General features: G+C 65.8%; 54 protein-coding genes (2 of these 54 cut by a window edge). 31 read left to right on the top strand and 23 right to left on the bottom strand.

The genetic code is table 11. The annotated features are described in order from the left end of the window. The 5 genes from HD842_RS10125 to HD842_RS10105 form a co-directional block, all read left to right on the top strand. Window positions 1-916, top strand: partial view of a cytochrome ubiquinol oxidase subunit I gene (locus tag HD842_RS10125; RefSeq protein ID WP_183554022.1) — the 3' portion only. Its footprint begins 695 nt before the window's first position; 916 of the gene's 1,611 nt are visible here — the last part of the coding sequence; its start codon lies off the left edge, out of view; it ends in the stop codon at window positions 914-916. Between the two features lie 6 nt (window positions 917-922). Next, window positions 923-2,080 (top strand): cytochrome d ubiquinol oxidase subunit II, encoded by a 1,158-nt coding sequence (gene cydB / locus HD842_RS10120; protein ID WP_183554020.1) that lies wholly within the window; start codon window positions 923-925, stop codon window positions 2,078-2,080. Between the two features lie 34 nt (window positions 2,081-2,114). After that, window positions 2,115-2,222, top strand: a complete 108-nt coding sequence (gene cydX, locus HD842_RS10115; RefSeq protein WP_183554018.1) for a cytochrome bd-I oxidase subunit CydX — start codon at window positions 2,115-2,117, stop codon at window positions 2,220-2,222. Window positions 2,223-2,360: 138 nt separating this feature from the next. Further along, entirely contained in the window at window positions 2,361-2,681 is a 321-nt protein-coding gene (locus HD842_RS10110; protein ID WP_183554016.1) for an ArsR/SmtB family transcription factor, read from the top strand. Window positions 2,682-2,726: 45 nt separating this feature from the next. Beyond that, the gene (locus HD842_RS10105) at window positions 2,727-3,065 is read left to right on the top strand and encodes a DUF4326 domain-containing protein (protein WP_183554014.1); all 339 of its coding nucleotides are present in this window, start codon (window positions 2,727-2,729) and stop codon (window positions 3,063-3,065) included. Between the two features lie 3 nt (window positions 3,066-3,068). Here HD842_RS10105 and HD842_RS10100 read toward each other — a convergent pair whose 3' ends face one another. Then, the gene (locus HD842_RS10100; protein WP_183554012.1) at window positions 3,069-3,698 is read right to left on the bottom strand and encodes a head GIN domain-containing protein; all 630 of its coding nucleotides are present in this window, start codon (window positions 3,696-3,698) and stop codon (window positions 3,069-3,071) included. A gap of 110 nt (window positions 3,699-3,808) precedes the next feature. Continuing rightward, entirely contained in the window at window positions 3,809-4,393 is a 585-nt protein-coding gene (locus HD842_RS10095; RefSeq protein ID WP_221290441.1) for an O-methyltransferase, read from the bottom strand. Between the two features lie 106 nt (window positions 4,394-4,499). Here HD842_RS10095 and HD842_RS10090 point away from each other — a divergent pair, with 106 nt between their 5' ends. From HD842_RS10090 to HD842_RS10080, 3 genes are all read left to right on the top strand, one after another. After that, window positions 4,500-4,970, top strand: a complete 471-nt coding sequence (locus HD842_RS10090; protein WP_183554010.1) for a GyrI-like domain-containing protein — start codon at window positions 4,500-4,502, stop codon at window positions 4,968-4,970. Between the two features lie 281 nt (window positions 4,971-5,251). Next, window positions 5,252-6,922, top strand: coding sequence for an acid phosphatase (locus HD842_RS10085; RefSeq protein ID WP_183554008.1), 1,671 nt, complete (start codon window positions 5,252-5,254; stop codon window positions 6,920-6,922). A gap of 193 nt (window positions 6,923-7,115) precedes the next feature. Then, complete coding sequence (locus tag HD842_RS10080) at window positions 7,116-7,745, top strand: DUF4142 domain-containing protein (RefSeq protein ID WP_183554006.1); 630 nt, start codon at window positions 7,116-7,118, stop codon at window positions 7,743-7,745. On the opposite strand, the gene HD842_RS10075 is transcribed toward HD842_RS10080, so the two are convergent. After that, a complete protein-coding gene (locus tag HD842_RS10075) occupies window positions 7,742-8,311 on the bottom strand; it encodes an FMN-binding negative transcriptional regulator (protein ID WP_183554004.1) in 570 nt (189 codons plus the stop codon). The genes HD842_RS10080 and HD842_RS10075 overlap by 4 nt on opposite strands. 87 nt (window positions 8,312-8,398) lie before the next feature. Here HD842_RS10075 and pdxR point away from each other — a divergent pair, with 87 nt between their 5' ends. The 6 genes from pdxR (at window position 8,399) to HD842_RS10045 (ending at window position 15,075) form a co-directional block, all read left to right on the top strand. Next, window positions 8,399-9,937 carry a MocR-like pyridoxine biosynthesis transcription factor PdxR gene (gene pdxR / locus HD842_RS10070; RefSeq protein WP_229424707.1) on the top strand — a complete coding sequence of 513 codons (1,539 nt, stop codon included), beginning with the start codon at window positions 8,399-8,401 and terminating at the stop codon, window positions 9,935-9,937. A 28-nt stretch (window positions 9,938-9,965) separates the two neighbouring features. Continuing rightward, complete coding sequence (locus HD842_RS10065) at window positions 9,966-10,232, top strand: antitoxin Xre/MbcA/ParS toxin-binding domain-containing protein (protein WP_183554002.1); 267 nt, start codon at window positions 9,966-9,968, stop codon at window positions 10,230-10,232. After that, the gene (locus HD842_RS10060; RefSeq protein WP_183554000.1) at window positions 10,229-10,792 is read left to right on the top strand and encodes a DNA-3-methyladenine glycosylase I; all 564 of its coding nucleotides are present in this window, start codon (window positions 10,229-10,231) and stop codon (window positions 10,790-10,792) included. The genes HD842_RS10065 and HD842_RS10060 overlap by 4 nt, the downstream gene beginning before the upstream one ends. Continuing rightward, window positions 10,758-12,452, top strand: a complete 1,695-nt coding sequence (gene mnmC / locus HD842_RS10055; protein ID WP_229424706.1) for an FAD-dependent 5-carboxymethylaminomethyl-2-thiouridine(34) oxidoreductase MnmC — start codon at window positions 10,758-10,760, stop codon at window positions 12,450-12,452. The genes HD842_RS10060 and mnmC overlap by 35 nt, the downstream gene beginning before the upstream one ends. 116 nt (window positions 12,453-12,568) lie before the next feature. Then, window positions 12,569-13,270: a sensor histidine kinase gene (locus HD842_RS10050; RefSeq protein ID WP_183553998.1), complete on the top strand. Its 702-nt coding sequence runs from the start codon at window positions 12,569-12,571 to the stop codon at window positions 13,268-13,270. Further along, entirely contained in the window at window positions 13,267-15,075 is a 1,809-nt protein-coding gene (locus HD842_RS10045; protein ID WP_183553996.1) for a response regulator, read from the top strand. Before HD842_RS10050 ends, HD842_RS10045 begins: the two co-directional genes overlap by 4 nt. On the opposite strand, the gene HD842_RS10040 is transcribed toward HD842_RS10045, so the two are convergent. From HD842_RS10040 to HD842_RS10015, 6 genes are all read right to left on the bottom strand, one after another. Further along, window positions 15,072-18,218, bottom strand: a complete 3,147-nt coding sequence (locus HD842_RS10040) for a patatin-like phospholipase family protein (protein WP_183553994.1) — start codon at window positions 18,216-18,218, stop codon at window positions 15,072-15,074. The two genes, HD842_RS10045 and HD842_RS10040, sit on opposite strands and share 4 nt — an antisense overlap. 134 nt (window positions 18,219-18,352) lie before the next feature. Next, window positions 18,353-19,012: a PhaM family polyhydroxyalkanoate granule multifunctional regulatory protein gene (locus HD842_RS10035; RefSeq protein WP_183553992.1), complete on the bottom strand. Its 660-nt coding sequence runs from the start codon at window positions 19,010-19,012 to the stop codon at window positions 18,353-18,355. 76 nt (window positions 19,013-19,088) lie between these two features. After that, window positions 19,089-20,087, bottom strand: coding sequence for a Bug family tripartite tricarboxylate transporter substrate binding protein (locus HD842_RS10030; RefSeq protein WP_183553990.1), 999 nt, complete (start codon window positions 20,085-20,087; stop codon window positions 19,089-19,091). A gap of 85 nt (window positions 20,088-20,172) precedes the next feature. Then, on the bottom strand, window positions 20,173-20,901 hold the full coding sequence (locus tag HD842_RS10025; RefSeq protein ID WP_183553988.1) for an SDR family NAD(P)-dependent oxidoreductase: 729 nt from the start codon (window positions 20,899-20,901) through the stop codon (window positions 20,173-20,175). An 88-nt stretch (window positions 20,902-20,989) separates the two neighbouring features. Continuing rightward, on the bottom strand, window positions 20,990-21,673 hold the full coding sequence (locus HD842_RS10020; protein ID WP_183553986.1) for a 3-oxoacid CoA-transferase subunit B: 684 nt from the start codon (window positions 21,671-21,673) through the stop codon (window positions 20,990-20,992). Continuing rightward, entirely contained in the window at window positions 21,661-22,338 is a 678-nt protein-coding gene (locus tag HD842_RS10015) for a 3-oxoacid CoA-transferase subunit A (RefSeq protein ID WP_183553984.1), read from the bottom strand. The genes HD842_RS10020 and HD842_RS10015 overlap by 13 nt, the downstream gene beginning before the upstream one ends. A 173-nt stretch (window positions 22,339-22,511) precedes the next feature. Between HD842_RS10015 and HD842_RS10010 the strand changes: the two genes are divergently transcribed. From HD842_RS10010 to HD842_RS09985, 6 genes are all read left to right on the top strand, one after another. Further along, window positions 22,512-23,321, top strand: coding sequence for an IclR family transcriptional regulator domain-containing protein (locus tag HD842_RS10010; RefSeq protein WP_183553982.1), 810 nt, complete (start codon window positions 22,512-22,514; stop codon window positions 23,319-23,321). A 45-nt stretch (window positions 23,322-23,366) separates the two neighbouring features. Further along, window positions 23,367-24,500, top strand: coding sequence for a DUF3108 domain-containing protein (locus HD842_RS10005; protein ID WP_183553980.1), 1,134 nt, complete (start codon window positions 23,367-23,369; stop codon window positions 24,498-24,500). A gap of 7 nt (window positions 24,501-24,507) precedes the next feature. Further along, on the top strand, window positions 24,508-25,254 hold the full coding sequence (locus tag HD842_RS10000; RefSeq protein ID WP_229424705.1) for a DUF3108 domain-containing protein: 747 nt from the start codon (window positions 24,508-24,510) through the stop codon (window positions 25,252-25,254). Window positions 25,255-25,423: 169 nt separating this feature from the next. Next, entirely contained in the window at window positions 25,424-26,803 is a 1,380-nt protein-coding gene (locus HD842_RS09995; RefSeq protein ID WP_183553976.1) for a hypothetical protein, read from the top strand. Beyond that, window positions 26,800-27,525 (top strand): hypothetical protein, encoded by a 726-nt coding sequence (locus HD842_RS09990; RefSeq protein ID WP_183553974.1) that lies wholly within the window; start codon window positions 26,800-26,802, stop codon window positions 27,523-27,525. The genes HD842_RS09995 and HD842_RS09990 overlap by 4 nt, the downstream gene beginning before the upstream one ends. A gap of 8 nt (window positions 27,526-27,533) precedes the next feature. Next, a complete protein-coding gene (locus tag HD842_RS09985) occupies window positions 27,534-30,347 on the top strand; it encodes an ATP-binding protein (protein ID WP_183553972.1) in 2,814 nt (937 codons plus the stop codon). Between the two features lie 149 nt (window positions 30,348-30,496). On the opposite strand, the gene HD842_RS09980 is transcribed toward HD842_RS09985, so the two are convergent. Then, window positions 30,497-31,009, bottom strand: a complete 513-nt coding sequence (locus HD842_RS09980) for a hypothetical protein (RefSeq protein WP_183553970.1) — start codon at window positions 31,007-31,009, stop codon at window positions 30,497-30,499. Window positions 31,010-31,127: 118 nt separating this feature from the next. On the opposite strand from HD842_RS09980, the gene HD842_RS09975 reads away from it, so the two are divergent. Both HD842_RS09975 and HD842_RS09970 read left to right on the top strand, forming a co-directional pair. Then, window positions 31,128-31,313 (top strand): hypothetical protein, encoded by a 186-nt coding sequence (locus HD842_RS09975; RefSeq protein ID WP_183553968.1) that lies wholly within the window; start codon window positions 31,128-31,130, stop codon window positions 31,311-31,313. Window positions 31,314-31,368: 55 nt separating this feature from the next. After that, a complete protein-coding gene (locus HD842_RS09970) occupies window positions 31,369-32,070 on the top strand; it encodes a YjjG family noncanonical pyrimidine nucleotidase (RefSeq protein ID WP_183553966.1) in 702 nt (233 codons plus the stop codon). On the opposite strand, the gene HD842_RS09965 is transcribed toward HD842_RS09970, so the two are convergent. Next, a complete protein-coding gene (locus HD842_RS09965; protein ID WP_229424704.1) occupies window positions 32,044-33,651 on the bottom strand; it encodes a GGDEF domain-containing protein in 1,608 nt (535 codons plus the stop codon). The two genes, HD842_RS09970 and HD842_RS09965, sit on opposite strands and share 27 nt — an antisense overlap. 298 nt (window positions 33,652-33,949) lie before the next feature. Here HD842_RS09965 and HD842_RS09960 point away from each other — a divergent pair, with 298 nt between their 5' ends. Further along, a complete protein-coding gene (locus HD842_RS09960) occupies window positions 33,950-34,999 on the top strand; it encodes an NAD(P)-dependent alcohol dehydrogenase (protein ID WP_183553964.1) in 1,050 nt (349 codons plus the stop codon). Between the two features lie 161 nt (window positions 35,000-35,160). Continuing rightward, the gene (locus tag HD842_RS09955; protein ID WP_183553962.1) at window positions 35,161-36,363 is read left to right on the top strand and encodes an MFS transporter; all 1,203 of its coding nucleotides are present in this window, start codon (window positions 35,161-35,163) and stop codon (window positions 36,361-36,363) included. On the opposite strand, the gene HD842_RS09950 is transcribed toward HD842_RS09955, so the two are convergent. Beyond that, window positions 36,351-37,244 carry a LysR family transcriptional regulator gene (locus HD842_RS09950; protein WP_183553960.1) on the bottom strand — a complete coding sequence of 298 codons (894 nt, stop codon included), beginning with the start codon at window positions 37,242-37,244 and terminating at the stop codon, window positions 36,351-36,353. The two genes, HD842_RS09955 and HD842_RS09950, sit on opposite strands and share 13 nt — an antisense overlap. Before the next feature lie 6 nt (window positions 37,245-37,250). After that, the gene (locus HD842_RS09945; protein ID WP_183553958.1) at window positions 37,251-37,571 is read right to left on the bottom strand and encodes a hypothetical protein; all 321 of its coding nucleotides are present in this window, start codon (window positions 37,569-37,571) and stop codon (window positions 37,251-37,253) included. Between the two features lie 145 nt (window positions 37,572-37,716). Here HD842_RS09945 and HD842_RS09940 point away from each other — a divergent pair, with 145 nt between their 5' ends. Next, window positions 37,717-38,229 (top strand): DUF6622 family protein, encoded by a 513-nt coding sequence (locus HD842_RS09940; protein WP_183553956.1) that lies wholly within the window; start codon window positions 37,717-37,719, stop codon window positions 38,227-38,229. A gap of 6 nt (window positions 38,230-38,235) precedes the next feature. Here HD842_RS09940 and HD842_RS09935 read toward each other — a convergent pair whose 3' ends face one another. Together HD842_RS09935 and HD842_RS09930 are read right to left on the bottom strand one after the other, a co-directional pair. After that, a complete protein-coding gene (locus HD842_RS09935; RefSeq protein ID WP_183553954.1) occupies window positions 38,236-42,687 on the bottom strand; it encodes a translocation/assembly module TamB domain-containing protein in 4,452 nt (1,483 codons plus the stop codon). Next, the gene (locus HD842_RS09930) at window positions 42,687-44,504 is read right to left on the bottom strand and encodes an autotransporter assembly complex protein TamA (RefSeq protein WP_308638327.1); all 1,818 of its coding nucleotides are present in this window, start codon (window positions 44,502-44,504) and stop codon (window positions 42,687-42,689) included. The genes HD842_RS09935 and HD842_RS09930 overlap by 1 nt, the downstream gene beginning before the upstream one ends. Before the next feature lie 232 nt (window positions 44,505-44,736). Between HD842_RS09930 and queC the strand changes: the two genes are divergently transcribed. After that, complete coding sequence (queC, locus tag HD842_RS09925) at window positions 44,737-45,444, top strand: 7-cyano-7-deazaguanine synthase QueC (protein WP_183553952.1); 708 nt, start codon at window positions 44,737-44,739, stop codon at window positions 45,442-45,444. A 4-nt stretch (window positions 45,445-45,448) separates the two neighbouring features. On the opposite strand, the gene HD842_RS09920 is transcribed toward queC, so the two are convergent. Further along, window positions 45,449-45,826 (bottom strand): hypothetical protein, encoded by a 378-nt coding sequence (locus HD842_RS09920; RefSeq protein ID WP_183553950.1) that lies wholly within the window; start codon window positions 45,824-45,826, stop codon window positions 45,449-45,451. 216 nt (window positions 45,827-46,042) lie between these two features. On the opposite strand from HD842_RS09920, the gene HD842_RS09915 reads away from it, so the two are divergent. From HD842_RS09915 to HD842_RS09900, 4 genes are all read left to right on the top strand, one after another. Continuing rightward, window positions 46,043-46,270 carry a hypothetical protein gene (locus HD842_RS09915; protein ID WP_183553948.1) on the top strand — a complete coding sequence of 76 codons (228 nt, stop codon included), beginning with the start codon at window positions 46,043-46,045 and terminating at the stop codon, window positions 46,268-46,270. 112 nt (window positions 46,271-46,382) lie between these two features. Next, on the top strand, window positions 46,383-46,892 hold the full coding sequence (locus tag HD842_RS09910; protein WP_229424703.1) for a hypothetical protein: 510 nt from the start codon (window positions 46,383-46,385) through the stop codon (window positions 46,890-46,892). Window positions 46,893-46,994: 102 nt separating this feature from the next. After that, on the top strand, window positions 46,995-48,953 hold the full coding sequence (locus HD842_RS09905; RefSeq protein WP_183553946.1) for a GAF domain-containing sensor histidine kinase: 1,959 nt from the start codon (window positions 46,995-46,997) through the stop codon (window positions 48,951-48,953). A gap of 84 nt (window positions 48,954-49,037) precedes the next feature. Next, entirely contained in the window at window positions 49,038-49,982 is a 945-nt protein-coding gene (locus tag HD842_RS09900) for a cation diffusion facilitator family transporter (RefSeq protein WP_183553944.1), read from the top strand. Between the two features lie 24 nt (window positions 49,983-50,006). On the opposite strand, the gene HD842_RS09895 is transcribed toward HD842_RS09900, so the two are convergent. Together HD842_RS09895 and HD842_RS09890 are read right to left on the bottom strand one after the other, a co-directional pair. After that, window positions 50,007-51,512 carry an HD domain-containing phosphohydrolase gene (locus tag HD842_RS09895; RefSeq protein ID WP_183553941.1) on the bottom strand — a complete coding sequence of 502 codons (1,506 nt, stop codon included), beginning with the start codon at window positions 51,510-51,512 and terminating at the stop codon, window positions 50,007-50,009. 197 nt (window positions 51,513-51,709) lie between these two features. Then, window positions 51,710-52,447: a DNA-formamidopyrimidine glycosylase family protein gene (locus HD842_RS09890; RefSeq protein ID WP_183553940.1), complete on the bottom strand. Its 738-nt coding sequence runs from the start codon at window positions 52,445-52,447 to the stop codon at window positions 51,710-51,712. 166 nt (window positions 52,448-52,613) lie between these two features. Here HD842_RS09890 and HD842_RS09885 point away from each other — a divergent pair, with 166 nt between their 5' ends. Next, window positions 52,614-53,108, top strand: coding sequence for a DUF3016 domain-containing protein (locus HD842_RS09885; protein ID WP_183553938.1), 495 nt, complete (start codon window positions 52,614-52,616; stop codon window positions 53,106-53,108). Window positions 53,109-53,288: 180 nt separating this feature from the next. Here the strand turns inward: HD842_RS09885 and HD842_RS09880 are convergent, their stop codons facing one another. The 5 genes from HD842_RS09880 to HD842_RS09860 all read right to left on the bottom strand — a co-directional run. Continuing rightward, entirely contained in the window at window positions 53,289-53,732 is a 444-nt protein-coding gene (locus HD842_RS09880) for a thioesterase family protein (RefSeq protein WP_183553936.1), read from the bottom strand. An 89-nt stretch (window positions 53,733-53,821) separates the two neighbouring features. Further along, complete coding sequence (locus HD842_RS09875) at window positions 53,822-54,334, bottom strand: ferritin-like domain-containing protein (protein WP_183553934.1); 513 nt, start codon at window positions 54,332-54,334, stop codon at window positions 53,822-53,824. A gap of 102 nt (window positions 54,335-54,436) precedes the next feature. Beyond that, on the bottom strand, window positions 54,437-54,742 hold the full coding sequence (locus HD842_RS09870; RefSeq protein WP_183553932.1) for a hypothetical protein: 306 nt from the start codon (window positions 54,740-54,742) through the stop codon (window positions 54,437-54,439). Beyond that, window positions 54,739-55,515, bottom strand: coding sequence for a hypothetical protein (locus HD842_RS09865; protein WP_183553930.1), 777 nt, complete (start codon window positions 55,513-55,515; stop codon window positions 54,739-54,741). The genes HD842_RS09870 and HD842_RS09865 overlap by 4 nt, the downstream gene beginning before the upstream one ends. 46 nt (window positions 55,516-55,561) lie before the next feature. Next, window positions 55,562-55,594, bottom strand: partial view of a DUF882 domain-containing protein gene (locus tag HD842_RS09860; protein WP_183553928.1) — the 3' portion only. 510 nt of this gene lie beyond the right edge of the window; only the last 33 of its 543 coding nucleotides appear in the window; its start codon lies off the right edge, out of view; the stop codon is at window positions 55,562-55,564.

Genomic DNA, 55,594 nt, shown 5'->3' with positions numbered 1-55,594 from the left:
GCTGTCGGTGGTGGTGCTGGGTGACGAAAGCGGCTACCTGGCAACCGAGCACCAGCACATGAAGCTCGCTGCCATCGAAGGCATGTGGGAGACGCAGCCTGCGCCGGCCGCCTTTACCGCCTTCGGCTTTCCCGACCAGAACGCGCGCGAGACGCACTATGCGATCCACATCCCGTGGGCAATGGGCCTGATCGGCACGCGTTCGCTGTCGAGCCAGATTCCGGGCATTAATGACCTGGTCAAACTGGCCGAGGTGCGCGTGCGCCAGGGCATCGTGGCCTATGGCGCGCTCGAGGAGATTCGTGCGCTCGGCGGCCGCGCACCGGTGCCACCGGCACTGCAGGCGCGCTTTGAAGAGCACAGCGCGGTGCTGGGTTACGCGCTGCTGCTCAAACGCTACGTGGACGATCCGCGCCAGGCCAGTGAAGCGCAGATCCATCAGGCGGCCCTGGATACCGTGCCGCAGGTCGCGCCGCTGTTCTGGTCGTTCCGCATCATGGTGGGCCTGGGCATCTTCTTCATCGTGCTCACGGCCGTGTTTTTCTGGCTGTCGGCGCGCCGCCGTCTGGATGCCTATCCGTGGCTGCTGAAGGTGGCCGTGTGGTCGATCCCGCTGCCATGGATCGCCGCCGAAGCCGGCTGGATCGTTGCCGAACTGGGCCGCCAGCCGTGGGCCATCGAGGGCGTGCTGCCGACCGCCGTGGCGGTGTCGAACCTTGGCATCCAGACCGTGCTGACGACCCTGATCGGTTTTGTCGTGCTGTATTCGATCCTGCTCGTCGTGGAAATGAAACTGATGCTCAAGGCCATCCGCAAGGGGCCGGAAGACGAACTTGCCCACGCGCCGGGCACTCACAGCCCACTGGTCGGCACCACGCCGGCAATGCGCACTGCGCCCATGATCACTGCGGAGTAAACCACCATGATTCTTCATACGCTTCTCGATTACGACACGCTGCGCATCATCTGGTGGCTGCTGCTGGGCATCCTGCTGGTGGGCTTTGCCGTCACCGACGGGTTTGACCTGGGCACCGGCACCTTGCTGCCATTTGTCGCCAACACCGACCTGGAACGCCGGGTCGTCATCAATGCCGTCGGCCCCGTGTGGGAGGGCAATCAGGTCTGGCTCGTGCTGGGCGGCGGCGCCATTTTTGCGGCCTGGCCGCAGCTGTATGCGGTCTCGTTCTCGGGCTTTTACCTGGCGATGGCGGCCGTGCTGCTGGCGCTGATCCTGCGGCCGGTCGCCTTTAAATACCGCAGCAAGCGTGACAGCCTCGCCTGGCGCGCGACCTGGGACTGGGCCCTGTTCGTCGGCGGCTTCGTGCCGGCGCTGATCTTCGGCGTCGCGATGGGCAACGTGCTGCAGGGCGTGCCGTTCCGCCTTGCGCCCGACCAGCAGATCTTCTACGAGGGCGGCTTCTTTGCCCTGCTCAATCCGTTTGCCGTGCTGTGCGGCCTGGTGTCGGTGGCCATGCTCATCATGCACGGTGCGGCCTGGCTGGTGCTCAAGACCGATGGCCTGGTGGCCAGCCGTGCGCGTGCCTGGGGCATCCGCGCCGCGGTTGCCACCGTGGTGCTGTACGCCGTGGCCGGCGTGCTGCTGTGGGGTTTTGTCGATGGCTACCGCATCACGAGTGCGGTGGTGACGGCTGGCCCGTCCAATCCGCTGTTCAAGACCGTCGAGGCAGGCGTGGCGGGCAGCTGGTTTGCCAATTACGCCGCGCATCCATGGACCCAGTTCGCGCCGGCGGCCGGCATCGTCGGTGCGCTGCTGACACTGATGGCCCTGGTACGGCGCCGGGAAGGCGTGGCCATGCTCACGTCGAGCCTGTCGATCGCCGGCATCGTGCTCAGCGTGGGCGCATCGATGTTCCCGTTTATTTTGCCATCGTCGATCCAGCCGCAGGCCAGCCTGACGGTGTGGGATGCGTCGTCGAGCCACCTGACGCTGTTCATCATGCTCGTTGCGACCTGCATCTTTTTGCCCCTGATCCTGGCCTACACGAGCTGGGTCTACAAGGTCTTGTGGGGCAAGGTGGTGCCAGACGATATCAGCGGCGGCAAGAGCCACGCGTATTAATTGAACGAATAACGCAACCAGAAAGGACTTCATCATGTGGTATTTCGCCTGGCTACTCGGCCTGCCGCTCGCGGCTGCCTTCGCCGTCCTCAATGCAATGTGGTACGAGCTGATGGACGACGCGCAGCGCCAGCAGGCGTGACAACGGGCGTGCCGGCGTGGCTGATTTGCGCCGGCACGCGCCCATGTCATCACCCTGTCAAAGTCATTCGACAGTATTCGAACCGTGGCCCGGCGGTGTAAGCGTCCGGGACCGTTGAATCGAACCTTGAATGACCGCATGCAAACCAATCTCGCCATCGTTGCACTCTCCGCGCTTGCCCAGGAATCCCGTTTCGCCGCGTTTCGGCTGCTGGTGCAGGCCGGCCCCCAGGGCCAGTCCGCAAGCCATATTGCAGCAACCCTCGATATGCCGGCATCGTCCCTGTCATTCCATTTGAAGGAACTCACGCACGCAGGGCTGGTCGCGCCGCGCCAGCAAGGCCGCTTCATTTTTTATCGCGCGCGCGTGGAGACCTTGCAGGGCCTGATGGAGTTCCTGTCCGCCACCTGCGGCAACGCAGGTGCACAGTCGATGCAGGAGCGCCTGGCGACGGTATGATCGTCGATGCCGGAATTGCCGGTGCTGCCATCGACGAGGATCACCATGACGTCAACCACCACGCCGCAACGGGTGCAACTGAGCCGCAAGAAGGGTTGGCGCATGCCGCCCAACACGATCTCCGTGGCGCGGCCTGGCAAGTGGGGCAATCCATTTTCGGTGCTGCCCGAGCTGGCGCCGGGCACACCGGCAGGGCGCTATATCGCAATGCCGACGGTCGAAGAAGCCGTGGCGGCGTATCGCCTGTGGCTGCAGATCGATCCGGCAGGGCAGCAGGTGGCGCAACAGGCACATGCGTCGCTGCGCGGCCACGACCTGGCATGCTGGTGCCGGCCGGGCACACCGTGTCATGCGCAGGTGCTGATCGATCTGGTGAATGCGTGACGGTTATTTGGCGGCGGTGACGTTGCCAATGCCAGACACCGACTTGCTCACCGATGCCGGCTTGCCGTAATACGTCAGGTTGCCCAGGCCCTGAACGCTGGCATTGAGCTTGTTGGTGGCGTGCACGCTCACGTCGCCGATGCCGCGGAAGGTGACATCGGCATCCTGCGCGATCAGGGCTTTGGCATCGACTTCGCCCACGCCCTCGGCATTCAGGCGCAACTGGCCGACCTTGCCGTTCATTTGCAGGCTGCCGGCGCCCCGGTAATTCACGTCGAAGCGCTCGGTGCGCACATTATTCAGGATCATCAGGCCGGCGCCTTCGCCGCGAAAGCTGGTGAGCTCGGGCAGGGTCACGACCACCCGTTCGCCATCGTCGATATTGACGTTCTTGCTGTTCCTGTCCGCGAACGACAGGCGCAGTTCGCCGTTCACGACCTCGGTCTTCACACGGTCGATGAATTTCTGGTTGCCCTCGACCCGCAGCGAATACGCCTTGCCCACTTCGACCACCAGGCTCACCGGGCCCTGTGAATCGATGGTCTTGAACGGCGTCACGCTGCGCACCTGTTCGGCGGCCTGGATCGAGAGGGATGCGAGCGACAGAAGGGCGACGATGACGGCACGTTTCATGATGTTCTCCAGTGAGTTGATGGAGCCCATTCTAGGCACGGCATCCATCCGCAGCCCCGCCCTTGCGATGGATTGCAAGAAACGGGGGTTGAACTGCACAGGCGCCGGAATCAGTGTTTGGTGGCGAGAAACTGGCCTTTGCCAACCCCGACCAGACTGGTGCTCCAGCCCGGTGCGCAGCGCAGCGCCTGCATGAACGGCGCCAGCTCCTGTGCGTGCGAGGTGGCGTTGTCCACCACGATCAGCCCGCCCGGTCGCAGGACGCGTTCGATCTGCGGCAGCCAGGCCAGGTAAGCAGTGCGCTCCGAATCCAGAAAGACGAGGTCGAACGCCGCATCGGCGCCGCCGGCCAGCACGTCGCCTGCGTCACCTTCGATTTGATGCACCCGGTCCTGCAGCCCGACGCGTGCGAAATTGGCGCCCGCCATCGCCACCTTGGCGGGCGACAGTTCGACCGTCGTGACGAGACCATCGTGCGCCGCGGCCGCATCGGCCAGCCACAGCGTCGAATAACCGTTGGATGTGCCGATCTCGAGAATGCGGCGTGCGCCCATCGTCCGCACGATAACGGCCAGGAACTCGCCGGTATCGTGGGTGATGTTGAGCATGCGGCTGGCACGGTTCTCGTGGGCCGCATCGTGACTGGCGCCGAAGGTTTCCAGCTCTTTCAGCAGGGCTTTAAGTGAGGTAGTCAACGGTTGTCTCCATTTTGTCCGGGAATCGAAGCGCACGATTGCGACGTTGCTAATATTGCCGAAGCGATAAGCCTATAATCTTTTCGTCCCTTTAGAAGTCCACATCATGCACATCTCGACCATCACACTACCTGAAATGAAGCTCGCCGGGCTACCAGCAGTTGTGCCAGCTTCAGCACCGGAAACGGAATTGCCCGAGGTCTGGAAAGCCTTCCTCGCCCGTGAAGCCGAGCTGGGCGAGCACAACGGTGTCCGCTATGGCGTAACGCTGCGGCGGGACGATGGCGAGCAGGTCGAATGCGTGGCCGTCGAGGTCGCTGACCTCGACCAGCTCCCGCCCGGCATGATCGGCATCCGGGTGCCGGCGCGCCGTTACGCGCTGATGACGCACCGTGGCCCGATGGTGCATGCGCAAGCCTCGCGCGTGACCGGCACTGCGGCGATGGAGCAACTGGGCATGGAAGCCGATGAAGAGGGTATCCGTCTGGAGCGATATGATCGCCGCTACACGCCGACCGTCGACGATGGCGCGCGGCCGGATAATGCTTACGACATTTTGGTGCCGCTGTACGGTTGAACTGATACGAAGGACAGATAAAGGACACGGCCCGCGTTGGGCCGTGTCGTGGGGTACATCTCTATAAATTGGTGCCGGTATATTTCCCGACCGCCGGCGCCGGTAGGGCAGCTTGCGCTGCCGTGTTCCCTTCCCAAGGAGCACTTGCATTGTGCTGCTTAAATGTGACAACCGTTTGACGATCCGGACGAATTCGTTTTCTCTTGCTTGTTTCCCTTTGTAAAGCTCACGGATAATGCCTGCTTTGCGGTCGCCTTGACCGCCAGCGACAGGAGCAGCACGTGCACGAGCAAGATTCCGGACCGGACGCGTCCACCCAACCAGGCAACCCCGCGCGCAGGCGCATCTTCCAGGCCGCCGCGGCCGCTGGCGTGGTGGCCGGTGCCGGCACGCTGCCCGGTGTCGCAAGCGCAGCGCCCACCGCGGCGAAGGCGCCAGCCAGGAGTTCGCTCGATGCCAAGCTGCGTGCCCACGTCAAGAACGTGGTCGTGATCTACCTGGAAAACCGCAGCTTCAACAATCTGTTTGCCGATTTCCCCGGCTTGGCCGAGCCGCTGGCGAGTGTGCCTGCGGCGCGCCTGCAGCAGCGCGACCGGGATGGTTCGGTCCTGCCGACGCTGCCCAAAATCTGGGGCGGCATGGTGCCAGGCCGCCAGAATATCGGCGGCAAGGATTACCTGATCGACGAAAAACAATTGACCAGACTGCCGAACGCGCCGTTCAAGCTGACCGACGGCGACGGCAAGCCGCTGCCGGAGGCCATCGTTACGCGCGACCTGGTGCACCAGTTCTATCACAACCAGATGCAGATCAATGGCGGGCGCAACGACGGCTTTGCCGCGTGGTCCGATGCGGGTGGCATGGTGATGGGCTATTACGGTGAAACATCAAAGAACCTCGGCCTGTGGCAGATCGCACGCGAATTCACGCTGTGCGACAACTTCTTCATGGCCGCGTTTGGCGGCTCGTATCTGAACCACCAGTTCCTGATCAGCGGCCGGGTGCCGGAATACTTTCATGCCGCGCAGACCGTAGCCAAATCGAAGATTGCAGTGCTGGCCGATGGCCCGCAGGGCGTGCGCCTGGCGCTGGACCCCGATTCGCCGGCCTCGGCGCTGGGTGGCCCGCCCAAGGTCGTGCGCAACGGCGCGATGACGCCGGACGGTTACGCCGTCAACACGATGGCGCCGCCATACCAGCCGAGCTGGGTCCGTCCGGCCGTCGATGGCGACCCGCTGCACGCCGATCCGCAGGACGCCAGCGTGCTGCCGCCGCAAACCTACGACACGATCGGCGACCTGCTGTCCCGGCGCGGCGTGAGCTGGGCCTGGTATGGCGGCGGCCAGCAAGCGGCGCTCGATGGCCGCGGCGCCGGCCAGAAGCCCAACTTCCAGTACCACCACCAGCCATTCAATTACTTCAGGCAGTTCGCCCCGGGAACCAAAGCGCGCGCCGACCACCTGCGCGACGGCGGCCTGGGCGACAGCCCGATCTCGAACCGTTTCATTGCCGACGTGATTGCCGGCAAGCTCCCGGCGGTCGCGTTCTACAAGCCGCAAGGCAACCTGAACCTTCACGCCGGGTACTCGGACATCGAATCGGGCGACGCCCACATCGCCAACGTCATCGAGCACCTGAAAAAATCACCGCAGTGGAAAGACATGGTGGTGGTGATTACGTTCGACGAGAACGGCGGCTGGTGGGACCATGTAGCCCCGCCTAAGGGCGACCGCTGGGGCCCGGGCTCGCGCATCCCGGCGATCGTGGTGTCGCCGCACGCCAAGCGGGGCGCGGTCGACCACAACTTCTATGACACGACCTCGGTGCTGCGCTTCATCACGCGCCTGCATGGGTTGCCGCTGCTGGAAGGCCTAACTGTACGCAATGCCGCGTTCGAAGGGCGCGGCGCCCGTCCGCCGGGCGATCTGACGGCAACATTGCAATTCCGGTGATACAAAGCCAGCCATCAAGGCTGGCTTTTTTGATTGAAAGTTTCCTATTGGCTATCGAGCGCTGGTAACAATGACACAGGTATACAGTTTGCTCACTCGATGTTGTTTCGTTGACAACCGTCAGGACGACGGGTTCGACAAGCAGTGTTGAATCGACCAAACATACACAATGTCAAAAACCAGGAGATACACCATGCAGAAAACCCAATTCATCAAGCGCCTGTTGGCCGTGTCAGTTGCAGCAGCCATGTTCGGTTCGGTCGGCGCGCAGGCGCAAACCGCCTCCACCCAGATGGGTGCCAGCGCAACCGCCGCCACCGCCAGCGGCACGGCCAAGCTGACCGCTGCCGATCGCAAGGCCATCATGGACATGGCGATGTCAAACATGGCCGAAGTCGAGATGGGCAAAATGGCGCAAAGCAAGAGCCAGAATGCCGATGTGAAAGCGTTCGGTCAGAAAATGGTCGACGACCATGGCAAGGCGCTGACCGAAGTGCAGACCCTGGCACAATCGAAGGGTGTGACCCTGCCGACCGAGCTCGACGCCAAGCACAAGGCCCTGGCGGCCAAGCTGGAAAAGGCGAATGGCGACGCGTTCGACAAGGCCTACACGAAGCAGGGCGGCGTGGCTGCGCACAAGGAAACGCTGGCCAAGCTGCAAAAAGCCTCGAAAGCGGCCAAGGATACGGACGTCAAGGGTCAGGTCGACAAGACGATCCCGGTCGTGCAAGAGCACCTGAAGCACGCCGAGCAAGTTGCTAGCGGCAAGATGGGCAGCACCGGCAGCTCGGGCGCCGCAGGTCATACCGGCGCCAGCCACTAAGATCCGGCATTGACCGGGCCGCTGCCAGAGGTGGTTTTCACCCTTGGCGCCGGCTCGGTTTTCCATTTCCCTTCAATCCGTTCGATCACGATTTCGATGCCGACAATGGCGTTCAGCATCCCCTCGATGTAATCGTTCGGTGCGTCGCTCACCGCCCATGGTTCAGCTTGAATGTGTTCCATGCGGTCGGTCAGGCGCGTCACCTGTGCCAGCAGCCAGGCCGGCTCGTCGATCGTGCGCAGCCGTCCGTGCACATGCACCACGTTGTAGGTCCAGGTAGGCACCACGCGGCCACCGGTCTCTTCTTTTTCCACGCGATCCGGCGTGGCATACCCCGATGGTCCGCGAAACACGACCAGTACCTGCTGCCCTTCACGTCGCCAGACGGGATTACGGCGTGCGACATGCGTGCGCAAAATACCCTCGCTCGCGTAGACATCAAATGGCAGATGATCGGCGTCCGGCACGCCGTCGCTGTACGTTACCAGCATGCCCAATGGGTGGGCGGCGATCAGGTCATGCAGGCTGGTACTGTCAGGCTGGGCAAAACGGGCAGGGCAATACATGCAATGTGTCTCCAGAGTAGACCCGTATCCTCGGACACAAATTGGCTTTCCAAAATAGCCAATTACAGTAAAGATGGGCGTACCAATATGATTCTGCCCACCATGCATGCCTACGACCTGATTGCCGCTACGCCGCTTGAACGCAGCGGTGAAACCCCCCTGTTTCGCCAGCTGTACGCACGGCTCAAAGACGCCATCCTGCAGGGCACACTGGCCCCCGGCGCACGCCTGCCGGCCACACGCACGCTGTGCGTCGCGCTGGGGATATCGCGCCAGACCGTGCTGGCTGCCTACGATCAGCTCACTGCCGAGGGTTATCTGCGTGGCGGCGTGGGTCAGGGCACGTTTGTCGACGAAGCCTTGCCGCTGGCGCGCAGGCCGCCCCGGACCGATGGCTTGCTACGGGCATTGCCGGCACGCGGCGTGGCCATGGCCACTGCCATGGGCCGGGCGCCGTTGCGCGATGGTCCGCCGCGCGCTTTCCGCCCCAGCATGCCGGGCCTGGACCTGTTTCCGTTCGACCTGTGGCGCAAGCTCGAAGCGCGCCAGTTACGGCGCGCACATCGTTCCGGTCCCTACCTCGGCTATGGCGCAGCCAACGGCTACGCCCCGCTGCGCGAACTGCTGTGCGCTTACCTGCGCGCCTCGCGCGGCGTCGTGTGCGAACCGGAGCAGATCGTGATCACGTCCGGTTCGCAGCAGGCCTTGTACCTGCTGTCGCAACTGCTGCTCGCGCCCGGCGACGGTGTCTGGCTCGAGTCGCCCGGCTACCAGGGCGCCAGCGCGCCGATGCAGGTGGCCGGGGCGCGCCTGTGCACCGTGCCGGTGACCGACGAAGGGATGGATGTGGCGTACGGCGCGCTGCATTATCCCGACGCGCGCATGGTGTTCGCCACCCCGTCGCACCAGCTGCCGCTGGGCGTGACGATGAGCCTCGCGCGCCGGCTCGAACTGCTGCGCTGGGCGACAGCCAACCGCGCCTGGGTGATCGAGGACGATTACGATAGCGAGTACCGCTACACCGGTCCGCCGCTGGCGTCGCTGCAAAGCCTCGACCGCGCCGGTTGCGTAATCTACGTGGGAACGTTCTCGAAGGTGCTGTTTCCGGCGCTGCGGCTCGGCTATGTGGTCGCGCCGCCGGCGCTGGCCGAACCGCTCGCGCGCGCAAAAGCGCTGATCGACCGCCAGGGTGCGATCCTGCCGCAGGCGGTACTGGCCGACTTCATCGGCGAAGGTCACTTCATGCGCCACATCCGGCGCACGCGCGACGCGTATGCCGAACGACGCGCAGCGCTGATGACGGCGCTGGACGACCGTCTGGGCGAACGCTTGCGCTGTGGCCCGGCCGATGCGGGGCTGGACTTGTGCACGCACTTCCTGCCTGACGAGCGTGGCCGCATTCCGCTGGAAGCCCGCGTGGCGCAGGCAGCGCTTGATGCCGGCATCGAACTGCGCCCGCTCGGGTATTTTGCGAATCCCACGGCCACGCCGGCCTGCGCGGTGGCGCCGGGACTGCTGCTGGGGTTTTCAGCAGTGCCGCCGGCGGATATCCGGCGCGGCGTGGCGGCGCTGGCGAAGGTGATCGAAGCGCAGTGGCCGGCAGGCGCGCGCCGCGGCAAGGTATGATGCCGTCAACGCTACCGAGACCCACATCATGACCGATCCCGAACGTCTTTCTCCCGACAATATCAGCGCTTTGCAGGCCCGCTTCCAGGACCATTCGCGCAAGGCCCAGACCCATTACGCGGTCATGCACGAGGTGCGCCAGGTGCTCGGCAGCATTGACGCCGCCGACGCCTGGATGACCACGCCCCAGCCTGAGCTTGGCGACAGCACGCCAGCGCAGCTGGTCGCCGCCGGCCGCGTTGATGACGTGCTGGCCTGCCTGCGCCAGATGCCCGCGCGCGGCGCGAAACGATGACCATCACCCGCTGCTCCTGGGCCAATATGGCCAACCCGCGCTACATCGCCTATCACGACAACGAGTGGGGCGTGCCGTGCCACGATGAAACCACGCTGTTCGAAATGCTCAATCTCGAAGGCGCGCAGGCCGGCCTGTCGTGGGAAACCATCCTGAACAAGCGCGACACGTACCGCGCTGCCTTCGATGGCTGGGATGCGCACAAGATCGCGGCCTACGACGATGACAAGAAGGCCGAGCTGCTGGCCAATCCCGGCATCGTGCGCAACCGCCTCAAGGTGGCCGCGGCGATCACTAATGCGCGCGCCTACCTGGCCATGCGCGAGCAGGGCCTGACGCTCGACGCCTACCTGTGGGGCTTTGTCGACGGCGCGCCGATCGTCAACGACTGGCCGGACGGCGCCCGCCCGGCACGCACCGACCTGTCCGACCGCCTGTCGAAAGACCTGGGCAAGCGCGGTTTCAAGTTCGTCGGTTCGACCATCGTCTACGCCTACATGCAGGGCATCGGCATGGTGGACGACCATGACCGCGACTGCATCTGTCGCACGCGGCGCTGACATGCCGATGCAGGACCACTGGCGCGGCCGCACCCGCTATACCGTGTTCGACAGCGACCATGGCGATGGCGCACGTGTCGCCGCCCTGATCGCGGCCTGGCGCGCCGACCCGCAGCGTTCGCAGCACCTGCACATCGTGGCACTGGCGTCCGATCTGAAGCCGGGCTTTCACCGCATCCCGCAAGCAGAAGCCGGCATCACGCTGGACCTGCTGGCAGCGCCGCTCGAGAGCGCGCTGGCCGAACTCAATGCGCACCTGGATTGCATCCGGCTGCACGCCCCCGTCGGCAGCGCCTTTGCCCGACCATTGGCGCGCCTGACGACACTCGGCGCGCGCCTGAACGCAACCGGCCTGGATGACGCGCAGAGAACAGCTCTGGCGGCGCAAGGCTTCGTGTTCGAGAACGACGACAACGCAGTCTTCGCCAGCCGCAAACCGCGTCTCCCCGTCACACCACAACCCGTCCGCCACGCGCTGGTGCTGGGGGCGGGTCTGGCCGGCTGCGCGCTGGCGGCGCGCCTGTGCGCGCGCGGCTGGCAAGTCACGCTGATCGAGCGGCATCCCGAGGTGGCGCTGGAAGCGTCGGGCAACCTGGCTGGCATCTTCATGCCGCTGCTCTCGCGCGACGACAACGTCCCGACGCGCCTCACGCGCGCCGCCTACCTGTACGCGCTGCGCCTGTGGGAGCAACTGGGCGGCGTCGGCCAGGCCTTTGACGGCGCCGCCTGCGGCGTGCTGCAACTGGCGCGCGACGCCGATCACGCGGCGGTCTCGCGCGCCATCGCTGTCGACAACACTGTCCCGTCGGACTTCGCGCGCTGGCTCGAATCTCCGGCGGCCGAAGCATTGCTTGGCTTGCCGGCGCCGGACGGCGGCTGGCTGTTCCCGCAAGGTGGTTGGGCGCGTCCGGGCAGTGTCTGCGAGGCATTGCTGGCCTCGTGCGGCGCGCGCCTGACGCGCTGCTTTGGCGCGGGTGACGCGACGCTGGAGCGAGAAGGCGATACCTGGTTGGCGCGCGCGCCCGATGGCGCCGTGCTGGCCACGGCGCCGACGGCGGTACTGGCCAGCGGCGCCGGCGCGCGCCGCATGGCGCTCACCGCCGATCTGCCACTGCAGGCCCTGCGCGGCCAGGTCACGCATCTGCCGCCGGGCGCGGCGCCGCAGTTGCCGCTGGTGCTGTGCCGCGAAGCCTACCTGACGCCATCCGCGCAGGGCGTGCTGTGCGCCGGGGCGACGTACGATCTCGACGCCGATCCCGCGCTGCGCGCCAGCAGCCAGCTGGAAAACGTGACCCGCCTGCGCGCGCTGGTATCCGATCCGCTTGCGGCCGACGATGCGCCACTGGCGGGGCGCGTGGGCTTTCGCTGCGTGTCGCCGGATCGTCTGCCGCTCGTGGGCCGCCTGCCCGACGTCGCCGCCGCCGGCAGCACCGAGCGCCTGCGCGACGTGCCGCGCCATCCGGGGCTGTACGGCCTTCTTGGCTATGCCTCGCGTGGCCTGATCTGGGCGCCGCTGGCAGCCGAGCTGTTGACGGCGCAGCTGGAAGGCGAGCCGCTGCCGCTGGAAATGACGCTGGTCGATGCGCTCGATCCGGCCCGGTTCGTGCTGCGTGCACGGCGCGGCGTCCGGCAACCGGCCAGCAGCACGGGAGACCTCTAGCTGTTGCGTTGTCGCAAATGTGCGCTCATCCGGGGCAATCGCGTCCAGACTGTGCTGGTCGAGCCGGTATAATTTACCGGTAGCAACTATTAACCGCCGAAGGAGGCTGGTCCGCGATGGAAGATGCACCACATTCGCCCGAGCTGTTCCTGTTTCTCGCGGTGACCGCGCACGACATGAAGAACTCGATCAGCGTGCTGTCCGGCACGCTCGAGCGGCTGCTCGACGGCGCCACGCCCGAGACCGAGAAAGCCTATGGCCAGATGGGGCAGATGCTGTACCAGACGCGCCGCCTGAACGACAACCTGATGCAACTCCTCGCGCTCTACAAGCAGGTCGGCAAGCCCGGCTACCCGTTCGATGCGCAGCCGCTCGAAGTCGGGCAGGTCGTCGAGCAGGTCGTGGCGCTCTCGCGCGTGCTGCTCGAGTCACGTGGCATCCGGCTCGAACTCGATGTCGACTCCGACCTGATTGCCCACGTTGACGAAGACCTGATCGTCGGCGTCGTATCGCATGCGGTCAACAACGCGCTGCACTACACGCGCGATCGTATCCTGCTGACGGCGCGCGACGTCGATGGCCAGTTAGAAATCCGGGTCGAAGACAATGGTGCCGGTTTTCCGCCAGGCCTGCTGGCGGCAGGCGCGCCCGCGAGCGGCGACATCGGCGTCAACTTCGCCACCAACAGCGCGGGCCTGGGCCTGTATTTTTCGAGCGAGGTGGCGCGCATGCACCACCATCGCGGGCGCCATGGCGCCGTGCGGCTCGAGAACGGCGGCCAGCTGGGCGGCGGCTGCTTCATCCTGACACTGCCATGAACACGCCTGCTGCGCTGGTGCAGGCAACCGCCACACCGCCGGCCGCCCCCACGCCTGCGCTGCCCAAGGTCCTCGAACAGATCGACTGGGCCGGCAAGCATTACCTGATCGTCGACGACTTTGCCGGGATCCGCCAGCTGCTGCGCGAAAGCCTGCGCAGCCTGGGTGCGCGCAATATCGACCAGGCCTCGAGCGGCGGCGAAGCCATGAGCCTCCTGACCAAGACGCGCTACGACGTCGTGCTGTGCGATTACAACCTGGGCGAGGGCAAGAACGGCCAGCAGGTGCTGGAAGAAGCGCGTATCCGCCAGTTGCTGCTGCCGTCGAGCGTGTTCGTCATGGTCTCGGCCGAAAAGAGCGTCGAATCGGTGATGGGCGCGGCCGAGCACCAGCCCGACGCCTACCTGGTCAAGCCGATCACCGAAGGCGTGCTGCTCTCGCGCCTGAACCGCGTGTGGCGCCGCAAGCAGATCTTCCGCCTGATCGACCAGGCCTTCATGGAAAAGGATTACCTGCGCGCCGCGACGCTGTGCGACGAGCAGATCGCCGCCAACCGCGTGCACGTGATCGAGCTGCTGCGCATGAAGGCGCGCATGCTCGAGCGCAGCGGCCAGCCGGCGCTGGCGCGCGCCGTGTACGAGCAGGTGCTGGCCCAGCGCGAATACCACTGGGCCCGCGCGGGCCTGGGCAAGATCCGCCTGGCCGATGGCGATTTCGAGCAGGCGCGCCAGATGTTCCAGACCGTGATCGCCGAGAACCGCCACTACATCGACGCCTACGACCAGCTGGCCCAGGCCTACCAGGGCCTGGGCCGGCACGACGAAGCCGCCGCGATCCTGGAACGCGCGGCCAAGCTCTCGCCCAACTCGGTGCCGCGCCAGCGCAATCTGGGTCAGGCTGCGCTCAAGCTGGGCAACGTGGCGCTGGCCGAAAAGGCGTTTCGCAAGTGCCTGGTGATCGGTGAATACTCGATCCGCAAGACGCCTGACGCCTATCTTGGCCTGGCGCGCGTGTGCGGCCTGAAAAACAATACCAAGGATGCGCTGCAACTGCTGCAACTGGCCCAGCGCGATTTCGGCGGCGACTACGACGACATGGCGCTGCGCGCCAAGATCACCGAAGGCCTGATCCACCACGAGAGCGGCGACTACCGCAACGCGCGCCGCGCCGGCGACGAGCTCGAAGCGATGCTGGGTGAGGACCCCAAGCGCCCCGGCACGGCGATCTGCATCGAGATGGCGATCCTGCTGTTTGCCGTGGGCGTCAAGGACACGCCGGGCGAGGTGCTGGCCCACGTGGTGCGCAACAACCACGACAACAACCTGCTGCAGGACGAAGTCCAGGCCATCTTCGACAAGGCGCGCCTGAGCGAAGAGGGCGCCGCCATCATCCGCGCCGCGCGCAAGGAAGCGGTGGACCTGATGAACCAGGGCGTCGTGCTGTGGAAGAGCGGGAAGCTGCCCGACGCCGTCAAGTGGATGCGCATGGCGCGCGAGCGGGTGCCGGACAATGTGCGGGTGCTGTTCAACGCGGTGCAGATTTCGATCTCGCACATGCAGCAGGAAGGCTATGACGAAGAACTCGACACCGAAGCGCGCATGGTGCTCGAACATGTCGACAAGCTGCAGCCAGGGCAGCAGCGCTTCGCGCAGCTGATGGAACAGTTGCGTGGTTTGCAGCCAAAGGTCGATCCGGCGGCGCCGCCTGCGCCCGTGGATGCGGCCGACCAGAAAGAAGCCGTGGCCGATGTGTCGCCCGAACCAGCTCCGGTGGCCAAGCCAACGCACAGCAACCGCTTCTCTTAGCGCGCCGGCCCGTGCCTGCGCAGTAATTCCGCGCACAGCTTCCCGATATCACAGCCGCCATCGGCCTGCGCTGCCGCCTGCGCCGCATCAGCCAGCGCCCCCGCCAGCACGTGGTCACCCAGTGCGCGATAGCTCTCGAAACGCGCTTCATCGAACCAGCCGTCGGCCAGGCTCTCGTGCGGATAGTCGGGGTGCAGCTTGCGGTAATTGAGCAGGTCGGCGTTTTCCGTGCCGACGATGGCAGGCTTGACGTACAGGATGACGCCATCGTCGGCAGCGCCGTCGGCCTGGCTGTAGCGGATGCTCCCGGCGGCGCAGCTGGCGCTGCACATGCCGCTGGCCGGCGCGATGGCAAGGCGTGATACATCCAGGTCGATCCGCACATGCAGCTCGGTGGCGCACCGCCGGATCGCGTTGCCCAGGTCTTCGAAGGCGTGTTCGCGGTCGCTGCCGACGTCCACCGCGATCACCAGGCGGCAGCGGCGCCGCACCAGTTCGTAGATGCCCAGATTGTCGAAGTGGCCGCCATCGCTCAGGTGCACGTAGCCGGCGTCGGCATCCAGTTGGCCGAACAGCTCGGCCAACAGGCTGAAGAGGCCAATGGGCGGGGATGAACTGGTCCAGGTCGGGCGCGCCGGGTTCGGGCACCAGCGCCCCAGGCGCACATTGAACATCGTCATCAGGAAATTCAACGGTGCCGACCAGTGTGCGCCCATGTGCGGACTGGCCGCAGCGCCCGACAGCGCCACCGCCATCCCAAGGCGCACGCCGGCATCGTCGTCCAGTCCAACGCCCGCGTGCGCGGCGTAGGCGGCGGTCGGGCGATAGCAACCGGTACTCCCAGGCCCCGCTTGCTCATAGCCGCACCAGCGCGGCGTGAACGCGAACGACGCGGTGCGCCGGGTCTGCCATGCCAGTTCGTCGCCATCCACCAGGTTCAGCGCGGTGTTGATGATCGGGTAGGGGCGCGCGTTTTTGAGCTCGGCGAGCAGCATGTCGTCGCCCGGATCGAAGCCGGTGAACGGGTGCGGCCGGCGCGCGCGGTTGGCGGCGCCAAACCAGGCGCGCACGACCCGGTTCCGGTACAGCATGTAGAGCGAAAACTTGTTGATGTCGACGCGCCAGCCGAGCACCAGCGCGGCCCCGAGAAAGCAGCCGAAAGCCACCACCAGCGTGCTGCCCCGGGTGGCCAGCGTGGCGGCGGCATGCGCCTGGAATACGCAGGCGAGCGTCGCGTGCGGGCAGTCCAGGTTCGGGCGCGCCACCGTCAGCTGCACCAGGCTGCCGAGCAGCGCAAAAATCCCGACCGTGAAGACATACGGCGCGAGGCGCGCCACCAGTTCGAGTTTCGGGTCGCGCGCGGCGCGTGCGCCGGTGGCGCCGCCGCTGCCGGCTTTCAGGCCGAAGGCGGTCATCGCCAGCCAGCCAACCAGCGTGCCCAGGTTGGACCACGGCGCGTAGGTGAGCCAGGCCCAGTGCAGCAGCGGCGCAAAGAAGAAGCACACGCCGTGCACGGCCAGCCAGCCGAGCGCGAAGATCGCAGTCCATGCGCCCTGGCGGCTCCACCATTCACGGCTCGCGTCGCTGTACTGGCGGCCGACCAGGCCAATCATCAGGTTCATCGTGACGGCAAACAGCGCCATCATCGCTGGCATGCCGAAGGTGGCCAGCGCGATCGCGTTGTTGACCAGCGGATGCGCATCCGGCGCCGGCAGCAGCGCCAGCGCGCACAGCAGCAGCACGGTGCCCAGCGTGAGCGCACCCATCGCGCAGGCGAAGTGCGACAGGCCTTCGCCCAGCTCTGCGCGCGTCAGGTCGCGTAGTAGCGGGTCGGCGCGCAGGCGCGTGTACATGACCAGCCAGAGCGCAAGCAGCAGCACCAGCGCGACAAAGCCGCACAGCCACCACGACAGCTGCGCGCCGCCGTCCGGCAGCCACGCCAGCATCGCCGGTGCGAAGGTGCGCGTGGCGTCGAGCACGACCAGCAGCGCCGCCAGGCCACCGGCGCCGCAGACGGTGTAGCCCGCGCCCCGGTACGAACTGGCGCGGTCGTGCGCCAGGTACCAGCCGCAGGCCCAGACAATGAAGTAGACCACGCCCGGCGCCAGCAGCCACTGCGGCCGGTCGGCCAGTTGCGGCGGCAGCAGTGTCGCCGGCGTCGCGCCGCCGTGGCGCCATACGGCGAGACTGCCGAGAAAGCCCGCCAGCAGCAGCGGCAGGTTGATGCACCACAGGACGGCGCCCTGAGACAGCGGAAAGCGGCGCCGGCCACGCGAACTCGCCGGCTTGCTGGAAATCGACAGCGCAATACAGAACACCGCCAACAAGAACAGCAGCACGCCCGCGATCCAGGCGACGTCGCCTATGCGCGCCCATGGTCCGCCAGGTCCCACGACCCGGTGCACGCCCCAGACGGCAAAGCGCGGCAGCAGCAGCAGGGCGCACAACCAGGCCACCAGCATGGTCAGGTTCAGGCCCGTGTTGCGCACATAGATGCCGAGCAGGGTCCAGGTGTCGGCGCTGAACATGCCGCCCTGCGGCGACAGGTAATTGCTGTACTGGCGCAGGAAGCGTAGCTCGGGCGCCTCGCCGCTGCCGGCGGGCGGCGCGAGCAAGGCTTCGAGCTTGTGGATGTCGTTGCCATGCGCGTGCAGGCAGCGCGCCAGCCAGCCGCCGACAAAACCGCCGCCGGACACGGTGGACAGGTAATCGATCCGGCCCAGCAAGCGGCAGCGCGCCAGTGCCTGCAGGGCGCCCAGCCCGAACGTGGCGCTGCGTACGCCGCCGCCGGACAGGGCCAGGCCGGTGAGCATGCCGCCGTGGGCGCGGGCGCGCAGGCGTGCGCGGTCGGGCGGCACGCCAGCGTCGAGTGCCTCGCTGCTGGCAGGCCGCAGCAGATCGAGTTCGTCGCGCAGCACTTCGCCGAACAACAGGCCGGCGTCGAGGTTCAGGCAGCGCAGGGTGTCGGCATCGATGGCATTGGACGGCGCCAGGCCGTGCCGGCGGCGCAGCAGCGCGAATGCGTCGTGCAGTTCGCTGATCGTGCCGGGGTTGGGCGGCGGCTGGCAGCCGGCGGCGGCCAGCTTGCGGCGCAGGTCGTCGACCTGCGATGGTGTCAGGTGGGACAGGTCACTGGGTAGCATGGGGCGCTCCGGCTGAACTGAGCGGCCGGGAAGGGTGGCCGCCCGGTCAGTTCAGCACGGTTCATGCGCGTGCGCTACCAGCACCGTCAATGGGGACGCGTCAAGGCATCCCTGCAGCGCCCCGGCTGCCGGCGTCAGGTCTTGTCGGTCTTGCTGCGGCCGTTGCGCCGGGCACGCGCGGCGGGTTCCTCCGATGGCGCATCAGGCGCAGCAGGGGGCGCGTCAGCGGCATTGGCGTCATCGGCAGCCGTCGCGCCCTCGGCCGGTATGGCACTGGCCACGGCGTGACGGAACTGATCCTGCAACAGGTTCCACCACGCCACGGCGGCCGGCATGGCGGTGCCCGCGGCATCGGGTGCGGCCTGCGCGGCATCGGGCGCTGGTGGCGGAGGAGGCGTTGGGGTTGGGGTTGGGGTTGGCGGCGTCGGGGCCGGCGGCGTGGCCGTCTGCGCCATCTGGGCGAAGAACTGCGCGAATGGCGCAACCGACGACTCGCCAACCTTCGTCTGGCCCATGGCCTGGGCCATGCTGTCGCCCATCGCCTTGAGCGTGGCCAGCGTGCCGCGCTGGATTTCCAGGGCCTGGATCGTACCGTGCAGCATGTTCTGGTTGAGGGTGAGCCAGGCCTCGACTGCCTTCAGGTCGGCGATCTTCTTGTCGAGGTCTTCCACCGACATGCCCGCGCCGGGCAGCGGCGGCATGCCCGGCATGGTGCCGGGGATCTGCATGCCGCCCCACAGGTTCTTGACGAATTCGAGGGTGTCGGTCATTCCTGGCATGGGCGGCTTGAGCATGTGGCGTCTCCTGTGGTGGTGCGGCTAGCGTAGCAGATAACGCCGGGGCAGACCACGCCCCGCGCACCACGGCAGCTTACTGCGCTGTCGCGCCGGATTGCTTGACGATCTTGCCCCACTTGACCGTCTCGCTGGCGATGAAGGCCGCGAACTGCGCCGGTGTTTCGCCGGCTGGTTCGGCGCCTTGCTCCAGCAGCTTTTTCTTGACGTCCGGGTCGGCCAGCGCCTTGAGGATCGACGCGTTCAGTTTTGCCACGACTGGCGCCGGCGTCTTGGCCGGCGCCAGCAGGCCGAACCACGATGTGGCTTCGTAGCCAGGCACGCCGGCTTCGGCGATTGTCGGCACGTCGGGCAGCGCCGGCGAGCGCTGCGCTGTGGTGACGGCCAGGGGGCGCAGCTTGCCGGCTTTGACGTGGCTGATCGCCGACGGCATATTGTCGAACATGATCGCGATGTGGTTGCCCAGCAGGTCATTGACGGCCGGCGCGCTGCCCTTGTAGGCCACGTGCTGGATGTCGACCCCGGCCATCTGCTTGAACAATTCGCCGGACAGGTGGATTGACGTGCCGCTGCCCGACGAGCCGAACGTGACCTTGCCGGGATTGGCCTTGGCATATGCCATCAGCTCCTTGACGGTCTTGAATGGCTGCGCCGGATTGGCCACCAGCAGGTTCGGCACCAGAGCCACGCGCGTGAGCGGTGCGAAGTCCTTGATCGGGTCGAACCCCAGTTTCGGGTACAGGCTCTGGTTGATGGCGTGGGTGCCGACCGTGCCCATGAGGATCGTGTAGCCATCGGGCGCGGCGCGCGCCACGAGCTGGGTGCCGATATTGCCGCCTGCGCCCGCGCGGTTGTCGATGATGACCGGCTGGCCAAGGTCCTTGCTGATGAATTGTCCCAGCACGCGCGCCAGGATGTCGGTCGTGCCGCCGGCCGAGAACGGGACGATGATCGTGATGGTCTTGGTGGGGAAGGCCTGGGCCTGCGCCGCCAGCGGCGTCAGGGCCAGCAGGCCGAGGGCCGACGCAGCGGCGAGGGTGAGGGTACGGCGGGTCGACGAAAAGGTGCGTGACATGATGTGTCTCCAATAAGGACAACGGATGCAGCGAAATGGACCGGGCACGCGCGCGGGTGGCAGCCAGGCCTTGTTGCAGATCGAATCAGACCGGGGCCACGCCCAGCGTGGTGCCGCCACACACATACAGCACCTGGCCGGTGACGAAACCGTTGTCGGGCGACAGGAAAAAGGCGGCGGCGCGCGCGACATCGGCCGGCGTACCGAGGCGGCCCACCACGATGCTGTCGATGATGCGCCGGGTCTGTGGCGCGCCGTCGGGATTGCTGTTGTGGAAGAGTTCGGTCGCGATCGGCCCCGGCGCCACGGCATTGACGGTGATGCCGTCGCCGCCCAGTTCGAGCGCCAGCGTGCGCGTCAGGCCGATCAGGCCGGCCTTGGTGGCGGCGTACACGATGCGCTCGGCCTTGCCCAGCGCTGCGCGCGAGGCGATGTTGACGATGCGGCCCTGTCCCGATGCGCGCAGTGCGGGCAGGAAGGCCTGGACCAGCAGGATGGCTGCTTTCAGATGCAGGTCGACGACATGGTCGAGATCTTCCATCGTGGCCGTGTCGATGGTGCCGGGGCGGGTGGCGCCCGCATTGTTGACCAGCGCCGTCACGTTGTAGGCGGCCGCGATCTGCTGCGCGATCATGCGAGTCTCGTTCTGGCGCGTCAGGTCGGCCTGGAACGACACGAGCTGGTCGTGCCGCCAGTCGGGCTGGCGGTAGTCGAGATTGACGACCGTGCGGCCTTGTTCGATCAGTGTCTCGCAGATGGCCCGGCCAATGCCGGCGCTGCCGCCGGTGACCAGGGTCACGTCTTGTCGATGCATATTGTCTCCTTGTATTCTTATAGGAAAGCGCCTGGCGTCGGGGCCGGCTACTTGACAAACCAGGGTAGGGCGGGCTTCTCCTTCGTGGTCAGACGCGTTGGGTGATGAGAGGGAGGTCGTCGGCGCGCGCCTGCGTCGCATCCGTCAAGGCCAGCCCGGTAATGTGTTCGAGTTCGGCAAACGACAGGCCGTCGACGATGTCACGCACCGCCAGGCCAGCGGGCGTCACATCGAGCACGGCCAGGTCCGTGTAGATGCGACTCACGCACGCCAGGCCCGTGAGCGGATAGGTGCAGCGCTCGACGATCTTGCTGGCGCCGTCACGTGTCTGGTGCTCCATCATGACGAACACGCGCTTGGCGCCGATGGCCAGGTCCATCGCGCCGCCCACGGCGGGAATCGCGTCCGGCGCACCGGTATGCCAGTTGGCCAGATCGCCCTGCACGGACACCTGGAACGCGCCGAGCACGCAGATGTCGAGGTGCCCGCCGCGCATCATCGCGAACGAATCGGCGTGGTGGAAGTAGCTGCCGCCGGCCAGCAGCGTGACCGGCTGCTTGCCGGCGTTGATCAGGTCTTCGTCTTCGTCGCCGGGGGCGGGCGGCGGGCCCATGCCGAGCAGGCCGTTCTCGCTGTGCAGAAAAATCTCGCGGTCTGGCGGCAGGTGCGCGCCGACCAGCGTCGGCAGGCCGATCCCCAGGTTCACGTAAGCGCCTTCGGGAATGTCGCGCGCGACGCGCGCGGCGATCTGGTCGCGGGTCAAGCGTTGCATGCGACGTCTCCCTGTACGACACGCTGGACGAAGATGCCGGGCGTGACGATGGCTTCCGGATCGAGTTCGCCCAGTTCGACCACGCGGCTGACCTGGGCGATCGTGCAGCGGGCCGCCATCGCCATGATCGGGCCGAAGTTGCGCGCGGTCTTGCGGTACACCAGGTTGCCCCAGCGGTCGCCGTGGAAGGCCTTGATCAGTGCGAAGTCGGCGTGGATCGGCGACTCGAGCACATAGTGGCGGCCGTCGATGAGGCGCGTTTCCTTGCCGGCCGCCAGATCGGTGCCGTAGCCGGTGGGCGAAAAAAAGCCGCCGATGCCGGCGCCGGCGGCGCGGATGCGCTCGGCCAGATTGCCCTGGGGCGTGAGTTCGAGCTCGATCTCGCCGGCCCGGTACAGCGCGTCGAACACGTGCGAATCGGCCTGACGCGGGAACGAGCAGATGATCTTGCGCACGCGGCGCGCCTTGAGCAGCGCCGCCAGGCCGGTGTCGCCGTTGCCGGCATTGTTGTTGACGATGACGAGGTCGCGCGCCCCCTGGGCGATCAGTGCGTCGATCAGGGCGGCCGGCATGCCGGCAGTGCCGAAGCCACCGATCAGGACGGTCGCGCCATCGGGGATGTCGGCCACCGCCGCATCCACCGACGGGGAAATCTTGTCGATCATGGTGCAGGTCCTTTCCAGCGCAACGCGCGTTGACACTGTTCGATAATCGCCCTAATGTCTGGTCACTGAACAGATGAATCGAGTGTAGGAGTGTGCCGGCCCGGGGCGCAAGACAGCTCGATGGAATGTGTTCGATTGCCGAACGGTTTATCACGTCATTGCCAAGGAGCACCATGAGCACGCCACACGAGCCTGAACTGCCAGCCGAGCCAGCTGCGGACCCCATCGCCAGCGACCCGAATTTCATGTTGTCGCTGGCGCGCGGGCTGGCGGTGCTGCAGGCGTTCAGCGACCAGCGCCGCAGCCTGACGATTGCCCAGATCAGTCACCGCACGGCGATCCCGCGCGCGTCGGTGCGGCGCTGCCTGCACACGCTGATCGCGCTGGGTTATGCCAGCGCGGACGGCAATCAGTTTTCGCTCAAGCCCAAGGTGCTGTCGCTCGGTTACTCGTACCTGTCGTCGACGCCGCTCACGGTCTCGGCCCACCCCTACCTGAATCAGATCAGCCGCAGCCTGAACGAATCGTGCTCGCTCGGCGTGCTGCAGGACGACGAAGTGCTGTACGTGGGGCGCTCGGCCGCCTCGCGCATCATGTCGGTGTCGCTGACTACCGGCAGCCGCCTGCCGGCGTACTGCACGGCGCTGGGCCGCATGCTGCTGGCGCATCTGCCGGCGCCGGACCTGGACGACTACCTGGCGCGCGTGCCGCTCAAGGCCATGACCGAGCGGACGGTGGTCAATCCCGAGCGGCTCAGGGCCATCCTGGCGGACGTGCGCAGCGCGGGCTACGTGCTGGTCGAAGAAGAGCTGGAGGTCGGCCTGCGCTCGATCTCGGTCCCGGTGCGCGGCGCATCGGGCAATGTGCTGGCGGCGCTGAACATCGGCGCGCACGCGGCGCGGGTGTCGCGGCGCAAGATGGAAGAAGAGTTCCTGCCGGTCCTGCGCGCGAGCGCGCAAGAGCTGTCGATCCTGTTGCCCTGATCCCGCCACGCGTGTCCATTCCGGCACCCGCGCTACACTAGCGTCATGCCATCCGCACCGATTCTTCTTCCCCGTCGCCGCCGGCTGCTGCCCGTGGTGCTGGTCGTGCTGCTGCACTGGATCGTCCTGACCGAGCTGCAGCACGTCAGCCCGGTCCTGCCGCCAGCGGCCACGCCAGGTGGCGCGCCCGTGACGCTGGTGGCCCGACTGCTGCCCGCTGCTGCGCCAGAGCCTGCACCCGAACCGGTGCCGGTGCCCGAGGCCAGTCCGCCGCCACTGCCCCGAGTGCCGCCGGTGCCGGTGGAGATCGCGGTGCCCGACCGGCCAGGGGACATCACGCCGGTGACCGATACGGCGCCTTCCGGGACCGGTGCTGGCGCAGCGCCGGCCGCGCCGGTGCCCGAGCCGATACCGGCGGCGCCGGCGCCACAGGCGCCACCAGCGCCCGCGCCGGCAGCGACGGCGCCACCACCGCCACCACCGGCAGCACCGGAAGCGCGCCGCTACGTCATCGACATGCCGCCGCCGGCGAAGATCACGCTCGACGTCGCGCGCACCGACGCCGATGGCACCGAGTGGTCCGGCGAGGCGCTGCTGGCCTGGCAACTGAACGCGGACAGCTACCGCATCCAGATCGAGGCCGGCATCCGCGTCGTGTTCGCGCGGGTCAATCTGGTGGTGTTGAAAAGCGAGGGGGCGGTGGCCGCAACGGGTTTTGCGCCGATCACGATGACCGAGAAGCGGCGTGGCCGCGCCATGACGGCCACCCATTTCAACTGGGGCAAGGGCGTGATCACGTTTTCGGCATCGGAAGCGACGCACCAATTGCCGGCTGGCGCCCAGGACAAGGCCAGCATCCCGCTGCAACTGGCGGCGATTGCGCGCGGCGATCCGAAGCAGCTCACCGGCGCCATCGACATTTTCGTTGGCGAAGACCGCGACGCGGTCATCTACCGCTTCACGGTGGTGGGGCAGGAAGCAATCGATACCAAACTCGGCACACTGCAAACCTGGCACCTGACGCGCCCGCCGCAACCGGGCTCGTACAAGTCGCGCCTGGACATCTGGCTGGCCCCGGCGCATGGCTGGTATCCGGTGCGGATTCGCAATACCGAGCCCAACGGAGCAGTAACCACGCAAACAGTGAATAATATCGTCTTGGACCATTCAGGATCTTGATATGCCTATGAACAACATTCGACACATCGGTGCAGCCCTGGCGCTGACCTTCGCACTGGGTGGCGCGTCCGCCCAGCCCGCCCATCAGGCCGTCAAGCGCGCGTTCGAATTGCCGCCATCGGCCGATCTGGCCTACGACCTGGCCGCGCGCCAGAAGGGCCTGGCGCTGAAAGGCGACGCCACCGTCAGCTGGCGCGCCGGGGACGGCAAGTACGACGTGCGCTTCGAATCACGCGTGGCAATCCTGGGCACGCTGCTCGACAACCGCAGCCAGGGCGTCATTGATACCTATGGCCTAGCGCCGACCGAGTTTTCCGAAAAGCGCATGCGCAAGGACCCCACCTCGATCACCTTCGACCGCGCCGCCAGGACGATGCGCTTCTCGGAAGGCGAAAAGACCTATCCGCTCAAGGGCGGGGAGCAGGACCGCGTATCGGTCACCTGGCAACTGGCCGCCGTGGCGCGCGCCGCCGGCGACAAGTTCAAGCCTGGCACCGAGTGGCCGTTCTTCGTGGCGGGGCGCAGCAGTGCCGAGACCTGGACTTTCAAGGTCGTGCGTAACGAAAAAGTCAAAACGGGCCTGGGCGAAGTCGACGCGATTCTGGTCACGCGCGCAGCCCTGAAAGGCAGCCGCGACCAGAGCGTGGACGTCTGGCTGGCGCCGGCGCACGAATACTATCCGGTCAAGATCCGCTTCACCGAAGGCGACAAGGAAACCATCGAGCAGACGCTCAAGAGCGTGACCAAGTCGTAAGTCTGACATGCGCGGCAGCGGTGTTGCAGAGGCTGCCCCAGCGGGCAGCCATTCCGGAATTGCCCAGTCTTAACTGTTATACTGACGCCCCCGCGAAGCTGGCCGGGTCTGTGGTAACAAATGCAATGCAGACCCGTCTCGGCCGCGCACGAGACTGGTTATTAACAAAATGATCGACCCCCAAGCCGGCGCGGCGCACGCTGCCGACGCCTCGACGACAGCGCAGGAACTTGATCCGCTGCAGGTACACTTTCAGGATGGCATTGCTCCGGACGAAATCGAGCAAGTCTTCCACCTCAAGCGTGCCCAGCCAATGCTGTCGGCCTTCACGGCCCTGTTCCACGGCACGCAGGACGGTGTGCTGGTGCGTCTGCTCGTCCTGCGCGAACTGGCTGGCGATGCGTCCACATCGGCCTTCTCGCGCGCCGACATCAACCAGAAGCTGGCCTATCTCGTTCCCGAAAGCCTGGAAACGGTGCTCAACCGCCTGCGTGGCCACGGCCTGCTGGCCTGGGACGCCCCGGCGGCCGTCTACCGCATCACGCCACTGGCCCGCAACGTCCTGTCTGCGCTGGAAACCCTGCTGGCGCTGGGCAAGCCCGAAGGCGACGAAGCCGAGATGGGCTTTTTGCTGTCGCAGGTGGCCGGCGCCCAGGCCGTGGGCGGCGTCACGGTCGACCAGCTGAAACACCTGCTGGGCCGCCTGGTCGAACTGACCGAGGAGTTTCGCGATGCGATCGCGTCCGGCTCCGAGTTTCGCCTGCGCACGTCGCAGGCCAAGTGGCACATGGCCTGCGACTGGGTCGAGAAGGGCTCGGTCATCCTGCGCGCGATCACGTCCGACGAACGGGCCGACGCCGCCACGCACCGCGCGGCGCAGGCGATCGGCCGCGCGCAAAGTGCACTGCTGAATATGCAGGGCATGTTCTCGCGCGCGCTGAACCAGATCGAACGCCAGCGCGTGCACCTGGGCCAGTCGGGCCTGTCGACCACGGACGTTAAGCGCTGGCTGCTGGCGCACGACGACCTCGCGAGCCTGGCCGCCGGCGCGATCGACCGCCCGGTCACGCCGCTGTTCGGCACCCCGGCCGAGATGATCGACGTGGCCGAAACCGAGCTGCTAGCCGAGCGCATCATCTCGACCGGCCCGAAAGGCCTGCCGAGTGGCCAGGATGCGCCGCTGACAGTCAATGACAATCCGGCCATGCAGCTCGAGCTGAATGACTGGATCAACAAGCTGGCCGATTTTGCCAACCTGGGCAACTTCCCTGAATTTTCGAGTGTCGGCCCGCGCCGGGTGCAGCTGCACGAATCGCTGCTGCCGGCCACGTTCGCGCTGGCCTCGTACCGCGCGTCGCTGCTGCCGCTCCTGGGTGACGCGTCCGAAGCAAGCCTGCAGGGCGCGACCGCCGAACTGGCGCGCCTGCCGCTGACGTTCGTCTCGCTCGACGAGATGGTCCAGCTGAACGACCCGGAAGTGGCGGCCATGTCGGTCGCGACCCTTTCACTGAATGCCGATCCCACTCCTGATGGACAGCCTGCCCCATGAATGACGATGCACAAATCCTGATCGCGCGCCTGCTGACGCACCAGACCCTGCGCCGCGACGACAAGATGGTCAAGCGCGCGCTGTCGGACGACCAGTTCCGCGCCGAAGTCGACAAGCGCCTGCTCGAATCGGGCCTGAAGCTGCTCGACAACGTGTATGCCGACCACGTCACCGTGGCCCTGCACCGCAACGTCGAGCCGAAGATCTTCGGCGCCAAGGACATCTGGCAGAACAACAACTTCGGCCTGACGCGCGATGGCGTGGCGCTGCTCGTCGTGCTGTGGGCGCAGATCATCCTGCCCAAACGCGAGCGCCAGGAAACCCATACGACGATCGACGACGACCAGAACGACATGTTCGAGAAGGAGTTGTCCATCCCGCGCGCCGAAGACACCTCGATCGGCATTTCGTACACGGCACTGCTGTCGGACTTCGGCGACAAGCTGGGCAAGAAGACGCGCATGGACATGAACCTGGGCGTGCTGTCGAAACTCGGCTTCATCGAACGCCGTGGCGACGTGATCCTGGAAGGCCCGCTGCTTGACCTGATGATGGACACCGACGTGCTCAAGGAGCGCATCATCAACGGCGCGCTGTCCGAAGTGTTCAAGCGCGCACCGCTGGCGGCCGCGCCGCGCCGCGTGGCCCCGGTGGATGCCGACGCCGCCAACGATGCCCTGGCGCCCGACGGCGCCCTTGATGTCCCTGACACCCCGAATTGAGATAGCCGATGTTCCACATTAAATCACTCGAACTGGTCCACTGGGATTACTGGCAGCGGATCAAGAACATCCCGCTCGACGCCAAGATCATCACGATCGCCGGCCAGAACGGCTCGGGCAAGACCACGCTGCTCGATGCGATGCGCACGCTGTTCGGGCTCGATTGCTCGATGGGCCGCACGTATAAACACTATGCGCGCCACTCGGGCCAGCAAAGCGCCTGGCTGCGCGCCGTCGTCGACAACAAGCCGGTAGGCCGCCAGTTGTCGAACCGGCCGTTTCGTCATTCGGGCTTTTTCGCCGACGATGAAGTCACGCTCTTTTGCCAGGTGCAGAAGAACGGCGGCGACTGGAAGCGCCAATACCTGATGCGACCCGGGAACGTCGAGATCGAGGAAGTGACCGAAGCGACCGACTGGCTGGGCGTGGAAAACTACCGCAAGCGCCTGGCGTCGGCCGGCCTGTCGCCGGCGATGTCGAAAGTGCTGGCGCTCGAGCAGGGCGAGACCGACAAGCTGTGCGAATACGCGCCGCGCCAGTTGCTCGACCTGGTGTTCCAGGTGTTTGGCGACAAGGAAGTGCTGGACGCGTACGACGAAGCCAAGCGGCACCAGCGCGATACTGAGACAGAGCTCAAGCGCTTCGAGGCCGAGCTGGAAGCCTCGCGCACCAACCTCGAAGGCTTGCGCCTGCGCGTGGCCAACCACCATCAATGGTCCGATCTGCACAAGGAAAAGCGCGAGCTGCACGAAGAAGTGCTGCCGGCGCTGCAGTACCACGAAGCGCGCGAGAAAGCGCTGCTGGTTTCGCGCACGCTGCGCGAAGCGAAGAAGCCCCTGGTGCAGGCTGACGGTCAACTGGCCGAGAAACGCAGCCAGCTCGCCAGCCAGCAGCGCGCGCTGACCGAAGCGCAAAAGCAGGAAACGCAGCTCGAGCAGGAGGGCGGCGAACTGGCCCGCCGCCTGACCGAAGTGAACACGCGCCTCAAACCGCTGGAAAGCCTGCTGGAACAGCGCGACCGCCTGCAAAAGCTGTCGGCCGATGCCGGCGCCGACATCGCCGAAGTGGGCAAGCAGCTGGGCGAAAAAGAAGCCGAGCTGGCGCGCCAGAAGAGCGCGCGCGAAGCCGTGTCGACCAGGATCGCGGGCGAGCTGGCGACGATCTCCCAGTTGCAGGGCAAGAGCGCGATGCCGGAACCCGAAGCGCAGCGCCTGATGCGCCGCGCACTGCGCGACGAAGGCATTGCGCACGCGATGCTGTCGGACATCGTCGAAGTGACGGATCCGAAATGGCAGGGCGCGGTCGAAGGTGTGCTCGGTGGTTACGCCTCGGTCGTGCTGCTCGAAAAAGCATCGGATGCCGCCAATGCCTACCGCCTGGCCGAGAAGGAACGCTATCGCCACTTCATCGTGCCCGATTGCGTGACGGCGCCAGTGGTCAAGGATGACAGCCTGCTGTCGGTGGTGAGCTTTTCTGGCAAGGCGCCGGGCTGGCTGATCGACCAGCTGGAGCGCATCGTGCGCGTCGATTCGGTCGACGACGGTTTCAAGAGCCGCTCGGACGAATGGATCACGCCGGACGCCTACCACCGCGAACGCCGCGGTGGTCGCTCGCTGTTCGTCGAAGCATCGCGTTATCGCTTCGGTGCGGCCGGCAAGACGCAGCGCCTGGAAGCGATCCAGAAATCGCTGCCGGCGCTGGAACAGAAGGAAGACGCACTGACGCTGGCGATCTCGAAGCTGGCCGCCGAAGTGGGTGGCCTGAAGGCGCGCATCGCCGGCGTGGACGCGGCCAAGGAACTGTCGGCCCGCCAGGAAGAATTCGAGGAAGCCGCGCGCGCACTGGCGCCGCTCAAAGCCGAACGGATGGAAGTGGGCGCACGCCTGGGCGAGCTGCAAACCCTGAGCAAGAACGCGACCGTCGCGCGCACCCGCGCCGACACCGTGTGGCAGAACGCGCGCATGGCGCTGTCGGAAGCCGAGGCAGGCATGCGCCTGAACCATCGCCGCCAGATCGACCAGCGCACCGAGCACGCCAAAGCACTGCTGGAATTGCGCCGCAGCTGGCGCGCCGTGCCGGGCGCCTGGAAGAATCCGAACTGGCGCGGCGACCTGGTGGCCAAGCACCAGAATGCGCACCAGGTCAATCTGCGCCTGGGATCCCTTGAAGGCTCGCTGGCGCGCGACGACTGGGAACTCGACCCGACCGTGGTCGACCAGTACGCGCGTCTGCACGACCAGCTCGAAAGCCGCCAGACGGAAACCGAAGAGCGCCGCTACCAGAACAACCGCGCGATCGAAGCGACCGGCAATGCACGCGGCGCCTACATCGAGCGCCTGCGCTACACGATCAAGACCTATACCAAGAACATCCGCGAACTGGGTGGCCTGGCCGGGATCGATGTACAGGCGGATCCGGTGCGGCTCGAGAACGACGACGTGCAACTGTCGCAGGCCGGCCTGCACGTGCGCTTCAAGTTCGACGGCAAGGACCAGATCGGGATGAACGACGGCGAAGCCTCGGGCGGCCAGCAGGTCATGAAGTCGCTGGTGCTGCTGATTGGCCTGCTCAAGTCCGAAGAAGGCTCGGGCGGCTTCGTGTTCATCGATGAACCGTTTGCCCACCTGGATATCCGCAACATCCAGCTGGTCGGCGAGTTTTTGAAGAACACCGACGCCCAATACCTGATGACGACCCCGCTGACGCACAACACGGACGTCTACGACCCGTCGGAACTGACGCTCATCACGAGCAAGAAGAAGAAGGACCAGCAGTGGGCGCAGCCGATTTTCGTGCTGCAACGGCGCAAGGAAGCGGCGTAGGGTGTGCGGCTACGCCGCGCACGCGGTGATGGTTGGCTCCGCCGTCCACGCGCTAGCTAAACGGAGCCCCTTAAAAGAGGCCCGCTCCGCTTTCGTACCGGATGACCGTACCGCCAACCATCACCGCGTGGACGGCGGAGCCGTCCACCCTACATATTCTCGCGCTTGGCCCGCCGCCGCCAGCGCAGCAGCCCGACCGAATAACAGGCGAAGTAGCCACTGGTGAGACCCACGCACAGCATGGTCAGCGGGCTGTCGCTCAGCTGGGGCGTGGGCAAGCCCTTGCCCTGGTTGGCGTAGATCTCGACCCCGATGTACAGGATGCGCGCCACCAGGATCATCGCCATCACCAGGCCCAGGCGGGCGTTCGGCGTGAAGAAATAACCCTCGGGCGTGGCCTCGAAGCGCGACAGCTTCAGGCCCCACACGCCATAACCGATACCGCCGACGGCGCCCACCAGCAGCGCCGCCAGGTTGTACGGACTGGCGAATAGCTGCGCCGCCGGCACCAGGATCATCGCGCCAAACACCAGGATGCCCGTGTAATGGCGCTGGTAGATCGAGCGCTGGCGCAGCATCTGCTTCTTGATGCGCGCGTAGATGCGCCAGACCAGCAGCGGAGTCAGGACGAGCAGGGCCAGGGTGGTGATCGAAAGTTCCATGGGGACGGTCAGCAGGCGGTGTTCGGAAAGACCGCATTGTAGCCCACTGCCGGCGCGCGCCGCGCCGCAGGAGCGCATGCTAAGGTGGGCCAATCAGCCAATCGAGGAGGACCGCATCATGCAAGCAGGCCATACCGCGCAATCAGCGCCGCCGTTTTCCATCCACGCCCATCGCGCGCCCGATCCGGCGCCCGTCGACGATCCAATGCCCGATCCGTTCGAGGCGCCACATCCGCATCCGCACCACCAGCCGGGCCATCTGCCGCACGATGACGAGCCGGTGCCCGATCCGAACCCCAGCTGACGCAGCTTGGCGGCGGGTGCTACCATGGAGCATTGCCGCTTTACTGTTGGACGCAATGAAACACCGACTTTTCCTGTTTGACCTCGACGACACCCTGCTCGATTTCCGGGCTTCCGAACAAGCTTCCTTCCAGCGCACAATGGCGCACTTCGATCTGCGTGACGGCCTCGACGTCCTGTTCGCGCAGTACCAGATGACCAACGTCGCGCTGTGGCGCCTCTTTGAACAGGGCGCCGTGTCGAAGGACTTCCTGCGCATCGAACGCTTTCGCAAGACCTTCGCCGACAACGGGATCGACCTCGATCCACACGTTGCCAGCGATGTGTACAGCGAATCCCTTGCCGATACCGTCGTGCTGGTCGATGGCGCGGTAGCGCTGTGCGAGACGCTGGCCGGGATCGGCGAAGTGGGCATCATCACCAATGGCGCGCACGCGATCCAGCACCGGCGCATCGCCAGTTCGGGTCTGGCCCCGTCGCTGTCGTTCGTCGCGACGTCCGAAGCCTGCGGCTTTGCCAAACCGGACACCCGCTTCTTCGAATACACCAGCAAGATGGCGCGCACCTTCACCAAGCCCGATACGGTGATCGTGGGCGATCGCCTGGACGCTGACATCCTCGGTGCTAACCGCTTCGGCATCGACAGCGTCTGGTTCAATCCGGGCCGACTGGCCAACGAATCGCTCGCCATTCCCACCTGCGAAGTCGACAGCCTGCACGCCGTCGACGCCTCATTGCGCCGCCTGGCCCTCGCCTGAATTTGCGTCGGCGCCGGTGGCGCTGAAGGCCGCGCCGGACACCTGGTTGCGGCCCGCAGCCTTGGCCTGGTAGAGCTGCATGTCCGCGCGCACGACCAGGTCGGCGGTGCTCAAGGACTCCTTGCCGCCAGGCTCGAAGGAGGCCACGCCGAGACTGGCCGTGATGGTCTCGAAGGGCGATTGGGCGTGCGCGATGGAGAGGTCAAGAATGTCCTGGCGCATGCGTTCGGCAACGGCCAGTGCGCCCTGCAGATCGGTCGCCGGCAGGATGACGGCGAATTCTTCGCCGCCGTAGCGGGCGGGCAGGTCGCCGGTGCGATTCAGGCTGGCGGCCAGCACGGCGCCCACGCCCTGCAGGCAGGCGTCACCGGCCGGATGGCCGTAATGGTCGTTGTACTTCTTGAAGTAGTCGATGTCGAGCAGGATCAGCGCCAGCGGCGCATTGCTGCGCTGCGCGCGGCGCCATTCGTGGTCCAGCATGTCATCGAAGCGGCGCCGGTTGGCCAGTTGCGTGAGCTTGTCGGTGTGCGCCAGTTCGTGCAGCCCCTGGTTGTCGCGCTGCAGGTCTTCGGAATAGGCGCGCAAGGTCTGGTCGAGCCGGTCGCGGATTGCGATCTGCCGCACCAGCTTGCGCCCGAACAGCGTGAACAGGGCCGCGATCAATAGCGTGACGGCGCCAATCAAAAAGCTCGAACGCTTCCAGTCGCCCAGCAGCTCGTCCTTGGTCTGGCCGACGGCGATCACGAATGCAAAGCGGTCGACCCGGCGATAGCTGTACAGGCGCTCGATCTTGTCGATCGAGGCGGTCAGAAACTCGGCGCCGGCCGACTTGTTGCGGATCGCCTGGAATACCGCGCCATGCGACAGATTGGTGCCGATGATCTTCTCGTCGAACGGGCGCCGGTAGACCACGGTGCCGTCGTCCAGCGCCAGCAGCACCGTGCCGGTGCGGCCGACATCGAGGTCGTCGTAGATCTGTTCGAAGAAGTTGACCTTCAATGTCACCAGCACGACGCCGGCAAAGCTGCCGTCGGCACGGTCGATGCGGCGCGAGACCGGCAAGACCCAGATGCCGCTCGAGCGGCTGCGCACCGGATGGGCCACGTGGATGTTGCGGCCCGGATGCTCGCGGTGGTACTGAAAATACGCGCGGTCGGCGTTGTTGGCCATGACCGGCTGGTCCAGCGACGTGGCCAGCCAGGCGCCATCTTCGCCATACACGAAGATGCCGTGCAGCTCGGGTGTCGTGTGGGTGAGCTCGACCAGGTGCGCCTGCAACCGCGCCAGCGCTGCAGGGCTCGTGCCATCGTGTTCGACCCGCTCGGCGACGTTGGCCAGCGCCATGCTCGTGGTCTTCATGGCCGATTCGACCTGGGCCCCGACCATGCGCGCGACATTGCTGGTCGCGACCGTGGTCTGCGCGATCTGCGCCTGGCGCGTCGTCTCGATGAACCACGCGGCAAAGGCCACCAGCAGGATGCAGGCCAGTACCGTCGCGGCGACCACGAAGCGCACCACGGGCCTGCGCTTGCTGGACAAGCGCAGAAAATCGAGGGCCGGATTGTCGTTGGATGGTGTCAATGCGCCTGCGCTCCATGGAATGCAACCGGGGTTACGCATCATCCTTGTGTGATGCGACGTTCGCCTGCGCATATTGTGCCACCGGCGTCGATGGGATGGCGCAAGCCGCCGTGCCTGGCCGGCCGGTGCATTCATGAGGGAGCGTCATATCCCCCATGAGCGAATCGGCCTTACTCTCGCGCGCCAGCAAGGCTATAGTGAGTGCTGGTAGATTCACCCAGTGCCGCCGCGCCTTTGCGTGACCCTGCGGCCATCCCGCTACATCAAGTAAACAAGCAAAACCACCACAAGGATTCCCATGACTGTCAAAGCCTATGGCGCCTACGCGCCCGACCAAGCCCTCGAATCGATGGACATCACGCGCCGCGCACCTGGCGCGCACGACGTGCAGATCGCGATCGACTTCTGCGGCGTCTGCCACTCCGACCTGCACACCGTGCGCGGCGAATGGGCCGGCTCGCAGTTTCCCTGCGTGCCAGGCCACGAAATCGTTGGCCGCGTGTCGGCCATCGGCGCCCACGTCACGCAGCACAAGGTCGGTGACCTGGTCGGTGTCGGCTGCATGGTCGACTCGTGCAAGGCGTGCGCCGATTGCGGCGAAGGCCTGGAAAACTATTGCGACAATATGGTCGGCACCTACAACGGCCCAACCCCGGATGCACCGGGCCATACGCTGGGCGGCTACTCCGAGCAGATCGTCGTGCACGAGCGCTTCGTGCTGCGCGTAACCCATCCGCAAGAGCAGCTGGCCGCCGTGGCGCCGCTGCTGTGCGCCGGCATCACCGTCTGGTCGCCGCTGCGCCACTGGAACGCCGGTCCTGGCAAGAAGGTCGGCATCGTCGGCATCGGTGGCCTGGGCCACATGGGCATCAAGCTGGCCCACGCCATGGGCGCACACGTCGTGGCCTTCACGACGTCGGCCTCCAAGCGCGACGATGCGCTGGCGCTGGGCGCCGATGAAGTCGTGATCTCGAAGGATGCCGACGCCATGGCGGCGCAGGCCAAGACCCTCGACCTGATCATCAACACGGTGGCCGCGCCGCACGACCTGGACGCGTTCCTGCAGATCCTCAAGCGCGACGGCACCATGGTGCTGGTCGGTGCGCCGGATTCGCCGCACCCGTCGCCGCAGGTGTTCAACCTGATCATGAAGCGCCGCGCGATCGCCGGCTCGATGATCGGCGGGATTCCTGAAACCCAGGAAATGCTCGATTTCTGCGCCGAACACGGCATCGTGTCGGACATCGAGATGATCCGCGCCGACGAGATCAACGGCGCCTACGAGCGCATGCTCAAGGGTGACGTCAAGTACCGCTTCGTGATCGACAGCGCCACGCTAGCCGCGTAGGGTGGACGCGGCCGGCGAGGCGGCTCTGCCGTCCACGCGGTGATCGGCGTCGTGTTCGTGCCGGATAATCTTGCGGCCAACCATCGACGCGTGGACGGGGTACCCGTCCACCCTACGCCTGCTGCTTTGTAGCAGGCCGTTTTTCCCCTTCTGCATAACCAATGAATCCAACCATTACAGTCGCTTGCGACAGCAAGCCGGCCGGGCCCGCGGCATGGGGCGCCGTGCTAGCGATGTCGCTTGCCGCCTTTGCCCTCGTTGCATCCGAATTCATGCCGGTCAGCCTGCTCACACCCCTGGCGGCCGACCTGCGCATCACCGAAGGCCAGGCCGGGCAGTCGATTGCCATTTCCGGCGCGTTCGCGCTGCTGACCAGTCTGTGCCTGACGTCGGTCGTGGGGCGGCTCGACCGCAAGACGCTGCTGCTGGCGCTGACCGGCCTGATGATCGCCTCGGGCACCGTGGCCGCGTTTGCGCCGAACTATCCGCTGTTCATGGTCGGCCGCGCGCTGATCGGCGTTGCCATCGGCGGCTTCTGGTCGATGTCGGCGGCCACCGCGATGCGCCTGGTGCCTACAGCCGACGTGCCGCGCGCGCTGGCCATCCTCAATGGCGGCAATGCGCTGGCCACGGTGATTGCCGCGCCGGCGGGCAGTTACCTGGGCGGCGTGATCGGCTGGCGCGGCGCTTTCTTTTGCCTGGTACCGGTGGCGACGGTTGCGCTGGCCTGGCTGTGGTTCAGCCTTCCGGCGCTGCGCCCCGAAAACCGGCAGGCGCCGGCCAGCATGTTCGCGTTGCTCAAGCGCCCCGCGGTCTGCCTGGGCATGGCGGCGGCAAGCCTGTTCTTCATGGGGCAGTTTGCATTGTTCACCTATCTGCGGCCGTTCCTCGAAACCGTCACCCGCGTCGATGTATCGACGCTGTCGCTGATGCTGCTGGTCCTGGGTGTGGCCGGGTTCATCGGCACGACGCTGATCGGGTCCGTGCTCAAGGCGCGCATGTACCCCGTCCTGATCGCGATCCCGCTCATCATGGCGGCGATCGCGGCGGCGCTGCTCGTCGTCGGCCAGTCGGTGGCGGCAACGACGGTGCTGCTGGCCATCTGGGGGCTGGTGGCGACGGCGGCGCCGGTGGGCTGGTGGACCTGGCTGGCGCGCACGCTGCCGCGCGATGCCGAAGCTGGCGGTGGCCTGATGGTGGCGGTGGTGCAGCTGGCGATCATGCTGGGCGCCACCGGCGGCGGCCTGCTGTTCGACGCCAGCGGCCATGGCGCCACGTTCGGGTTCAGTGCCGCCGTGCTGGTCGCGGCCAGCTTGCTGGCGTTGCTGGCGGCGCGCGCCGGCCGCGTCGATCAACCCGTATAGCGTAGCGCGTCGATCACGAGCCCCAGTGCGCGCGATGAATGGCGCCGGCTCGGGTAGTAGGCGTGCAGGCCGGGAAAGCTGGGACACCAGTCTTCCATCACGCTGACCAGGCGCCCGGCCTCTACATGCGGCGCGACCAGGCTCTCGGGCAGGAAGGTCACGCCCACGCCATCGAGCGCCGCAGCGAGCATGTGATGAACGTTGGTAAACACCGCCTGACCGCGCACGCGCGCCTCGATCGGCTGGCCATCATGCAGCAATTCCCACGCATACAGCCCGCCGCTGCTGGCCAGCCGCAGATTGATGCAGTTGTGTGTCATGAGATCCTGCAACGACGCCGGCGCCGGCTGGCGCGCGAAGTAGGCGGGCGCGCCCACGATCCGCATCGGCACGTCGGCCGTCAGGCGCACCGCAATCATGTCCTTTTCTACCTGGTCGCCATGGCGCACGCCGATGTCGAAGCGCTCGGCCGCGATGTCCACCAGGCGGTAGTCCGAGCTGATTTCGATATGCAGCTCGGGATACTGCGGCAGCAGCGGCGCGATGCGCGGCCACAGCACCGTGTCGATCACATGGTCAATGGCCGTGATGCGCACGGTGCCGGCGGGCTTGTCGCCCAGGTCGGTGATGGCCGTGATCTCCGCATCGATTTCTTCCAGCCGCGGCCCCACGTTCTGCAGCAGGCGCTCACCCGCCTCAGTGGGCGAGACGCTGCGCGTCGTGCGCGTGAGCAGGCGCACGCCCAGGCGCTCCTCGAGCCCGCGCACGATGTGGCTGAGCGCCGACTGGCTCATGCCCAGCTTGGCGGCGGCGCGCGTGAAGCTGCGCTCGCGCGCAACGGCGATGAAGACGAGGATATCGTTGATGTTGTCGCGGGCCATGCGGGATCAGGCCTGATCGGCCTCGCCGCCGCTGCGGGTGCTGCGCAGCCAGTCACTGCCCTTGCCAGCCAGCGCCGTATCGATGACACCCTGCGGCAGGCTGTAGACGGTGGCCCAGGTGGCGCGCCCGTCGATATCGTTGGACGGGAAGCTGGTGGTCTCGATCGGCCAGTGGTACTTGCGCTTCAGCGCGCGCACGATCGCGGCCAGCGTCACGCGTCCGCGCAGCGGTTCGCTGCCGGCCTGGTCGGCGTTCGACAACAGGACGGCGAGTACCGCGCCGCGTGCGGTGCGTGGGCCGGGAAAGATGGGATGTTTGCTTGCCATGGCCAGATTCTACCCGGCCAGCGCAAAGTTCGCGCCGCGTGGCAGGCAGTTCGCGCCAGCCCGAAGCCACTTCGTCGCACGGGATGCCGCGACGCCCGGCGTGTCCGCACAATGCATGCACCTTCTACCTGCCACGGAGTTTGCCATGCTGATCCAGATCCTGACCCACACGCCCCTGTATGTCTGGGCCATCCTCGCGTTCCTGCTCTGGCGCGGCGTCGCCGAGATGCGCGATCGCGAACTGACGCTGCGCCGGATGCTGATCCTGCCGCTGGTGATGCTGGGATTGTCGCTGAACGATATGGCGCTGAAATTCGACCTGGGGGCGCCGTTGATCGCCGCCTGGAGTGCCGGCTGCGCAGTGGCGATGCTGCTGGCCTGGCGATTCGGCCGCACGCGTATCGCAGCCGGTACTGCGCCGGCCTCCGTGCTGGTGCGTGGCAGCGTGATGCCATTGATCCTGATGCTGGCCATCTTTCTGACCAAGTACATCACATCGATCGTGCTGGTGATCCAGCCGCAGCTGGCGCACCAGCTGGCGGTGGCTGCGACGATCTGCCTGGTGTTCGGTGTGTTCAACGGCGTGCTGCTGGGCCGCCTGGCGCGCATGGCGGGCGCCGTGGGACAGCAGCGGGCAGGGTTGCCCGCTGCTGTCTAGGCCAGATCAGTCAAACGCCCACGAATAGAGGATATCGAGGGCGCTGTTGGTGCCGGTCTGGAACTGCAGCGAGATGCGCGGCGTGAGCTTGTAGCGCAGGCGCACCAGGCTCGATGCGGTGCTGGTGCCTTGCTCGAAGCTCAGGTAAGCGCGCTGCGAAATGCGCTTGCCGACCGTGACCACGGTGCTTTCCAGTCCCGAACCACTGCCGCCGTTAGCGCCCTGTTTCAGGCCCAGTTCATCCACGCCGAGCGAGTTGGCGATCTTCGACTGAATGCCGCCGGTGCCGCCGCTGCCGCCCAGCAGGGCGCTGGCAGCTGCTGTCAGAACGCCTTTCTGGTCGCCGCTGGCCGCTTCCATACCCTGGCCCAGCACGAGCCACGACAGCTTGTCGCTGTCGGACACGTTCGGCGTCGACACCAGCCGCGCCGTCGGCGATTGCGCGGTGCCACGGACCTGGACGCCGGCTTCGACGTTGGTTTCGGACAGCTGCTCGCCCTCAGGGCGCTTGCGCACCGCGAGGATATCGAGCGACGGGTTGTCGTACGGGCCGCTGAAGGTCATCACGGCGCGTTCGATCGACAGGTTCTGGCCATACGCGGCGTAGGTGCCGTTCAGCGCGCGGATGGTGCCGTTGATGCGCGGCTGGCCACTGCCCGTCATGCGCACGCGGGCGGTGCCGGCCAGGTAGGCGTCGATGCCCATCGCGCGGATGTGGAAGTCGTCGCCCAGGTCGGCCGCGAGGTCCACCGTCAGCGGCACTTCCTTCTCATTGGTCTTCGGCGTCGGCTTGGTGGTGGCGCGGCCCAGCACGATGACGTCGTCCGAGATCGTCGGCGTGCCTTGCGGCGCGAATTCGATCAGAGCGCGGTCGGCGCGGAATTTGCCTTCCAGTGCGAAGCGGCTGGCGTCACGCACGAGCGATGCCTGGCCGCTCAGGATCACGGTGCGATCCGGGCGCGACAGGGCTTCAAGCCTGTCCATGTTCAGGCGAATGTCCATCGTCGGCGCGCCATCGGCAAAGCGCACGTAGCCACTCGCGGCGGCGCCGCCCTGACGGCCCTGGAACGACAGCTTCTCGATGCGCAGCTGGTCGCCGCCAAGCAGCGCGCGCAGTTCGCCGTTGCGCAGGTTCACGCCTTGTTCAGCCCAGCGCACGCCCAGCTTGTCGCCATCGAGATTGCCGTTCAGGCTCGGCTTGCCGATCGTGCCGCCACCCGTCATCGCTACGCGCAGCGCGCCGTCGAGTTCGAGGCCCGGCTGGCCGGCCAGTGCCGCGAGCCAGGCGATCGACGGGATATTGGCATTGGCCGTCATGCGCAGCGGGCTTGCGCTCTCCAGGCGGCCGTTGATCATCTGCGCGTTGGCGTCGATCTTGGCCACGCCGGTGCGGGCGCCGTCCAGGTCCAGGTTCACGCGCAGGCTGCTGCCCACCACTTCGGCGCGCGCTTCCAGCTGGCGCAGGCCAAGCGGCACGGGCGTGTCGCCACCGACGATGGCGTCGCCCTTTTCGCGGAACACGCGCACATTGCCGGCCAGCGAAGGCGCGGCGCCTTGCGCTTGCGGCGCGCGCATGTCGACCGACCAGGCCGCGCCCAGCGTCAGGTCGCCGCGCGCATTGTCGGCCAGTGCTGGCGAGAACTGCGCCAGGTACGTCAGCGGCACATTGTCGGCATGGCCGCGGCTGGCCCAGCGCGGGCCGTCCTTGGTCAGTGCGTCGACCGTGATGCTGCCGTTCGGCAGGGCGATCACGGCGCCATTGAAGGCGATGCGCTCCGGGCTGGCCAGGCCGGCTAGACCGCCGCCGGGTGCGGCGCCGATCGTCAACGGCACCGGCTTTTGCAGGTTCATCGCATAGCGGCCACGGTTTTGCAGCGCGGCCAGCGTGCCGCTCCAGGTGTCCTTCGAGAAGGCGCCACGCAGTTCGGCATTGGCGTCAAACGCATCGCCCAGTGCCGACAGGCGCAGCGTGTGCGCGCCGCGGGTGCCGTCGGTTTTCAGGCGTACGGACGCCACGCGCGTATCGCCGTTGACGTAGTCAAGTACTTCGACATCGGTTACCAGTGGGTCGCTTGCACCGCGACCGGAACCGAGGTTGGCGCTGGCTTTGAGTGAGCGCACCGTGTGCGTGCCCATGGCGCGCAGGTTCTGACCCGCGATGGTTGCCGTGAGCGATGGCGTGTCGGCAGTGCCGGACAGGACGCCCGAGCCGCGCAGCACGCCGCCGTACTCGGGACCGAATGCGGCCAGTTGCGGCGCATCGATGCGCCAGTTAAGCGCATCGCGCGCGGCGCCGAAGCTGCCGGTAGCGGCGATGACGTTCGGCCCCACGTGCAGGTCGACGTTGGCGTCGGACACGTGGCGGCGGTCGGCCGCCAGGCGCGCATGGCCCCAGAACGGCGAATTGGCCAGCGTCGAATCGACCACCTTGAGGTCGAGCGCGCCGCGCCAGTCGGTGCCGGCGCGGCCGCTGCCGGTAAAGGTCGAGTTGATATTGCCGGCGAGCGGCGAACCGAAGGCGGCCGGGTTGAAGCGTTCGGTCGCGCCGGTGGCCTTGACTTCGACCACACGTGCATCCTCGGGGCCGCCCAGCCAGGCTTCACCCTGGGCACGCACGACGCCGCTGTTGTTCTTGCGCTGGGCGTCGACCCAGCCCAGGTTGCGCGCGTTGACATCGAACGTCGTGCGCGGCGCCGCCATGGTGCCAGTGACGACACCGTTGGCCACCACCGCGCCATACAGGTCGGCGCGCACGGCGGCGAGCTGGCGGCCGTCCAGGCGCCATTGCAGGCGGTCGCCCGCGCCGCCAAACGCGCCTTTCAGGTCGACCGTGTTCTGGCCCAGCGCCAGGTTGGCGTCGATGCCGGCAAAGCGCTTGGCGTCGGCCGTGAGTTTGCCCTTGCCGCTGAGCGGCTGGTTCATCAGGCGGCTCTGGCGTACGGCGAAGTCGGCGTCGACCTTCCACGCGGGCGTCAGAACACCGGCAGCATTGACCGTGGCGTTGATGTCGGCCGCCGGCAGGTCGCCGAATTCAGATGGGTCGAAGCGGCTGGCGTTGGCCGTGGCCTTGAACGCCTGGTCGCCTTCGAGGTTCATGGTGCCGCTGGCCGTGATGCTGCCGCGCCCGGCGCGCAGCGTCGCCTCACGCAGCGTGGCCACATTGTTTTCCAGCGTGGCCAGCGCCGTCAGGCGCAGGCCCGCGTCGATCAGGTTCGCCTCGAGCGTCTGGCGCGTCGCTTCGTTGGTGACCGCGATATCGCCCTTGATCGCCGTCGGCTTCATGGCCGAATGCACTTCGCGCAAGTTGAAGCGGTCGGTGTGCAGAGCAAAGCGCGCGGTACCGATGCCTTCTTCGTCCTTGGTGCGCTGCACGCCGCCGGTGCCGGTGAATGTGCCGGCCGCGCCGAAGTCGAGCAGCACGTTCGAGACGTTCAGCGCTGACAGGTTGCCGCCCAGTTGCCCGCGCGCTGCGCGCAGCGGCAGGCGTTGCTGGTCGATCGTGCCTTCCGGCCCCGTGTTGGTGATGTCGACGCTGCCGCTGATATTGCGTTGTTCATCCAGCTTGCCGGCCACCGCGAAGGTGAGGTCCGCGGTCGGCAGGGCAGGGTTGAAGAAGCCCGGATCGACGTTACGGCCATTGATGCGCAGCGCGCGCAGCGGGATCTCGGCGTACGGCGCGAGCGTGAAGTGGGCGTCGCCGATGGCGCGTCCGGCAGTGCCGGTGGCGTCGATCTGCGTCGCGTTCTGGATGTCGCCGCCAACCTTGATCTGCAACTGCGCGGCGCGTGCGCCGGCGCTGGCCTGCGATTGCGTCAGGCTGCCTGCCGCGTCGATCTTGAAGGGCCGGGCCGCGCCGACAGTGGCTTTGGCGGCGACCTGGCCCCATGGCGTGGCCGCCGTCGCGTTCTGCACGACCCAGCTGCGCTTGTCGCCCTTGGCCCGCACGCGGATATTGTCGATGCGCGTTTCGGCGCCGCCGATGTTCACCATCGTCATATTGGCCAGGCGAGCGTCGTCGACCTCGATGCGGAATGGCGGCGCCAGGCTGGTTGGGAGTACGGACGGCTCGTCGGTTTCCTTCAGCGTCTGCATGCGCACGCTGGCGGCCCACAGCTGGTCGATCAGGATGCCGCCCGACAGCACCTGGCCCGGCGACCAGTTGATGTCGATCTTGTTGGCGGTGACGATCTGTTCGTCGGTGCGCCAGATCAGGCGTTCAATGTGCATCTTGCCGTACAAGGTGCCGCTCACGCCCGTGAGGGTGAGCTTGCCGCCTGTGGCGCTGGCAACGCGCTGGGCGATCATCTGCAGCGTGGTTTCGCGGCCCAGGTACCAGAGCGTGCCGCCGACGATGACGCCGGTGGCGACAAGGCCAATCGCGACGCGGCGTGGCCAGCGGCGTTGGTTGGTCTGGGGTTGATCAGGCGTCGGCGCCGGGGTGTTTTCAGGTGTATCCATCAGAACGTGAATCCGAGTGAGAAGTGCAGGCGCGCCTTGCGCACCGCGTGGCCGTAGGCCAGGTCGACATTGATCGGACCGACCGGGCTGCGCCAGCGCGCGCCCACGCCATAGCCCGACTTGGGATTGAGGTCGCCGAACTTGTCGGCGGCATTGCCGACGTCATAGAACACGGCCACGCCCCAGGGCGGCTTGAACCAGTACTGGTATTCGGCGCTGGCGGTGGCCAGGTAACGCCCGCCGACGGTGGCGCCGTTTTCCTGCACGCCCAGTTCCTGATAGCCGTAGCCGCGCACCGACTGGTCGCCGCCGGCGCGGAACAGGAAGGTGCTCGGCACGCCGAGCTTCTCTTTCGAGGCCACGGCGCCAGTTTCGCCGCGCAGGATCAGCGTGCCGGCCGGGCCCAGCGGCTTGTAGTAGATGCCGCGCAGGTACATGCGCAGGAATTTTTCGTCCGTCAGGATCGGCAGCACGGCGCCGCCAAGCTGCGCATTGACCACATAGCCGTTGGTCGGCAGGATCAGGCTGTCGAGCTTGCGCTTCGTGATGCTGTAGGTGAGCGGCAGGCTCTTGGTGCGGGTGGGTTCGAGGCCCTCGACTTCGCGTTCTTCGGTCAGCGCTTCGAGCGTCACGCTTTGTTCCAGTAGCGGCGAACCCCAGGCACGGCGCGCGGCGACGCTGGCCAGCGTGGTCAGTTCGCCGCGCAGGTCTTCGCGTTCGACACCGGCGCTGATGCTGTCGTTGTAACCCTTGGCCGTGGTTGGCCAGAACAGTTCGCCCTTGGCGGTCTGGCGCTTCTGTTCGTAGATCAGGTCAGTCTTCAAGCGCTTGCCGAACACGTTCAGGTCGTCGTAGCTCAACTGCGCGCGGCCGCCCGTGTCGGTCGAAAAGCCCACGCCGGCCTCGACGTTCTTCTGCTTGTTTTCGGTGACGTTGACGATCACCGGCAGTGTGGTCGGGCCGGTCGCCGGCTCGGGTGTGGCCGGGTTGGCGTCGCTGTCGGCGTCTTCCTTGATGTCGGCGATTTCGGCATTGAGCACGGCGCGCATGTCGGCGCTGACTTCGACGCTCGCGAAGTAGCCGGTGTCCTGCACGCGCGATTGCAGCGCCTGCAGCGCGGCTTCGCTGTACTGGTCGCCCGGATTGATCTTGTTGAGGTTGGTGATGACCTCGGCCGGATAACGTTTCAGGCCGCGGATACGCAGATTCCCGAAGCGCATCTCGGGGCCCGAATCGATCACCACGCGCAGTAGCGCGCGGCGCGAATCCGGATCGACGGTTGCGCTGGTTTCGACCAGGCGTGCGCGCGGGAAGCGGCTTTGCGCGATGTCGCGCACGAGACCTTTCTTGGCGCCTTCCCAGTCGGACTGGCGGAACTGGCTACCCACCGGCAGCGTCCAGCGGTTGCGCAGGGCGCCGGCGTCGAACGGGGCGCCGCCTTCTTCAAAGGCAGCAAAGCCCTGCAACACCAGATCGACGTCGCCGACCAGCACCGGCTGACCCGGATCGACAATCACGCGCGCGACCGGCCGTGCGCCGCTGGTATCCAGGCCAACCGAGACTTTTGGTGAGTAATAACCTTCGGTGGCGATCAGGCTGGTGGCTTGCGCCGGCGCTTCTTTGACCAGGCGCTGCAGCTGGTCGATGTCGACGCGCGAATTGCCGCGCCAACGCATCAGGTCGAGATTCTCTTCAAGCAGCGTCTCGAGCGCGCGCGGTGCGTCGATGCGCACCGTGTAATCGACGCCCGTCGTACTTTGCGCATAGACAGTGGTGGCAAACACGAATGCGCCGACACCCAGCAGGGAGCGTTGCAACAGCGGAGTAAGTGTGCGCTGGCGGGGACCCTTGCGCGGGTGGGGATTCGATCGTGACAACGTGACGCTCCATTGGGTGACTCGTTCGCATCTTAACTGATTGGCAAAGTCGATGGCGGACGTGAAATGTTGCGCGCGCGCGTCTGGACAAACACGGCGTTATCGGCCACGGTGCCCGCGATCTGTGCCAGAATTGACGGTTGACCCCTGCCTTTTACCTTCTTTTACTACCATGACCATCCTCTCTACCGATACCGCGCTCGTCCTGTTCAGTGGCGGCCAAGACTCCACCACGTGCCTGGCCTGGGCACTGCAGCGCTATGCGCGGGTCGAGACGATCGGCTTCGATTATGGCCAGCGCCATGCGATCGAGCTGGCCGTGCGCCCGGGCGTTCTGGCCAAGCTGCGCGCGCTCAATCCCGACTGGGACACGCGCCTGGGCGAGGATCACATGATCGACCTGTCCCTGATCTCCAAAATCTCCGACACCGCACTGACCAGCAATGTCGCGATCGAGATGCAGGAAAACGGCTTGCCGAATACGTTCGTCCCGGGCCGCAACCTGATGTTCATGACGGTGGCTGCCACGGTGGCCTATCGGCGCGGGCTGAACGTGCTGGTGGGCGGGATGTGCGAGACGGATTTCTCGGGCTACCCGGACTGCCGCGACGACACCATGAAGGCGCTGCAGGTAGCGCTGAACCTCGGCATGGCCACCAGGCTCAAGGTCGAGACGCCCCTGATGTGGATCGACAAGGCCCAGACCTGGGAACTGGCGGAGCAGGAGGGTGGCGCAGCGCTGGTCGATCTGATCCGCTTCGATACGCACACCTGCTACCTGGGTGAGCGGGGCGAGGCGCACGCCTGGGGCCACGGTTGTGGCACGTGTCCGGCCTGCGCCTTGCGTGCGCGGGGTTACGCGCAGTACGTGGCGCGCTAGACTTTTACGCTGCCGCGGCCTTGTCCAGCGTGACAGGGCGCGGCCGGCGCATGGCGTACCACACGAGCGCCACGACAAGTACCAGCGGCAGCAGCAGCGGCGACATCGCCAGCGCCAGCACGAGGGCGCCGATTGCCAGCGAGCCGATCAGAATCACGCCGACCCCGGCAAACACCACCGCCAGCACCGCCACAGTGATCACCGAGATGAACACGGCCAGCAGCATGCCGCCACCCGTGAACAGCGTGGCCAGCAGGAACCCCACCGGGCCGTCGATCTGGTCGCCATCGAGATTGACCGTCATGTCGCCGCTCCAGTCGAACAGATTCCACAGCATGGCGGCAAACAGGAACAGGATGACGTAGGGGGCGTATTTTTTCATGGCAGTCCTCGCGAATGGTTGGGTTGAGCTGTTTGGTCTTGCATGCTCGAACTGTAGGCGCGGCGCACGCGTGCAGCCAGCCGCGTGCGACAGGCTGCATGTTTAACGGGATGAAATGTGCATGCGCCGGGTCGGGCAGAATCGCGGGCAATTCCGTCCTTGTAATCACGGCAGCGTTTCCTATACTGACAGCCTGCTCTGTTTCAGGGGGACCCCATGTACGCTGTGCCCAACACCTGTCATGACCTGGCCCATGCATCGGGCGGACCGAAGGATCCGCCCTCGGCGCCACCGGCCATTCCGCCCATCATCATCACGCCCTTCAACCGCGATACGCCGGCGCCCAACGGCGATCCGCGCCCGATCCCCGTTGGCCCGCCGATCATGCCACCACCCGGCCCGTCGTGGCGCTGTCCGCGCATCGTCGACGATTGTCCGGCTTAGTTAGCGACTATTTCAGCCAATCGCCCGCAGCAGTGGCGTGCGGCCTTTTTCATGGGGCCGGTTTCCTCTATGATCGTGGTTTTGGGCGCGCAAGCGCCGAGGACACCGACCCATGAACGACCAGATGCTGGACCCCGACAGCGACGACGGCAGCGAGGACACCGGCCCCGTGCAGCAACCCCGGCTGTGGCAGGGCAATGGCTGGACCGCGCGCGTGATCAAGAACGACGACGATGAAGGCTGGGCCGTGGCAATGTACAAGGATGGCGAGCCCGAACCGGCGCTGGTCGGTCCCTGGACCATGGGCCGCGACAAGAAGAACCCGAAGCCGCTCGACACCAATGCCTTCAACACGCTGATCAAGACGGCGTCCGAAGTCATTCGCCGCCACGAGCAGCACATGCACGCGATCCTGCACAAGAATCTGTACATCTTCACCGAGCAGGGCGAACTGAAGGTGACGCTCGATATCGTCCCGGACGACGACGATCCGTACGCGATGCTGGCCGCCACCGACGAGATGGGCGAGCAGGTGGCGCGCGTGCGCGTGGCGCCGACCTTCAAGCTCACGCCGAGCTCGGCGCAGGCCTGGGTCGAGAACGACTTCCGCGCGCCGCGCTAAAAAGCCACAGCCGGGCGCGGCAAGCTGCTGCGCCCGGCTTCAAGCTGCTACTATTTCCTCTGCGCATCATCAGATGCATTCTGTGAACAGGTGGGGGAAAGTATGGAACGTCTTGACCGGCTGGAAGCGGTGCAGTCGATGTTGCTCGATATCGGGCAACTGTCGACCAGCTGCAGCGACATCACCGCATTCATCCGGGCCGTGCACGGCGCGCTGGGCCGCATCATGTATGCGGCCAACTTCTATGTGGCGCTGGCCGACCGTGAAGACGGCACCGTGCGCTTTCCCTATTTTGTCGACGAAGCTGACGGCGCGCGCGATCCGCTCGAGCGCATCCGGCTCGCCTCGCCCGACCAGTCACCCACGGCCTGGGTATTGCTCAACCGCCAGAGGCTGGTGCTGACGGCGGCCGATTTCAACGAACGCCACCGCAAGGCAGCCGGGCGCTGGGGCAGTGGCAGCACGCCGGAGCATTTCGTTGCCTGTCCGCTGCTCGACCAGAACCAGCAGGCGCTGGGCGCGATCGTCATCCAGAGCTACTCTGCCGACCAGACCTACAGCGAGGAAGACATTGCGCTGTTCGGGCTGATCGCCAACCATGTTTCGAACGCGCTGCAGGGCCTGCAAAGCATGGACCGGCTGGAACGCGCGGTCTCGGCGCGTACGGCCGCCCTGGCGCACGAGGTCGCCGAGCGTGGCCGCGCCGAAAAGATCCAGCACGCGCTGTACGAGATCGCCGACCTCTCGGCGCAGGCGCTCGATACCGACCAGCTCAGCGCCAGCCTGCACCGCATCATCGGCGAGCTGATGGTGGCCGACAACTTCCTGATTGGCCTGTACCACCAGCGCACGCAAGAGATAAGCATCCCGTACTTCGTCGACCAGAAGGACAGCGCGCCACCGCTGCTGCGCTTCCCGTTCGGCAAGGCGATGTGTTCGCACATCCTGTCGACCAAGCAGGCGCAGCTGCACGACGTGGCCAGCTTCAGGGCGCTGGTGGACGCCGGCACCGTGGCCGAGCCGCTGGGCAGCACGGAGATTGCGAGCTGGATGGGTGCGCCGATGCTGGTCAACGACCAGCCATACGGCGTGATCGTGGTGCAGAGCTACGACCCGGCGATCGTCTACAGCAAGGCCGACCTCGACCTGCTGGCATTCATGGCCAGCCACGTGGCCGTGGCAATTGCACGGATGCAGGCCGACCGCAGGATCCGCAAGACCAAGGAAGCCCTCGAGCAGCAGAACGCGGCGCTGAACGAGGCGCTGCACGCGCTGCAGGAGGCGCAGTCCGAACTGGTGCGGCAGGAAAAACTTGCCTCGCTCGGCCGCCTGGTGGCCGGCGTGGCGCACGAGATCAACACGCCGCTGGGCATCTGCGTGACGGCCACGAGCCATCTGGTGCAGGAACTGAAACTCACGCGCGAAGAACTGGCAGCGGGCGAGATGACCGCAGAGAGCCTGGAGAGCTTCTTCGACATCGTCGACCAGTCGCTGCGCATCATGACCACCAACACCCAGCGCGCCGCGAACCTGGTGCGCAGCTTCAAGCAGGTGGCGGTGGACCAGTCGTCGGACGATATTCGCAGCTTCAACCTGGGCGCGTACCTGAACGAGGTGCTGCTGTCGCTGCACCCGAAGCTCAAGGGGCGTCCGGTGAAGGTAGCGGTCGATTGCGCACCCGACCTGCTGCTCGACAGCTTCCCCGGGGCCGTGTCGCAGATCGTCACCAATATGGTCATGAATTCGCTCGTGCACGGCTTCGAGCACGAGCAGGCCGGCAACATCACGCTGCGCGCCGCGCTCGGCAGCGACGACTGGGTGGTCATGGAGTACGCCGACGACGGGGCAGGGATGGATGCCGCCACGCTCGACAAACTGTTCGATCCGTTCTTTACCACGCGGCGCGGGACTGGGGGCAGCGGCCTGGGCGCGCACATCCTGTACAACCTGGTGACCGGCGCGCTGGGCGGGACGGTGCGGGCCACGAGCGCACCGGGGCAGGGGCTGACGTACCACCTGCGTTTCCCCCGTTCGCAGCGCAAGGAAAAACTGGCGGCGTAGTGGTACGTTCGAGCGGGCACGTGCGTCGCCGTACAGATCGGTTGTTGCAGGTTCTTTACCCTTGGCTCCCCATTTGGAGAGTCCATGAACGAAAACAAGCAAGACGCGCCACGCCAGGGCTCGCAAAAAGTCATCTATGCGGCAATTGCTGCCAACCTGGGCATCGCGGTGGCCAAATTTATCGTCGCCGGCATCACCGGCAGCGCGGCGATGGTGGCCGAGGGCATCCACTCGGCGGTCGACACCGGCAATGAATTCCTGTTGCTGCTGGGCGAACGCCGCAGCGCCCGCGCGCCCGACCGCAAGCATCCGTTCGGCTACGGCAAGTCGCTGTATTTCTGGGCGCTGATCGTGGCGCTGTCGGTATTTTCGCTGGGCGGTGGATTATCGATCTACCACGGCGTCGACGCGCTGCAGAACCCGCCGCCACTGGAAGACCCGATGTGGAGCTACGTCGTCCTTGGCGTGGCGGCGCTGTTCGAGGGGTATAGCTGGAACGTGTCGCGCAAGGAACTCAACACGGCCCGCAAACCCGGTACGTCTCTGTGGCAAGCCGTCCGTGCGAGCAAGGATGCATCGGTCTTCACGATCTTCATCGAGGATTCCGCGGCTCTGCTGGGCCTCGGGATTGCCGCCGCCGGCATCGCGCTGGGTCACTATTTCAATAACCCGTATATCGACCCGGCTGCTTCGATCGTGATCGGCCTGCTGTTGATCGGCGCCGCCTTCATGCTGGCGCGCGAGACCGGTGGCCTGCTCGTGGGCGAAGCGATCGACCATGATGAGCTGGCCGCATTGAAGGCGCTGTTCCTGCGCGAGCCGGCGCTGGACAGCGTGGCCAGCCTGCGCACGATGCAGCTGGGGCCGGAAGAAGTGCTGCTGGCCGCCTCGGTCCAGTTTCGTCGGGGGCTGTCGATCGACAAGGTGGAGGCAGCGATCGGCCGCATCGAGACTGCGGTGGCCGCCGAGCATCCGGTGATCCGTCAAATCTATTTCGATGCGTCGGCGCTGCGCGCCGCGTTCAAGTGACCAGGAGGCGATCCGGCACGCAGCTCAGTCGGGCCACTGCGCGTTGATCGCCAGCGCCTTGTCCATATTGCGGATCAAGAGGTCGACATAGGTCGGATCGAGGTGGTGCCCGGCCACCTCGCGCAGGTGCTCTGTCACTTTCGCGGCTGGCCACGCTTCCTTGTAGCAGCGCGCGTGGCTCAGCGCGTCGAACACGTCGGCCACCGCCACGATGCGCGCGTACGGGTGGATGTCCTGCCCGCGCAGGCCTTGTGGGTAGCCGGTGCCATCGAATTTTTCGTGGTGCTGGTGCGCGATCACCGCCGCTGCCTTCAGGATCGGGCGCTGTGAACCGTCCAGGATCTGCAGCCCCACGGTCGGATGCTGCTTCATGATGGTCCACTCGGCATCGGTCAGCTTGCCAGGCTTGAGGAGCACCGCATCGGGCGTGGCGATCTTGCCGATGTCGTGCATCGGCGCGGCGTGCATCAGTACTGCCGTCTCGTCTTCGGGCATGCCCGACGCCTGGGCCAGCATGTAGCAGACCTGGGACATGCGGCGCACATGGTTGCCCGCCTCGTGCGAACGCGATTCGACGACGTCGCCCAGGCGCAGGATCAGCTCGGCCTGGGTATCGGTGATTTCCTGGTTCAGCAAAATATTGTCGAACGCGATGGCCACGCCCGAACAGAATACCTCCAGCATTTGCGCATCGATGTCCGAAATCTCATCCACGCCCTTGAGCACCAGCAGCGACGCCTTGCCGCTGTTGTTTGGAAAATAGCCGACATAGGTGTCGCCGTGCAGGCGCGAAATGCGGTTGTGGCGCGCATCGTCCAGTTGGGCTACTAGTTCCGGCCCGATCTCGTCGCCTTCCATGTCGCCGATCTGGGCCAGCACTTCGTACTGGCTCTGGCCGGTGATTACGCTTGCCGCCTTCAGGCGCAGCAGCATGCTCTGTTCCAGGCGCAGCAGGGCCACGACCTGCAGCAACAGGCCGTTGGCGAAGTCCTTGAGGTTGCGTTGCTGGAAGATGTGGGCGGACGCGGCAATCACGCGTTCCAGGCCTTCGCGGTAGGTTTGCTGGACGCGGCGCGATTCCTCGACCTTCATGATGTCGCGGTAGGCGCGCAGCGCGGCGAACGTCGTCGTAAACAGCTTGGTGCGATCGAGCTCGGTCTTTTCCTTGTAGTCGTTGATGTCGTAGTCGACGATCACGCGCTCTTCCGGCGCCTGGCCCGGCTGGCCGGTGCGCAGCACGATGCGGGTGAACTGGTTGTCCAGATCCTGGCGCATCCAGCGCGCCACTTCCAGGCCGCTGTCTTCGCGCTCCATCACCACGTCGAGGAACACCAGTGCGATGTCCTTTTCGCGCGCCAGGATTTCCTTGGCCTCGGCGCCGCTGTAGGCGTGCACGAACGACAGTGCGCGCCCGTCGAGGCGAAAGCGCGTCAGCGTCAGCTTGGTGATGTCGTGGATATCGGGTTCGTCGTCTACCAGCAATACTTTCCAGGGTGCGAGTTTGGGCGCAGCAGACGACAAGAAGGACATGGACGATTCCGATTCGTGGGGGAGGCCAGGGTTAAGCGAGCAGACTATTTTTTTCACAACAAAAGTAGCTCGGAGTCAAGCCGATTGTAGTACGGCGCATGACCCTTAACAAGAAGCAATATTAAAATTGTGACGGGCGGATGTAACATCTGCCTTGCTGCGTCGCTAATGCTGTTGCAGCGGCGTGACAGGGTGCGTCACGTATAGCGTTTTTGGCAACGCTCGCAGTAGAAGCTGCGCCGGTCCGACATGCCGAGCTTGGCTTTGGAAAACGGGATGTCGCAGCGCGGGCAGATCTTCTTGGCATGGGCCAGCCAGTGCTCCTTGAGCGTGAACGCTTTTTTCCAGCCCAGAAAATCGAAGCTGTACTGCCGCGCTTCGTCCACCAGTGCGCGCAATTTGGGCGCGGGCAGCGCGCCCATTGTCGAGAGGGGATGGACCCGAATCCGGAACAACACCTCGTTCTTGATGATATTGCCCACGCCCGAGAAGATCTCCTGATCGAGCAGGGCGTCGCAGGTCAGCATGTCCGGCGCGGCGCGCAACTTCTTGCGTGCCTTGACCGGGTCCCAGGTTGTGCCCATCACGTCGGCGCTGAAGTCGTAGGCGTCGAAGGTGGCGCGGTCAATCTCGCGGATCGCGCAGGCATAGAAATTCATGGCGCCGCCGTCCTCCACGCCAATGGACAGGCGCGGTGGCTTGTCGCGGTCCTCGTCGATGCGGTAGGTGCCGAACAGCAGAAAGTGGACGCGCAGAATCACGTCGGGCGTCTCGATCAGGAAGTGCTTGCCCCAGGTATGCAGTCCGGTGATGCGCTGGCCCACGAGGCGTGCCGGATCGAGCGTCTTCAGGTTGCCGCTGGCGCGCACGATTTCCTGCCCCACGAAGCGCGTCGTCTGTTCCTTCAGCATGTACAGCGTTGGACCTTCTGGCATGGTGGCCTCCTTGATGCATTCTTATATGGCACCATCTTTTGGTCATGTTCGGGACCTAACATTTGGATACAAGTTCCAACGTTTCGCCACGAGCAGAGCAGGGCGAAGCGGCGTATATTGGTAAGCGAAGACCGCACACGAGACGCATATCGAAGGAGAGGCAACAATGAAATCCACCCTGATAAAAACTGCCCTGGCAGGCCTGTTCGCGCTGGCCGCCGGCGCCGCTTCGGCGGGCGTGACCGTCAATTACATCGAGTCCGACAAGTTCGCCGACCTGCCATTTGCCCCATGGGAGCGCAAGCAGGTGCTGGAAGAACTGAGCACGTATTTCACGAAGCTTGGCGAGAAACTCCCTGCGGGTCAGGACCTGGTGATCGAAGTGACCGACATCGATCTGGCCGGCCGCGAGTATCCGAATGTCAGCAACGGGCGCGACCTGCGCATCCTGAAGGGCACGGCCGACTGGCCGATCATCAACCTGCGCTATTCGCTGACGCAAAACGGGCAAGTGCTCAAGGGCGGCGATGCACGCCTGGCCGACATGAACTACATGCAGCGTATCGGCCGCTTCAGCGACAACGACAGCCTGCGCGCCGAAAAGCGCATGATCGATGAGTGGTTCGATGAAACGATCATCGGCAAGAAGCGCGGCGGCTGAAGGTTGGCTGCGCGCCCTGCGAAATCGTAGGGTGGACGGCTGCGCCGTCCACGCGTTCAAATTAATCTGACACCGTGGTGTGCATAGTCGGGTTGAACGCGTGGACGGGAAACCCGTCCACCCTACGCCAGCTGGTTACCAAGAAAAACGGCACCCATCAGGGCGCCGTTTTTCTTTGGCCTAGTCGACCCGGTTGACACGCTCGAACCTGGCGCGAAAGTCGTCCGGCATCGGGCATACCCGGCCCGCCTTGTAGTCGTAGAACACAAAGCCGGTCTTGGCCATGGCGATCAGCTTTTGGTCGCCCGGCCGCGTGATCCGGTAGATCAGGTCGCCGCCATACTTGTTGAAGTCCATGACGCCCACATCGAACAGCAGCTCGTCGCGGCGGTACGCCTCGGCGCGGTAGATGGTGGCCAGGTCGGTGACGATGATGCCAGGGCCATCGAGGCTGGTTTCCGGCACGCCGAACTCGAACAGGAAGCGCGACCTGGCCTCGGACACCATCGCGATCATCGATTCATTGCCGACGTGGTTCGCCGCATTGATGTCGGTGGCGCGCACCGTGAGCACGGTCGAAAAGTAGAACTGGTCGTCGGGAAAGTCGAGTTGTAAGCGGGGCATGTGCCATCCTGTTAGTTGGCGGGATAGATCGACAGGATACAGGACGGCGCACGCATAGTGAGCCGCCCCGACCGCGGGCGGTGCGGAAGTTAGACCTTCGCTTCCACGCCCGGCGTTGCCGAGCGCGTCAGGAAGGCTTGCGTGACTTGCGGCAGGTGCTCGAGCAGCCAGGCCGCCATCGCTTTTTCCTGCGCCAGGATCTGTTCGCACGAAGCTGCAGTGGCGCTGTCGCCAGCTGCCTTGGCCGCTGCGATCAGCGACGTGTAGGTGGCGATTTCAAGGTTTTCGAACACGTAGCCGGCCATCGCGCCCTTGACCACTTCATCACTGACGGTCATGCCGCCAACCGCCTGGCCAAAGGCCATCAGCTTGGCGCCGATATCCTTGACCACCGAATTGCTGATGTCACGGCGCGCCAGGATCTCGTCCAGCACGCCACGCTGCCAGCGCGTTTCTTCGATGTGCTGGACGATGCGCGCGCGCAGTTCTGGATAGTGCTCGAGGCGGTCCGCCTGCGCGTTGAGCATCTTGTCTGCCTGCTCTTCCATTGCATGAGCGTCACGTAGCCAGTCGTTCAGATTGTCGTCGATTGCAGTTGCCATGAAATTCTCCGCTGGGGAATAGGTGCAACCAGAATGGCAGAATTGATGGGTACCGTTTGTTAGTTATGACACATTTGCGCGTCACTCGTTCACAAAAAACGATCAGCGTGCCGGGACCGGCGCGCGGGTACGTGTTTTTGCGACCACGCCGGCCGGGTCGATCAGCACGACGAACTCGGCAAACTGGCCAGCGCCCGCCGGTGACTGGTAGACCCAAGTTTCAAAACCACTGTCGAAGCGCACATTTTTCGTCGGCCCAAATGCGGCCAGCAACTGCGCCTTGGTGGTCTGGCCGGCCACGACAGTCTGTTGCAGGTGCTCGGCCGGCACTTGCGCGCCGGGCGGCGCGGCATTCTGTGTGGCGCAGCCGGCCAGCAGCGCAATGCACAGGACTAGAAGCGCCCTCATGGCGTCACCTCGGCTGGTGGATCGATCATGTACGTAAATTCAACGAGCGTGTCATCCGGCCAGCTGGCATCCCATAACGGCACGTAATAGGTGCGGTCGAGCAGTACCTGGCAATCGCAGAACGGCAGCATGTCGGGCGTCTGGTCGCCGCCGGCATACAACATCGAAAACGGCAGCGTTTCACTGCGTTCACCGGCGCGCAGCGTGACCGCGAAGATCGGGCGCTCGGCGAAAAACAGGTAATTGCCATCCGGGCTCGTGCAGACGCCTTCAGGCGAGTCGAGCGCATCCGAGATCCAGCCGAATAGCGGCGAGCTGTTGGAGACGAGACCAGCTTCCTTACCCACACGGCATTCCAGGCGCAGGTCACCCAGGCGGCGCATGCCGGCCGGGACACCCGGCGTTTCGATGCGTGCGCGCCAGGTCATGCTGGCCGTCTTGCGACTGGCGAGCACGGCAGCGTCTTCCTGCAAGGCTTGCGCGTTGCGCGGCAGGACAAAGAAATTGTTCTCATCAACGGGGACGGGCACCGATACCGTATCGCCCGCCACGCGCAGCGTGATGCCGCGCATGTCGACGTTCGGCAGGCGCGGCAGCAACTGGAAGCGCAGGGAGGCGTTCGGCGCGAAGGCGCGCTCGCGCTCGAAGCGTTCCATGCCGCGGATCATTTTGCGGTATGACTTGTCGACCGGGTCGCGGGTGGACTTGACGGTGACGGTGCTCTGGCCGGCGGCATGCGCCGGCAGGCCTGCAGCCGCGAACAGGCCGCTCATGGCCAGTCCGGCAACGACACGGACGATGGACGGCCGCATCAACCGATTACCAATACCGCACGCGGCCGGTATCCATGTG

The organism is Massilia aurea (assembly GCF_014200505.1).
Classification (GTDB): domain Bacteria; phylum Pseudomonadota; class Gammaproteobacteria; order Burkholderiales; family Burkholderiaceae_D; genus Telluria; species Telluria aurea_B.
This window is presented reverse-complemented; position numbering and strand designations above follow the sequence as displayed.

Excerpts from the sequence above, each read along its gene's own strand:
- cydB (WP_183554020.1), top strand. The coding sequence starts at position 923 with ATGATTCTTCATACGCTTCTCGATTACGACACGCTGCGCATCATCTGG.
- cydX (WP_183554018.1), top strand. The coding sequence starts at position 2,115 with ATGTGGTATTTCGCCTGGCTACTCGGCCTGCCGCTCGCGGCTGCCTTC.
- HD842_RS10110 (WP_183554016.1), top strand. The coding sequence starts at position 2,361 with ATGCAAACCAATCTCGCCATCGTTGCACTCTCCGCGCTTGCCCAGGAA.
- HD842_RS10105 (WP_183554014.1), top strand. The coding sequence starts at position 2,727 with ATGACGTCAACCACCACGCCGCAACGGGTGCAACTGAGCCGCAAGAAG.
- HD842_RS10100 (WP_183554012.1), bottom strand. The coding sequence starts at position 3,698 with ATGAAACGTGCCGTCATCGTCGCCCTTCTGTCGCTCGCATCCCTCTCG.
- HD842_RS10090 (WP_183554010.1), top strand. The coding sequence starts at position 4,500 with ATGCACATCTCGACCATCACACTACCTGAAATGAAGCTCGCCGGGCTA.
- HD842_RS10080 (WP_183554006.1), top strand. The coding sequence starts at position 7,116 with ATGCAGAAAACCCAATTCATCAAGCGCCTGTTGGCCGTGTCAGTTGCA.
- HD842_RS10075 (WP_183554004.1), bottom strand. The coding sequence starts at position 8,311 with ATGTATTGCCCTGCCCGTTTTGCCCAGCCTGACAGTACCAGCCTGCAT.
- pdxR (WP_229424707.1), top strand. The coding sequence starts at position 8,399 with ATGATTCTGCCCACCATGCATGCCTACGACCTGATTGCCGCTACGCCG.
- HD842_RS10065 (WP_183554002.1), top strand. The coding sequence starts at position 9,966 with ATGACCGATCCCGAACGTCTTTCTCCCGACAATATCAGCGCTTTGCAG.
- HD842_RS10060 (WP_183554000.1), top strand. The coding sequence starts at position 10,229 with ATGACCATCACCCGCTGCTCCTGGGCCAATATGGCCAACCCGCGCTAC.
- mnmC (WP_229424706.1), top strand. The coding sequence starts at position 10,758 with ATGACCGCGACTGCATCTGTCGCACGCGGCGCTGACATGCCGATGCAG.
- HD842_RS10050 (WP_183553998.1), top strand. The coding sequence starts at position 12,569 with ATGGAAGATGCACCACATTCGCCCGAGCTGTTCCTGTTTCTCGCGGTG.
- HD842_RS10045 (WP_183553996.1), top strand. The coding sequence starts at position 13,267 with ATGAACACGCCTGCTGCGCTGGTGCAGGCAACCGCCACACCGCCGGCC.
- HD842_RS10040 (WP_183553994.1), bottom strand. The coding sequence starts at position 18,218 with ATGCTACCCAGTGACCTGTCCCACCTGACACCATCGCAGGTCGACGAC.
- HD842_RS10035 (WP_183553992.1), bottom strand. The coding sequence starts at position 19,012 with ATGCTCAAGCCGCCCATGCCAGGAATGACCGACACCCTCGAATTCGTC.
- HD842_RS10030 (WP_183553990.1), bottom strand. The coding sequence starts at position 20,087 with ATGTCACGCACCTTTTCGTCGACCCGCCGTACCCTCACCCTCGCCGCT.
- HD842_RS10025 (WP_183553988.1), bottom strand. The coding sequence starts at position 20,901 with ATGCATCGACAAGACGTGACCCTGGTCACCGGCGGCAGCGCCGGCATT.
- HD842_RS10020 (WP_183553986.1), bottom strand. The coding sequence starts at position 21,673 with ATGCAACGCTTGACCCGCGACCAGATCGCCGCGCGCGTCGCGCGCGAC.
- HD842_RS10015 (WP_183553984.1), bottom strand. The coding sequence starts at position 22,338 with ATGATCGACAAGATTTCCCCGTCGGTGGATGCGGCGGTGGCCGACATC.
- HD842_RS10010 (WP_183553982.1), top strand. The coding sequence starts at position 22,512 with ATGAGCACGCCACACGAGCCTGAACTGCCAGCCGAGCCAGCTGCGGAC.
- HD842_RS10005 (WP_183553980.1), top strand. The coding sequence starts at position 23,367 with ATGCCATCCGCACCGATTCTTCTTCCCCGTCGCCGCCGGCTGCTGCCC.
- HD842_RS10000 (WP_229424705.1), top strand. The coding sequence starts at position 24,508 with ATGAACAACATTCGACACATCGGTGCAGCCCTGGCGCTGACCTTCGCA.
- HD842_RS09995 (WP_183553976.1), top strand. The coding sequence starts at position 25,424 with ATGATCGACCCCCAAGCCGGCGCGGCGCACGCTGCCGACGCCTCGACG.
- HD842_RS09990 (WP_183553974.1), top strand. The coding sequence starts at position 26,800 with ATGAATGACGATGCACAAATCCTGATCGCGCGCCTGCTGACGCACCAG.
- HD842_RS09985 (WP_183553972.1), top strand. The coding sequence starts at position 27,534 with ATGTTCCACATTAAATCACTCGAACTGGTCCACTGGGATTACTGGCAG.
- HD842_RS09980 (WP_183553970.1), bottom strand. The coding sequence starts at position 31,009 with ATGGAACTTTCGATCACCACCCTGGCCCTGCTCGTCCTGACTCCGCTG.
- HD842_RS09975 (WP_183553968.1), top strand. The coding sequence starts at position 31,128 with ATGCAAGCAGGCCATACCGCGCAATCAGCGCCGCCGTTTTCCATCCAC.
- HD842_RS09970 (WP_183553966.1), top strand. The coding sequence starts at position 31,369 with ATGAAACACCGACTTTTCCTGTTTGACCTCGACGACACCCTGCTCGAT.
- HD842_RS09960 (WP_183553964.1), top strand. The coding sequence starts at position 33,950 with ATGACTGTCAAAGCCTATGGCGCCTACGCGCCCGACCAAGCCCTCGAA.
- HD842_RS09955 (WP_183553962.1), top strand. The coding sequence starts at position 35,161 with ATGAATCCAACCATTACAGTCGCTTGCGACAGCAAGCCGGCCGGGCCC.
- HD842_RS09950 (WP_183553960.1), bottom strand. The coding sequence starts at position 37,244 with ATGGCCCGCGACAACATCAACGATATCCTCGTCTTCATCGCCGTTGCG.
- HD842_RS09945 (WP_183553958.1), bottom strand. The coding sequence starts at position 37,571 with ATGGCAAGCAAACATCCCATCTTTCCCGGCCCACGCACCGCACGCGGC.
- HD842_RS09940 (WP_183553956.1), top strand. The coding sequence starts at position 37,717 with ATGCTGATCCAGATCCTGACCCACACGCCCCTGTATGTCTGGGCCATC.
- HD842_RS09935 (WP_183553954.1), bottom strand. The coding sequence starts at position 42,687 with ATGGATACACCTGAAAACACCCCGGCGCCGACGCCTGATCAACCCCAG.
- queC (WP_183553952.1), top strand. The coding sequence starts at position 44,737 with ATGACCATCCTCTCTACCGATACCGCGCTCGTCCTGTTCAGTGGCGGC.
- HD842_RS09920 (WP_183553950.1), bottom strand. The coding sequence starts at position 45,826 with ATGAAAAAATACGCCCCCTACGTCATCCTGTTCCTGTTTGCCGCCATG.
- HD842_RS09915 (WP_183553948.1), top strand. The coding sequence starts at position 46,043 with ATGTACGCTGTGCCCAACACCTGTCATGACCTGGCCCATGCATCGGGC.
- HD842_RS09910 (WP_229424703.1), top strand. The coding sequence starts at position 46,383 with ATGAACGACCAGATGCTGGACCCCGACAGCGACGACGGCAGCGAGGAC.
- HD842_RS09905 (WP_183553946.1), top strand. The coding sequence starts at position 46,995 with ATGGAACGTCTTGACCGGCTGGAAGCGGTGCAGTCGATGTTGCTCGAT.
- HD842_RS09900 (WP_183553944.1), top strand. The coding sequence starts at position 49,038 with ATGAACGAAAACAAGCAAGACGCGCCACGCCAGGGCTCGCAAAAAGTC.
- HD842_RS09895 (WP_183553941.1), bottom strand. The coding sequence starts at position 51,512 with ATGTCCTTCTTGTCGTCTGCTGCGCCCAAACTCGCACCCTGGAAAGTA.
- HD842_RS09890 (WP_183553940.1), bottom strand. The coding sequence starts at position 52,447 with ATGCCAGAAGGTCCAACGCTGTACATGCTGAAGGAACAGACGACGCGC.
- HD842_RS09885 (WP_183553938.1), top strand. The coding sequence starts at position 52,614 with ATGAAATCCACCCTGATAAAAACTGCCCTGGCAGGCCTGTTCGCGCTG.
- HD842_RS09880 (WP_183553936.1), bottom strand. The coding sequence starts at position 53,732 with ATGCCCCGCTTACAACTCGACTTTCCCGACGACCAGTTCTACTTTTCG.
- HD842_RS09875 (WP_183553934.1), bottom strand. The coding sequence starts at position 54,334 with ATGGCAACTGCAATCGACGACAATCTGAACGACTGGCTACGTGACGCT.
- HD842_RS09870 (WP_183553932.1), bottom strand. The coding sequence starts at position 54,742 with ATGAGGGCGCTTCTAGTCCTGTGCATTGCGCTGCTGGCCGGCTGCGCC.
- HD842_RS09865 (WP_183553930.1), bottom strand. The coding sequence starts at position 55,515 with ATGAGCGGCCTGTTCGCGGCTGCAGGCCTGCCGGCGCATGCCGCCGGC.